The sequence below is a fragment of the Methermicoccus shengliensis DSM 18856 genome (genome assembly GCF_000711905.1).
Lineage (GTDB): Archaea > Halobacteriota > Methanosarcinia > DSM-18856 > Methermicoccaceae > Methermicoccus > Methermicoccus shengliensis.
In genome coordinates this window covers 1-54,766 of sequence record NZ_JONQ01000015.1, presented here as the reverse complement: position 1 = coordinate 54,766, position 54,766 = coordinate 1, and the positions used below count along the sequence as shown (strand labels likewise).

Here is a 54,766-nt window from a genome sequence, read left to right as displayed (position 1 = left end):
TAGGGTAAAATCAGAGTGAAATCCTTACAATTGATAACATTTATATCAGAATAAACTCCACCACTCCCCTGTAAAAAACCATTGGGAGGAGGAACTATGGCTGTAAAGATGAGATACACCAAGATGGCCTACACCAACCCAGACGACATGGTGTTCGGAGAGGCTCCGAACCCCATCAAGAACTACGGACTGGACCTGGAGCTTGGTGCAGGATACGTGGTGCCAGAGACCAACTACGCACCAAGGCCCGGCTCTGAGGCCTCCAAGATGAAGCTTGTGAACGAGTACAGACACATCACCAAGGACATCCTCGAGAGGTGTGTCACGATTGGACTTCCCACCATGCAGCTCGAGACAGAGCACGTGTTCCAGATGACCAACGACCCATCATGGGGCGAGGCGGTCACCAAGAAGCAGTTCGAGCTGATGAAGAAGTTCAACGAGGAGTATGGCATCAAGCTCGCTCTCAGGCACACACCGGGTGACATCAGGCGTGATGAGCTGGCACCCGCTGGCCTGAGAGAGGACGCAGAGCACGACTACCCCAACAAGATGATTGCTACCGTGGAGGCATGTGCCAAGGCGGGTGCGTCCAACATCTCCTGTGAGACCGTGGGCGGCAAGGAGATTCTGGACTATGCAGTGGCCAGGCAGGACCTCAAGGGCATCCTGTTCGGCATCGGCTGCCTGGGCAGCATCGACATGGAGTGGGTGTGGAGCCAGATAGTGGACACCGTGAACAAGGCGGGCACGAGCTGCATACCCGGCGGTGAGACCAACTGCTCTGGTGCCAACACGTGCATGTTCGTGGCTGGCGGTCTGCTGGACAACAACCTGCCCCACGTGTATGCCATCATCGCCAGGGCCATCGCAGCTGGCAGGACGCTCGTGTGCTACGAGTGTGGCGCCAAGGGACCTGGCAAGGACTGTGGATACGAGGGTCCAATCGTGAAGGCCGTGGCAGGTGTGCCCCACGCCCAGGAGGGCAAGGACGCCACGTGCGCCCACGCGGACGTCATGGGCAACCTGATTGCACAGTGCTGTGACCTGTGGTCCAACGAGTCCGTGGAGTATCACTCCGAGTTCGGTGGCTCCACGGTGCAGGTGTGGGCACAGGCTCTCGGATACGAGGTCGCCCTGATGAACGCCGCAAAGCAGACGGGCAAGGACAAGGTGCTCAGAGACCTGTACGTGGCAGCCGACCTGTACAGGGACCCGCAGCCCTATGTGCTCGCATACTTCAACGCCTTCAAAGTTGGGCAGGCAATCGTCGAGAATGGCAACGACGTCTACCTCAGGGCAAAGGCTGCGGGCGAGACCGCCGCAAAGATTGTGGACGAGGCCAACAAGAAGGGCGAGCTGAAGCTCACGAAGTTCGAGAGGAAGGCGCTCGACAAGGCACTCGAGGAGCTGGCGAGCTTCCCAGACTCCATGGACGCCTTCATGGACGAGTGCATCAAGGAGTACTCCGAGAAGGTGGACGTGTTCAACCCGAAGAACTACGGACTGTAAGTCCGTGGCTCTTCTTTTTTCTTTTTCTTTTTTGTGTTTTGTGTTTTGTGTTTTCTGGTGTTAAGAGAACGGAAGCTTTGAAGTGTGGATTTTTATATCTTGGGCTGAAATCAGATTGCCGTTTGAGGTGTGTATGCCCTCTGCAGCGCCCTCTGAAAGTACTGTCGAATTTCTCCCGAGCTGGAGCGAACAGCGCCGTCAACCCTTTATAATACACATCCAAGAGGTGCTGTGAGATGATGTGCATGGGAGTACAGAGGTGGTGAGTGGGTGCATGGCTTGAGGAGGGGCGTGTGGAGTTGAGAAGGGCAGCGGTGTGGTTCGGACACGTGCTCGATGACGGGCGAATCGAGCCCATCGAGAGAGACGTGGACGTGCTCACAGAGCACGTGCTGCAAATAGGAGGGTGCCCACCTCTTCCATTCTCCATGAGCGAGCGCGCCATCGAGAGCGGGCTCTTTTCGAGGCAGGAGTACTACTCCCTGCTAAAGCAGGTTGCCACAAGGCTCGCCAGCCACGCAATCCGCACGTCAATACCAGAGGACTGGGAGGTCGTTCGGGCAATCGACTGCCTCGACGAGCTCACGCGGTGCCTGAACGTGCTGGGAGAAAAGCGCAGGGAGGTCGAGGAGACGGGCGCTCTGGCAGAGGAGGTGCCATGCTGGATGGAGCATATCACGATGTCGGTGGACACTCTGTCCCGTGAGCGGTCATTGCTCATCGAGGGGGTGGAGCGTGCGGTGCGAAGGTGTGCTCCGAACACGGCAGAGGTCGCCACCTCCCTGATTGGTGCAAGACTCATCGCAGAGGCAGGGGGGCTCAGGGAGCTGGCGATGCTGCCTGCGAGCAGCATACAGGTGCTGGGCGCCAAGAGGGCGCTGTTTCGGCACCTTCGGGGCAGGGCTCCATCGCCCAAGCACGGCGTGCTGTACAGCCATCCAGCGCTCGCAAGGGCACCGAGAAAGATGAGGGGAAAAATCGCACGTCTGCTCGCCTCCCGCATCGCCATAGCGGCAAGGCTCGACTACTTCAGGGGCACCCTCGACGAGGAGTTTGTGAGCGATTTTAGGGAGAAGCTGAAAGAGAGGGGCATCGAGCTGTAGCATCACGTCCTGTACCTCGAGTTCAGCTCCACGTACTCGTGGGTGAGGTCGCATCCCCATGCGGTGGCGCTGTGGGAGCCCATCCCAAGGTCGATGTCTATCACGAGCTCCTCGCCCTCCATCGCACGGCTTGCCTGCTGCTCATCGAACGGCAGGGGCTCGCCCCCCCTCACCATATGCACGCCAGCAATGCTGATGGAGGTACGTCCCGCATCCACGCGCGCTCCGCTGTAGCCCAGCGCTGCCGCCACCCTCCCCCAGTTGGGGTCCCTGCCATACACAGCGGTCTTGACGAGGGTAGAGCCCGCCACCGCTCTTGCGGCGGCTCTGGCGTCCTCGATGCTCTGTGCCCCCCTCACGTTCACAGTGATGAGCGTGCTCGCGCCCTCAGCATCCGCCGCCATCATGCGGGCAAGCTCACGGCACACGTAAGAGAGTCCCTCTCTGAGGTTTTGCTCGTACACCCACATGTCTGCTGGCACCCTCTCACATGCCACCGATGTGAGCAGCACCATGTCGTTGGTGCTCGTGTCTCTGTCTATCGTGAGCATGTTGAATGAGCAGTCCACAGCCTCCCTGAGCGCCCTTCTCAGTACTGGGGAAGGAAGCTGCGCATCCGTATAGATGAAGGCGAGCATCGTTGCCATGTTGGGCTCCACCATCCCAGCCCCCTTCGCGATGGCGCCCAGCACCACCCTCTCGCTGCCCTCTCCCACCTCGACTGCAATCTCCTTCTTTGCCCTGTCCGTGGTGAGGATTGCCCTCGCAGCCGCATCGCTTCCCCTCGGGCTGTGCTCCAGCATGGGTGCCACCCTCTCTATCTGGCTCTCAATCAGTGGCATGTTGAGCCTGCATCCAATGACTCCTGTGGAGGAGACGAGCACCCTCCCCCTGCTAACCCCCATGGCGTCTGCCGCAAGCTCTGCCATGCGCTCAGCATCCTCGAGCCCGCGCCTTCCGGTGAACGAGTTGGCGTTTCCGCTCGAGACCACGATGCCCTCTGTCCAGCCCCTCGAGGATGCTAGCCTTGCCCTCGTAAGCACGAGCGGGGCTGCCTGAAAGGCGTTCTTGGTGTACACCCCAACACACCTGCCCCGCGCGCGCACCAGCGCCAGACCGTCTTTTCCATCTCTTCTACCCCATGCCTCCACACCCTCGACTGCACATATGCCACCCTCCACTCTTCTGATGTGCGCCATGAAGGCATGCTCGCTGAGATGGTATTTATGCTTGATGTCCAGTCAACTACCCCACCCTGACGGACGGGGCTTGTCCCTCGAAGGGACGTCTGGGTGGCTGACAGCACCCCAGTGAGTCTCGCATATAGCGGAACTCACGAGTTCTCCTCTCTATGTTACGAGCACCAACTAAATCTGCATTCAGCGTGTAGCCACATGCCTTGCATCGAAATAGTTTGCCATTTCTGTTTGCTTTGTTCACATGATAACATCTTGGACAAGTAATAGAGGTATGCTTGGGGTCAACATAGACTACCGCTATCCCCCTCTGCTTAGCCTTATACTCAATTATGAACTGTAGTTTGCGGTAAACCCACGACTCAAAGTCGTATCTCTGCTTTTTCCTAACCTTCGTCCTCTTCCTTATTCCATTCAAATCCTCCAATCCAATCACGTCTACGCCTTTCTCTAAAGCGAACTCTACCACTCTCTTGCTCGCTACATGGCAGATATTGTTGATGAGCCGTTTCTCCCGCCCAGCCAATCGCTTAAGCATTCGTTTGGCTGAGCGGCTGCCCTTCCTCTGCAAGCGTTCTCTCATCCCAACGAACATGTGTCTGATGTGCTTGATTATTCCTCCATCGAAAAATGTGCATTCTAAATCCGTTGTGGATGCAACCGCTATGTAGTTTAACCCTATATCCACTCCCATGAACTTTTTAGCCTTCGACAAATCGACATCAGGAACTTCTTTCTCAACCGACAGGTGGAAGTAATATTCGTTTCCTCTCTTAACCAAGCGGGAAGCTAAAAACTTCCATGTCCCATCGAAGTACTGCTTTGCATACTCGTAGATTATTAGCTTGTATTTCTTCCTTCCATCGAGGGTTGTTATGCTTAAATATTCACCCTTAAACGAAAAATCTCTGCCATACGATAGAGTCATTGTTCTTGCGTCGAACTCAGCAAGCCCCCATTCACCATTGGACTTCATGGACTTATAAGCTCCTGCTACTTGCCTGCATACATTGCATGCCATCTGTGCTTTCAAGCCAATGGTGTTTCTCAGAATGGGATAGCAGATTCTCTGGAGATTGTTTGCCGAGATTGGCTTCTTGTTTTCGTAAACTACTTTGGAGACGAAGTTAAGTCCTTCTCAGAGTATGCCTTCAGAGTTTTGTCTAAGGATTCGTCGTGTTCTGCGAGCTTTAGGACTACTGTCTTCGTTAGCTTCACAGTCATAATTTTCACAGAAAGGTATAATATAGCTTACTGTGTGAATGATATTATGTCGCAATTCCTCCCCTCCCTTTCGGAAGGGGACTCCTTGCGACGAAAAGTTGAAAAGGATAAATACGGGGCGCGCAGAGGAGCGTACAGAGGGACATCTGGATGTCAGGGGACGAGCTGGAGCGCATCGCCAACAGCATACGAACATTCGAAGGACTCACAAGAAAGCAGCCCATATCAAAGTTCGTCCCCCTCTTTTTGAAGGAGAGCAAGGAGCTGCTCAGGGGCAACACATATCTCGGGGACGATGCTGCCCTGCTGGACACCGACGGCGAGTACTACATGCTCTTTGCTGCGGACGGGATATGGAGCAGGCTGATGACATCTCCATGGTGGGCTGGATACAGCTCGGTGCTCGTGAACGTGAACGACATCGCCGCCATGGGAGGGGAGCCCCTCGCGATGGTGAATGTGGTGGCATCGTCCCATGGAGGAGTGTGGGAACAGATAGCCAAGGGAATCGCGGAGGGTGTGAGAAAGTTCGGCGTGCCCATGGTGGGAGGGCATCTGCATCCAGACACCCCATACGACTCGCTGGCGGTTGCCATACTGGGTAGAGTGAGAAAGGGCTGCGAGATACGAAGCGACACCGCCCGTGCAGGGGACGTGGTGGTGGCTGCATATGACCTCGATGGCAGGGTCGGTCCCAACTCGCCATACAGCTGGGAGAGCACCACCACCAAGAGCCCTCGGGAGATAGCCCGCATGTATGAGTGCATGAGGGTACTGGGAGAGCGGCACCTCCTGAGCGCCGGAAAGGACGTGAGCAATCCAGGGCTCGTGGGCACGCTCTCGATGCTGTGCGAGTCCAGCGGGCTTGGAGCCACCGTGCAGCTCGAGAACATCCCTCTCCCAGAGGAGGTCGCCCTCTCGAGATGGGTGCTCGTACACCCCGCCACTGGGTTCGTGGTGAGCACCCGCCCAGAAGATGCGAGGGATGTCTTGGAGGTATTTGAGGGGGCTGGGCTTGCGGCAGCTGTCATCGGGCAGCTGCACACTGAGAGGAAGGTATACATCGCCCGTGGTGATGAACGGGTGATGGTGTTCGACCTTACGAGCGAGAGCATCACAGGGCTCGTTGGAGGTGAAGAACATAAATGAGTATGGTATGGCCGTGGGTACTCTCCCACCACGGCACAGCTTTTTAATATGTGGGGTGCTCTCTCGCTCACAGGTGAGGCGGTTGCTCATATATGCGCTTGGAAACGAGGCGATAGCCCGCGGGCTACTCGATGCAGGCGTGGGTGTAATAACTGGATACCCGGGCACGCCATCCACAGAGGTGCTGGAGAGCGTGGTCAGGCTCAAGGGGGATGCCGACGTCCACGTGGAGTGGTCGGTGAACGAGAAGGTCGCACTCGAGGTGGCGGTTGGCGCCTCGTGGTCTGGTGTGCGCTCTGCCATCACGATGAAGCACGTGGGGCTCAACGTGGCATCCGACCCCTTTATGACGCTCGCATACACGGGCGTTGGGGCGGGGATGGTAATCGTGGTGGCAGACGACCCGGGATGCCACTCCTCCCAGAACGAGCAGGATACTAGAAGGTACGCCGCCTTTGCCAAGGTGCCCTGCCTCGAGCCCTCCACACCCAAAGAGGCGTACGAGATGGCAAGGCAGGCTCCCCTCCTCTCAGAGGAGTGCCACCTTCCCGTGATACTGAGGCCCACCACGAGGGTGTCCCATGCCAAGTCGGACATCGAGCTGCTGGGCAGGCTGAAAGAGCCAACCACCCGTGGGCACTTCGAGAGGAGCCCCCTCACGAGAGTGATGGTACCTGCCCATGCCCGACCCGCCCACGCAGTGCTCGAGGAGCGGTATGCCCATCTCGAGGATATGGAGGTGCCGTGGACGTGGCTCGAGCGTGGGGAGGGTAGAGTGGGCATAGCGACGGGAGGTGTGGCATACACCTATGTGAGGGAGGCGTGCGAGCGCCTTGGCGTGAAACCCCACATCCTCAAGGTGGGCATGTACCCCATTCACAGCAAGAAGGTGCTCGAGCTGCTTTCCAGTGCTGAGCGTGTGCTGGTGGTGGAGGAGCTCGAGCCAGTCATCGAGGAGCACATCAGGGCAACCGCCCAGAGGGTGGGGTGGGAAGGAGAGATTGTGGGAAAGCCCCTCATACCCATCACCGGGGAGCTCAATGTGGACATCGTGGAGGATGCGGTGGCATCGTTTCTGGGGCTGGAGCATGCCCATGCGGAGACGCTCTCACTCCCGGAGCTTCCCCCACGCCCCCCCATCATGTGTGCTGGATGTGGCCACAGGGCAACGTTCTATGAAATCAGGAAAGCGTTTGGCAAGGACGCCATCTTTCCGAGCGACATAGGGTGCTACACACTCGGCGTGTCCATGGGTGCGGTGGATACCACGCTGTGCATGGGTGCGAGCATCACGGTGGCCTCTGGCATCGCCCACACCGACAGACGGAGTGTGTGCTGCACCATTGGGGACTCCACGTTCGTGCACACTGGCATTCCCGGGCTCATCAACGCTGTGTACAACGGTGCAAGGCTCACCGTGGTGGTGATGGATAACCGCACCACGGCGATGACTGGACACCAGCCACATCCTGCCGTGGGCATAACCGCCACGAACGAGCCCACGTTCTGCCTCGACCTCGCAGAGATTGCGAGGGCGTGTGGAGCCACGTTCGTTGCCGAGATTGACCCCTATGATGTGCAGGGCTCTATAGACACCCTGAAGGCGGCGAGGGAGCACGATGGGGTGTCGGTGGTCATCGCCAGACGGGAGTGTGTGATACTGGCGAGAAGGCGGGGAGCCCTCCCCTCGCGGCGGTTCGAGGTGGACACCGAGGCATGCAGGGGGTGCAGACAGTGCATCGAGTTCGGGTGTCCAGCCATAGAATTTGCTGAGGACAGCGCCCACATCGGCGAGCTTTGCACCGGCTGTGGGGTATGTGCACAGGTGTGCCCGTTTGGTGCCATAGTGGCCAAAGGGGCTGGAAAAGAATAAATAAAAGCGCCATACATTAAGCGAGGGGAAGGATGCAATGCCATTTTTGATTGGCTTGAGGAGAGGCTTATCATCGTGGATATTCAGGCTACTGGGAAGAAAGAGGACGGCGAGGATAGGCATCTATGGGCCACCCAACGCTGGCAAGACCACTCTTGCCAACCGCATCCTTCGGGACTGGTCAGGGGAGGCGATGGGCTCAGTGTCCCCAATCCCCCACGAGACCAGGAGGGCGAGAAGGCGTGAGGGAGTGATGATAAACGCCAATGGGCGCTCGGTGGTGCTGGACGTGGTGGACACCCCCGGGCTCGCCACCAAGATAGACTTTCACGAGTTCATGGCACACGGGCTTTCAGAAGAGGAGGCAAAGCGCAGGGCAAAGGAGGCGACTGAGGGCGTGATAGAGGCGGTGAAGTGGCTCGACGACCTCGATGGCGTGATACTGGTGATGGACGCCACGGAAGACCCGTTCACGCAGGTGAACGTGGTGGTGGTGGGCAACATGGAGGCAAGGGAGCTTCCGCTCATCATTGTAGCCAACAAGATAGACCTCGAGGAGGCAAATCCCCAGCGCATAGAGAGTGCATTTCCCCAGCATCCAATCGTGCCCATCTCTGCCCTCGAGGGCACCAACATCGAGCAGCTGTATGAGGAGATAACGAGGAGGTTCGGACGATGAGTACCACGATGAATGGCGTTGAGATGGACTTAGTGTCCGAAGAGATGCTCTCATCCCTGACATCGATGGAGAAGATCCGCTACATCCTCGACAACGTGCGGCAGGGAAAAATACTCGTGCTCGAAAGGGGGCTCACGCCAGAGGAGCAGAGCAAGCTCATAGAGATGACGATGAGCGAGATTAACCTCGACGACTTCATAGGCATAGAGATAGAGAGCTACCCAGCGAAGGAGGAGAGCTCGCTGCTCAGAAGGCTGCTGAAGAAACCCAGCCTCCAGACGAGACTCACCATGATAGGGCCCGCAAGGCACCTCAAGACCCTGAAGAAAGACAGAGAGGTCATCTCTGCTCTCGTGTCCATGAGATGACGCTCGACTCGTTCGCAAGGCGCAGGGTGGGCTCACTGCTCACATGGGCAGCCACCCACATGGCAGGGGGGCGCATAAGCCCCAACGCGCTCACGTGGCTCTCGCTGGTGCTCTCGGCGCTGTGCGCCCTTGCTCTGTATCTCTCCAGAGATTCTGTCCCCATGCTCCTTCTGGCACTGGTGCTCCTCGTGGCTGCGGGACTTGCGGACGCCCTCGATGGGGCAGCTGCTCGCATGCTGCATCGGGAGGGTAGAAGGGGGGACTTTCTCGACCACGTGATAGACCGTTACTCCGATGTGCTCATCCTGTGCGGCGCAATATTCGGAGGATATGTGCCCATGTGGCTCGGCGTCGTGGCGCTCACTGGTGTGTTGCTCACGAGCTACATGGGTGTCCAGGCGCAGGCCGTGAGGCTCGAGAGGGTGTATGGCGGGCTCATGGGAAGGGCGGACAGGCTTGTGGTGCTCATCCTCGCAATATCTTTGAACGTGATATATCCACATGAGCTGCTGGGACTATTGCCCCTTGGATGGGGGCTTGCAGTCGTCGGTGTGCTAAGCCACATCACAGCTGTGCAGAGGTTCTACTGCACGCTGAGGAGGCTCGAGGAGTAGGTGGGAGGTGGGGCATCGTCGTTCAGAATGGTTGTGACCCCTAAGAAGATTTCCCGCCGACAAAGTTGAGAGCAGAGCCGCTGGAGGGATTTGAACCCTCGATCTACTGATTACGAGTCAGTCGCTTTACCGGGCTAAGCCACAGCGGCACGCGCCGCTCTATCGTCCTATGGGATAATAAGCCTTTTGCCGATGGATAGTTATAAGTTCACCCAGTTATCATGAGAGTTGCGCTGGTGGTTGCAGGTATCGTGCCGCTGGCGCTGGCGGATCTGCCACGGCAGTTGTGCTCTCGGTGCATACTGACAGATTCATGTTGGCAAGCCACCCCCAGCACTGCATTAGCACCTAATTTTAATTTTGTCATAACACGTAATACATAGAGAAAAAAGGTATTAACAGTTGCTATTGATTAAAAAATATATAATAAATACCTTTTTAAGGTTAAAAATATTCCAAAAGGATGCAAGGTGGTTGAGTTATGCACATAGAGTCCGCAATCATAATCGCTGCCATAGTGCTCGGGGTCACCCACACGGTAGCTCCAGACCACTGGATGCCCTTTGCTGCCGTTGCGAGGGCGAGAGGATGGGGCACATCCAAGGCCCTTAGGGTGACGGCAATGGGCGGCATCGGGCACGTGTCCACCTCCATAGTGCTCTCGGCAATCGCCATCGCAGTTGGGGTATGGGTCGCAGGCGTGCTCGAGAACTTCGAGGACATCTTTGCAGGAACGCTGCTGCTGGGCTTTGGCATGGTGTACACGCTCATCTCGCTAAGGGGGCACACCCATTCCCACGGGCACTCCCACTCGCACACTCACGACCACTCACACGCCCACGGCGACAGATATGGCCATTTTCTCGTCGTGCTCGCCTCGGTGAGCCCGTGCGTGCCCTTCATACCAGTGATGCTCGCTGCGGTGCCCTATGGAGCGATGACGGTGGCGATGGCGACGGTGCTGTTCGCTCTTTCCACCGTGCTCCTCATGGTGGCTCTGGTGTTTGCTGCGCTCACATCCACGAGGCGACTGTCAATTTCCCCGAGGCGGGAGAGACATCTCAACGTGGCGGCAGGGCTCATCATCGCCCTATTGGGCGTGGGCGTGCTGTTCTTCGGTCTCTAATCACACGAGGGGGCTTGGACTTCTGCCCTGCTCGGTGTGGGGCAGTTTTGTCCTTCTTACGAATAGAGGGGAGGGTACGTCCTTCATCCTCTCCAGCATGAGCTCCTTTCCGAGCTGCGTTAGGGCAAACATGGGAACGCTGGCTCCAGCCTGAAGCAGTGCCCTCTCTCCAGCCTGCTCTCGCACGTGCCTCGAGGCGCACGCAGTCATCACATCCACCAGCTCAGCCATCTCCCTTGCCTCGGCCTGGGTGAGTCCAGTGAGGTGCACCCCGAACAGCGCCACGCTCATGCCATCGCGCGCCAAGCGCCTGCATGCACGGGCGTCCTCTACGGTGGACACCGTTATTCCAATCCTGCGGTATCCGAGCTCCATCGCCCTTTCAAGCCCCCGCACCTGGTCTATCGTGGCGTGCTGCTCGTCGAGCACGTGCCCCCCAGCCCCTTTGATGTGCTCTATGGTGCTCGCAATGGGTGATGTGCTCACCAGCCCCGATATCCTTGCGCCAATCGCCTGCACGAGCTCGGCGTCGTCGCTGATTACCGTTCCTGCACCGTCACATACCGTGACGGCGGCATCGAGCAGCCCTCGTGCGAGCGCGCTCATCAGTATCTCGGACACCCCAAAGTCCACGAACTTCTCGGGCTCAAAGCTGCGCCTTGGGGTGAACATCCCCACGTCCCTTATGCGAAACGCGATGTTCTCCCTTATTGCCTCCTTAGTCAGGCGCTCTATGCCACGGGCCGCATGGAAGAGGGGGCAGTACTCGATGAGGGGCTCTCCCACCTCAACGACCCTGCCATCCCTTATCACCACTTTCGCCTTTCCAAGTGCTTCCATCACGTGCTCGTCCATGCTTCTGCCCACTCCTTGGCAAAGTATGTGATTATTATGTCGGCTCCAGCCCTGCGGATGCAGTGCAGCAGCTCGTCCACCACCTCTTTCTCGTCTATCCATCCTCTGAGGGAGGCAGCCCTGACCATCGAGTACTCACCGCTCACGCTGTACGCGGCGGTGGGTACAGAAAAGCGCTCCTTGACCCTTCGCACGATGTCGAGATATCCAAGCGCTGGCTTCACCATCACGATGTCAGCGCCCTCCGCGATGTCCAGCTCCACCTCTCGCAGTGCCTCGTCCGAGTTCCTCACATCCATCTGATAGGAGCGCCTGTCCCCAAAGGCGTATGCGGAGTCTGCGGCATCCCTGAACGGAGAGTACATCGAGGAGGCGTACTTGGCTGCATACGACATGATGGCCACGTCCTTGTATCCAGCCTCGTCCAGCCCGCATCGTATCGCCCTCACCATGCCATCCATCATGCCAGAGGGTGCCACGATGTCTGCTCCTGCCCGTGCATGGCTCACCGCTATCCTCTTCAGGTACTCGAGGGTGGAATCGTTGTCCACCTCCCCTTCCCGCAGCACCCCGCAGTGCCCATGGGAGGTGTACTCGCACATGCACACATCGGTAATCACGAGGGGCTCGTCGCCAAGCTCGGAGCGTATGTGCCTCACTGCCCTCTGCACCACGTCTCCCTCACCCCACGCACTCGAGCCCAGCTCGTCCTTGTGGGAGGGGATGCCAAACAGTATCACGCCCCCGATTCCCATTTCCATGCACTGTCTGACCTCGTGTGCCACCTCATTGATGGGCAGCCTGTATTGCCCGGGCATGGAGGGGATTTCCCTTCGGCTCTCGAGCCTCTCATCCACGAAGATGGGATATATCAGGTCGGACGGCAACAGCACGGTCTGTGCCACGAGCCTCCTGAACTTTGCCCGCCTCAGTCTTCTCATTCTGGTGGTGGGAAACATGCTATCCTCCAGCTCCAACTCGAAAGGATGGTATATAACCGTGTCCGCCAGCGCCATGCCTCAGACTTCATGAGTGGTTTTGACGAAAGCTTTAATTACTCACTCCGAATAAGCTTGCACCAACTCAACCCACCTCATACACTGCTCGACACCAACCACTTGCGAGCGCTCAACAACACTCGGGAGGAGGAAACGCTAAGGAGGAGGAAAAACGGATGGACATCTTACTCGAGATGGGTCTTGTTGCAATCATGGGGGCAGCTGCGACGGTGGCTGGAGCTGCCGAGGACCTTGAGTCGGACATAGGCTCCCAGAGCAACCCGAACTCACAGGTTCAGCTCGCACCCCAGATGGGCAAGCCCCACAGGATATTCAACAAGGCGATATCGGGTGAGCCACCAGCCTATGGGCTGTGGTGCTCATCTGGTGCGGTCGTCACCTCAGTGCTGCTCGGTGCGAATGTGTCTCCCCTCATGGCGATCGCCGTGGGTGCGCTCATGGGCTCCATTGCCCTCGGGCTGTTTGCCATCACACCCTATCTTGGAAGGTCGGCGAGCCAGAGGAGGTACAAGCAACCCATATACCTCGACGTAATCAGAAACCACCTGTTTGGCATCATGGGACATGGGTACATCGCGATATTCTGCATACTGATCATCTCCTACATCATGCACGTGCTGCTCGCCCACCCCTTCCCCATCCCGCTCCTCGCTCTCATATGGGGAATAACGGTGGGGGCAATCGCCTCGTCCACGGGCGACGTTCACTATGGCTCAGAGAGGGAGTTTCAGAACTACGAGTTCGGCTCTGGGCTCAACGCCGCCAACTCTGGCGACATCGTGAGGCGTGCGGAGGCAGGGCTTCGAAGCTCCATCGACAACGCATGGTTCTGTGCCAAGTATGGAGGGCCCGCCACAGGACTCACGTTCGGGCTCACCGTGTTCATTGACAACTGGAGAACTACGCTGCTTCACCCCACCGCAGGGCTGGGCTGGTATGCAGTGGCACTGGGTGTGGGCGTGGTGGTGCTCACCATTCTGCTCAACAGGCTCATCGAGCTGCATGCCAGAAACACGTTCGGACCATACAAGCAGGACAACACGGAGGCGGCCGCATGATAGATCCCATCACCCTCATACTTGGCATAACGCTGGGCGGCGTGCTGGTGTGCTTTGCGGTGCACTTCATACCAGTGGGCGGCGCCCCAGCGGCAATGGCACAGACCACTGGAATAGGCACGGGCACCACAATGCTGGCAACGGGCTCTGGGCTCACGGGGCTCGTGAGCGCTGGGTTCATGCTCAACGCCGTGGGCGCTGGAGTTGACCAGATGGCGCTCGTGCTCGCCTCTGGGGCAGTGGGCGCGATGCTCATGCTCGACTTCACGATGCTCATTGCCAACGCCATATATGTGTGGGGTGTGGGCGTGGTGCCCGCATCTGCTAAAGTGAAGTATGACCCCATCACGAAGGACAGGCAGGACCTGTACGTCTCGCAGGGCACCGAGGGCCATGGCATGCCCACGGTGTGCTTTGTGAGCGGCACGCTGGGTGCGCTGTTCGGTGGCGTGGGCGGCTCCCTCGTGTACTGGATGCTGTACCACGTGAGCGCTGACCCCGCCATGTCTGGCATATTCGCAATCGGCATCTTCCTCGTGAACTCCGTGATAGCCTCGTACAACATAGGAGGCACCATCGAGGGCTTCCATGACCCCAAGTTCAAGAGGCTGCCCAAGGCAGTGGTCGCCTCGCTCGTGGCGACGTTTCTGTGTGCCCTCATCGCAATATACGTGGTTCCCGGAGGTGCGGTGCTATGAGTGCGCAGGCAGGAGGCAATGGACACAGTGAGATAGGAGCAAAGCAGACCGCCCCCCTCGGAATCATCGGGGGTCTGGTGTGCATGTACCTCGTGGGCCTGAACGACATCCTTGGCGTGGACACGTTCTCCTTCTTTGGTGGGTTTGCCGCGATATGTGCTGCCGTGTGGGGCGCAGATGCTGTGGCGAGAATCAGCCAGTATGGTCTGGGCACGGGCATTCCCTCCATCGGCATCCTCTCGGTGGGCATGGGAATCATTGCCTCGCTGTTCGGGCTTTCGGTGTCCTACAGGACTGGCATCGGGTTTGCGGGACCCCTGCTGTCGTTTGCCACGGCGTGTGGCATCGGCTTCGTGATTGGGGTGGTCGCCAACCGAGTGATAAAGATGAGGATACCCACCCTCGAGCAGGCAACCACCGAGGTGGGTGGCGCTGCTGCCCTCACCCTGACTGGCCTTAGCACTCTCATCGGAGGCAGCATCATGTTCGATGCTATCACCACAAGGGTGATAGACAACGGCTTTGTGGGCATGGTGCTCATAATAGGGGCACTCGCCATACTGCACCCGTTCAACGCCTGCTTGGGTCCAGACGAGACAAGGATACGAACACTCACCCTCGCCGTGGTCACGAGTTCGATTGCCATGTTCTTCTGTGGCCTGGGGTCGTTTGCCACCCTGAGCTTCACGGCTGCCGCCCTGAGCACAGTCCTGGGCGTCCTCATATGGGTGGTGGCGTTCAAGCGCTACTTCAGGCTCGTCAAGCGGGACGCCTATGCGGTGCTGGGTACTGGAATGCTACCAGAAGTGGAGGAGATGTAGATGGCGCTGGTGAGAGCTGTTCCAGAGCTCCATCTGGTGGTCGACCCCCTCACGGGGTTGCTCGCCAAGGAGCGCAAGGACGTCATTCTGTATGAGCTCGAGCCCGTGATGAATGCCATCGACGAGCTCGATAAAATAGCGGATGACCTGATGAACTCTCTTGCGCCCGATGCCCCCCTGCTGAACTCCTGGCCCCACAGGGAGAAGACCTCGTGGTATGCGGGCATCATCACCAACTCCTTCTATGGGTTCATCTTCGGGCTTCTGCTGTCGTTCGTGGTAATACTCGTGCTGTACTACACACGTGTGGCATCCATGGGAGGGGTGTGAGATGGCAGAGAAGGCAAGCCCTGCAGAGGGATGGCCCATCATCGTGGGAGAGTATGCCGTGGGAGACCCCCAGTCGTGTGTTGCAGTGACCACACTCGGCTCACACCTCAGCGACTTTCCAGTGAAGGCTGGAGCCGCCATGGCCGGTCCCACCAAGACAGAGAACATCGGCATCGAGAGGCTGGTCGCCAACGTGATATCCAACCCCAACATCAGGTTCCTCATCGTGGCTGGAGCCGAGGTGAAGGGGCATATCACGGGTGACGCCATCATCAACCTGCACAAGAATGGCGTGAAGGATAGCCGAATCGTGGGCGCAAAGGGTGCAATCCCCTACATAGAGAACCTGCCCCCAGAGGCAATCGAGAGGTTCCAGAAGCAGGTGGAAATCATAGAGATGATAGGCACCGAGGACGAGGCCGCGATTACCAAGGCGATACAGGATGCGATAGCCAGGGACCCAGGTGCCTATCCTGAGCCCCCCATGCTGGTGGAGCTGGCGGTGGAGGAGGCAGCTGCCGAGGAGGAATACGAGGGCTACCGTCCGATGGCAGCAGAGCTCGCCACCATCCGAGCCCGTTTCGAGGAGCTCGACAGGCAGATAGCAGAGATAGGCATGCTCAACAAATACACCGCTGGCATGTATGCTGGCAAGATTGAGGGCATGATGATAGGGCTGGTGATTTCCCTCGTGATACTCGGGCTCTTATCAGGAGGGATATGAAGATGGCAGAGGAAGGGCAGAGGGAGGAGCAGGTGTACGATCGGGGTGTTCCCACTGTGCTCGCTCCTCCGATGGTTGGTCTGAACGACATCGTGGAAAAGATACGCTATCGGGCACAGATCATAGCAAGAACTCAGAAGCTCGAGTCTGGAGTGAGTGCCACTGAGGCGCTGGGCTTCGTGCTCGGCTTTCTGCTGGCAGTGCTGTTGGTGCTCGTTCCCGTGGCATATTGGGTGGTGTGAGCATGGACGATGGCATAGTACCCAGTGTGGTGGTGGACCAAGCAGACTACAGGCAGGTGACCGAGAGGCTGGATGCCTTGGAGGAAAAGGTGGAGTTCGTGCATGCCGAGATTGCTCAGCGGGCTGGAAAGCGCGTGGGCAGGGACATCGGCATAGTGTATGGTCTCAGCATCGGAACCATCTTGTTCCTCGTGTACCTGATGGTCAAAGCAGCGTTCTTTGGGTGAGGAGGCTTTTTGATGTTTAAGTACGACAAGAAACAAGAGGTATTCGAGTTTGGAAAGACCAAGGTGGGAGGCCAGATAGGAGAGTATCCCACCGTGTGTGTGGGCTCGATGTTCTACACAGGCCACAAGATCGTCCAGGACGACGAGAAGGGCATATTCGACAAGGACGCAGCTGAGGAGCTGTGGAACAAGCAGGCAGAGATGAGCGATATCACGGGCTTGCCCTGCATGAATCAGATAGTGGGCGAGACGCCAGAGGCAATAGCGAGGTACATAGACTGGTTCGCGAGCATAGACAGTGAGACTGCGTTCCTCATCGACTCGAGCGTCGCAGACGTGAGGGTGGCGGCAGCCAAGTACTGCGATGAGGTGGGGCTATCCCACAGGGCAATATATAACTCCATCAACGCCTCGGCAGACGAGAAGGAGATAGAGGGTATAAGGGAATCGAACATCGATGCCGCTATCGTGCTCGCCTTCAACGTGCTGGACTCCACTGTGAAGGGCAAGATGACGATACTCGAGGGTGATGGAGAGACCAAGGGCATGCTGGAGCTCGCAAGGGAGTGCGGCATAAAGCGCCCCCTCATCGATGTGGCAGCCCTGCCACTGGGCGCAGGCGCAGGGGCGACCGTGAGGTCAGTGATAGCCGTCAAGGGTCACCTCGGGCTTCCCACGGGCGGCGGGTTCCACAACACGGCGAGCGCATGGGACTGGATGAAGACGTTCAAGAAGGAGCACAAGGAGGCGTATCCACCAGTGGATGTGGGCACCAACCTCGTCTCTCAGGTGATGGGTGCGGACTTCCTGCTCTACGGTCCCATAGGCAACGCCGTGAAGGTGTTCCCTGCGGTTGCCATGGTGGACATCATGCTCGCGGAGACCGCTGTGGAGCTCGGGCTGGAAATCAAGGACGAGAACCACCCCTACTACAAGCTCGTGTGAGCCCAAGTGCTCACACTCTTTTTTATCTTCGTGTTGCTTGCAAGACCCCTTCCGCAAGGGAGGGGGATACACAAGGGGAGGTGGCTAAGTTTAAATACTCTGAGCCGTGAGTCCAGAAGGATAACGGATAGTGGCTGTGTGAACCAGCCTGTGGATAAGGCTCGTAAAGAGCAAACTCCCCACGAGGCTCCTTGCGTGAGCGAGGAGCAGTTCACATCCTCCTTTAATGTGGCGACTTTTTGTTAGAATGGAGAAAAGGAGGGTACGTACAGACACAGAGTGGTAGAGCTCTACTTCCCCCGGGAGCTCTACTTCCCCCGGGAGCTCTACTTCCCCCGCCTCAGGGTGGCGCTCACCCTCGCATGGGCGACCACGATGTCCCGCTCGGTCAGGATGCCCACCAGCCTCTTGGGGTCGTCCCTGCTCACCACTGGCAGCCTCGATATGCCGTTTGCCACCAGCCTTCTCAGTGCATCGGCCAGCGTCTCGTCGGGATACGCCGTGATGAGCTGCGTCGTCATGGCAGAGGATACTGGACCGCCCCGCTGCTCTATAGGCACCCTCTCGGCATCCCTGTAGGTGATTATGCCCACCAGCCCCCGTGTCTCGTCCACCACGGGATAGCCCCTGTGACCAGTGGTGTGCACCGCATCGAGCACGTCCACAATTGAGGCATGGGGGGCAAACGTGAGCACCTCCCTCGTCATCGCCTCCTCCACTCTTATCCTCTCGAGCACGTCCATCGTCATCTCGTACATGTGGGCAGGGGAGTGCAGCCTGTCCACCTGCTGGTCCTCATAGATGGACCACCTCGTGGTCATGAGCAGGCTCACCGTGGAGGCGAGCATGAGCCCGGGGAGCAGGAAGTAGTTACCCGTTAGCTCTGTCACCATCACGATGGAGGCGAGGGGCGCCTTGGTCGCACATGAGAGCATCGCCGCCATGCCGATGAGCACGAACGCACCCGTGTGCACATCCATGGAGGGAAAGGCGAGCGTGAGCAGTCCGGCAAACAGCCCACCAGAGAGGGCTCCCACCTCGAGCGTTGGGGCAAACACCCCGCCCACTCCTCTCGAGCCCAGTGTGAGCGATGTGGCGAGCATCTTTCCCATGAGCAGCACCACGAGGAGCAGCAGCGGAATGGTTCCAAACAGCGCATACTGCACGAGTTCGTAGCCCATGCCGAGCAGCGAGAGCCCCACGCCCGTCTCCCTCTCCACCAGCACGGCGAGCAGCCCGACCCCGAGCCCGCCGAGGGCTGGCTTTATGGGCTGTGGTATGTGCAGGCGGTCGAACACGCCAATCGCCGAATGATATATGGTGGCATACAGGATTGCCACCAGTGCTACAAACGCCCCGAGCAGGCTGTACAGCACCAGCTCTGAGGGGCTCTCGAAGGTGTAGGCAGGTGTGATGAACACTGGACCTGCCCGATACACACCATAGAATATGGAGTACGAGATGATGGAGGATATGAACGCTGGCAGGATGGCATCGACCTCTATGTCCTTTTTGTAGAGCACGGCAGAGGCGAACAGGGCTGCACCAAAGGGCGTGCGGAAGATGGCAGAGAGCCCGCCCGCTGCCCCGCACACCATGAGCAACCTGCGCATTCTGTCCCCCTTTCCAAACAGCCTTCCAGTCTGGTAGCCTATGGTGGAGCCTATGAGCACTATGGGCCCCTCCCTGCCAGCGCTTCCTCCGCTGCATATGGTGAGCACCGCACCCAGCATCTCGGCTGGTATGGTGATGAGCCTCGAGCCCCTTATGGTGTGAAACGCCCTGATATACGATTCGGTGCCCGCCATCGCCACCTCTGGCACGTATCTCGCAATGAGCCCACCCAAGAGCCCCCCGATGGCAGGAAGCAGCCATATGATGTGCAGCCTCTCAAAGGTGCCGGGAGGTCTTGCAAAGGGCTCGCCTGCCAGAAGGTCTGGGGGAGAGTACCCTCCGATGCCAGAGAGCAGCAGCGTAAATCCCACATGAAAGAGGGCGTAGAACACCACGCCAGCTATCCCACACAGCACCCCAACCACGATGCTGGTGGGAATCCAGTCCTCGATGTAGCGCTTCTCCCATCTCAGGAAGGGCTCTATCAGCGAGCGTAGCCACTGAAATTTGGTGGGGTCATCCTGTGCTGTCGCCTCTCATCCCTCCGCCGTAAGATGTGGGCAGGAATATTAAGCATTATGTGTGTAGCTGGTGTGTGGAGTGGTGCAGGGGGCCGGATTCGAACCGACGAACCCCTAAGGGAGTAGATCTTGAGTCTACCGCCGTTGACCGCTTGGCTACCCCTGCACAGCCCTCGCCCTCTGTTTTCTGAATAATATTTAAGGGTTGTGCGGTTGTATGAAAGGGCGGGAGAGTGACAGGATGACCACCTGTGCGGATGCCATAATAGAGGCTGCAAGGTCGTGGGAGGGCGACTTTCACTGGAGGGAGATGGTCAGGCACCTCTACAGGATGTACCCAAGCAAGCCTTGGAAGGAGAACACCATCTATGCCCATCTCGTTGGGCTGAGTGTAAAACGCTGAGTGTAAACCATTCCACGGCTCATCATTATTCCCATCTGCAGAGAAGGGCATGTCTGCTTTACTTGGGAGGGGGGAGGTTCAGGTTTTATGGCTCTGGTCCAGATGAGCCTAATGTGGATGGGCTGGATGACGTGGAGGTGGTGGGGGAGCCTCCCCATGGGCTGACCGAAGAGCCCTCCTTGAGCTTTGAGAGGGACTTGGAGGAGTACCTCGTGAGGGACCTGAGTCAGATTGAGGAGGGTCTTACCCTATATGAGGGGGGAAGGCAGTTTGCCACCGATGTGGGCAGGATAGACATCCTTGCTCTCGATGGAAAGGGGAGCCTTGTGGTGATAGAGCTGAAGAGGGGCACTGCCACCCATGCCGTGATTGGCCAGATTTTGAGCTATATGGGCTGGGTTCGCGAAAGGCTTGCGAATGGGAGAAAAGTCAGAGGAATAGTGGTTGCCGAGAGCTTCGATAGCAAGGTTGCATATGCATTGAGGGGGTTCGAGGACATCTCCCTGAAGAGATACAGAGTGAGGCTTGAGTTCGAGGACGTGGGGCTGGAGGTCGACGGATTCATGGAGTAAAGCGCCGGGGTTGGGATTCGAACCCAAGCGCTCCAGATGGAGCAACAGGTCTCGAGCCTGCCGCTTATAGACCCACGAGACGGCGGCTCCCATGGATTGTCCACTCAGCCACCCCGGCATCTCGCCATCCAATGGATGACCCTCCTTTATAGTCTTTGCTACGTCCTCTTGGCGGTGAGCACCTTTTTGAGCCACAACACCTCCCACTGGCTCACCCCACAAAGTGGGAGACGAAGAACATGAGCACGCCCGTGGTGATGAAGTCCATGGTGGAGGTCAGCAGGGGAATCACGGCGTTGTCTGGGTCCACGCGGTAGCGTATGGAGAGGAACGTGAGGTAGTACGCCACCACGTTGGACAGCAGGGCAACCACCATGCCCACCACCGTGGAGAGCACCACCAGCTGCACCAGCCCCGGGGTGGTGAGCCCGAACACGGGCGAGATGATGTGCACGAGCACCCCGAGCATGGGAAACATCACCATTCCGAGCAGAATGAGGGCGAGCGAGCTCAAGAGTACCTGGGCATCTGGTGCTCCGTGAATGCGTATGATGCCCATCCTGTGGCTCGATGAGAGCCGTGCAGCGAGGATGCTCCCGAGGTTTCCAGCCTCCTCATTGAGAGATGGTATGAGCAGGAACAGCGAGGTGTACATCAGCAGCGCCTCGAGCTTGTGCTCGAGGAACACCCCTGCGAAGGTGCTGAGCAGTGCGCACACTGTGAGTATAGGAATGCTCTGCACTATTATACTCCTCGAGATGGGATGACGCCTCCTCATGGATGTGGCGAGCCCCACAGCGCACACGGCGAGCACCAGCACTGCGAGGGCATCGAGCACGCTCTGCAGCCTCAGCACCACATACGCCGCCAGCAGGAGCATCGGTATGGTGACGAGGTCTCCTATGGCGGTGATGAGCGGTGTGGTGATGTTGTCTGGGTCCCACCCCCTGAGCACACTCCTCGTGGCGATGAGCACGGTGGAGGTCAGCATCACCAGAGCGGCGAGCACGCCCCCCAGCACCGATATCATCATGAGCATCGCCACTCCGACCGATGGGATGCCGATGGCGAGCGTGATTGCCTTGGCGAGCAGGGCGAGCAACACCGAGAGGGCAATGGTCTGGGAGAACGAGGCGAGCACGAGCTGGTTGAGTATTGTGCGCTCCTTGAGCTCTGGGGACAGCTCACCAGTGTGCAGGTAGGTGCCAAGCCTCGAGCCAAGCGAGGCATACACATTTCCCCGCATGTCGATGGCGGCTGGCACGAGCACCAGCAGTCCCGGGATGAGCTCGAGATAGGAGCTGAACACACCCAACGAGAGCCCTGCGACGAGGTCGCCAATGGCACACACCATGAGGGCGAACAGACTCTGGCGCATCATCGATGCCACCTCATTGTGGGCAGAGCGCCAGCCCCTCACAGTGTACTCCTCGCCCATATAGACCACCTCTGCTGTGTCGGTGGATGGGCTATAAAACCGTTCTTATAAATACAATCATTCATTTATGTAGCGGAGGAGATGATTGAGCTGAGTATGAGGTGTGGTGTTCTGAGTTCGATGAGGATGTGCACTTTGAGCTGGAATCTCAGATGTGTAAGGGGTACGCCTCCTGCGTGCTCCAGTTCAGCCGCTGACATGCTCAAAAAGCCTTAAATGTTCTCTCGAAGTGGTGTTCGCTGGTGTGAGCATGCGGCTGGTCATGAAGTTTGGCGGGGCGTCGGTTGCGGATGGCGAGCGCATCAGGCACGTTGCAACACTCGTGAGGAGCTACAGGGAGCAGGGCCACGAGATTGCGGTTGTCACATCCGCCATGAAAGGTGTGACCGATGCGCTGCTCATGGCAGCGAGAGCCGCATCTGAAAAGGGCGATGCCGATGCTGTCCTGAAGAGCGTGTCCGATATTCGCACCCAGCACGAGCGAGCGGCTGAGGTGTGCATCGAGCACGAGCCCACGAGGGAGCACGTGCTGGACAGCATCGCAACGCTGCTCGACGACCTCGAGCGTGCGCTCGTGGGAATATGCTATCTCGGGGAACTCACGCCCCGCTCGCTGGACTACATCTCATCGTTCGGGGAGCGGCTCGCAGCCCCGATGCTCGCTGGAGCCCTCCAGAGCATCGGGGTGCCCTCGCGCAGCATGGATGGAATGGAGGCGGGCATCCTCACAGACAGCACCCATGGGGATGCCAGACCGCTCGACATCACATACGAGCGCATCGCCCAGAGGGTGGCGCCCCTGCTGGAGGAGTGCGTGCCCGTGGTGGGCGGGTTCATGGGGGCAGACGAGAGAGGCGTAATCACCACGCTGGGCAGGGGAGGCTCTGACCTCACGGCGTCGCTGGTGGGTGCGGGCATAGGGGCACACGAGATATGGCTCTGGAAGGAGACCGATGGCATCATGACCACCGACCCGCATCTGGTGCCAGAGGCGAGGTCGCTGCGGCAGATATCGTACGCAGAGGCGATGGAGATGTCGTACTTTGGGGCAAAGGTGCTCCATCCCCGCGCCATCGAGCCCGCAATACGCCACAGCATCCCCGTGAGGGTGAAGAACACGTTCCATCCAGAGCGCGAGGGCACGCTCATCGTGGCAGACCACGTGCCATCGAAGTCAGTCGTGAAGGCGATAACGGTGATTCGCAACGTGGCACTCATCACCATCTCTGGAAGCGGGATGATAGGCACGATAGGGGTGGCAGCCCGCGTGTTCTCCAGCCTCGCCCGTGCTGGTGTGAACATACGGATGATAAGTCAGGGCTCCTCAGAGGCAAACATCTCCATGGTGGTGGACGAGGCGCATGCACAGAGGGCGGTGAGGACACTCAGAGAGGAGTTCAGGCACAACATCGTGAAGGACGTGTCGCTCAACGAGCACGTGTGCGTGGTGGCGGTGGTGGGCGCTGGCATGATAGGCACGCCCGGCGTTGCTGGCAGGGTGTTCTCCACGATGGGAAGAAACGGCATAAACGTCATCATGATTAGCCAGGGCTCCTCCCAGAGCAACATCTCGTTCGTGATTGACGAGAGAGACGCCCGGCGGGCGGTGGCCGTGCTGCACGAGGAGTTCGCGCTGCACGAGATAGAATGATTCCCGTGCACTTTCGGTACTTCAGGACTTGCAGGTTCAGCATCGCAGCGCTTCTGCCCTGTGTGCCCAATGCGGACATCGTGAGGGAGCCCCAGGATGGCGTGATGCTGTACAGCTTTTGCACCCCCCTCAGCAGGAGGGTGTACGCCGAGGTGGACGCTGGAAGGCGCAAGGTGGATGCCACGTGGGTGGCGGGTGGACCCCACGCCTCGGCAAGGCCAAGGGAGGCGCTGGAGCACTTCGACTACGTGGTGGTGGGCGAGGGGGAGAAAGCCCTGCCATTGCTGCTGGATGCCATCGAGAGGGGATGCGAGCCAGAGGGCGTGGAGGGGGTGGCGTACGTGCGCGAGGGACGAATGCACCACACCCCCCAGCGCTCTACCGTGTGCCTCGACGAGTATCCACCCTTCGACTCAAGAAGGCTGTGCGGGCCCATAGAAATCACGAGGGGGTGCCCCCATGCGTGTGCGTACTGCCAGACCCCGAGGCTGTTCGGGCACACCGTAAGGCACAGGAGCATCCCCAGCATCGTGGAGGCTGCAGGGGCGTACAGGGACGTGCGATTCATCTCCCCAAATGCCCTCGGCTATGGCTCGGACGGCGTGCATCCGAGGCTGGACAAGGTGGAGGCGCTGCTCTCTGCAATTCATGGGAAGAGAGTGTTCTTTGGCACGTTCCCCTCCGAGGTGAGGCCAGAGTTCGTGAGTGAGCGGGCGCTTGCCCTGATGGACAGGTACTGCGCCAACCGCTCCATCAGCATAGGGGTGCAGTCGGGAAGCGACCTCGTGCTGGCGCGGCTTGGAAGAGGGCACACCGTGGCGCAGGCATACGAGGCAGTGGAGCGATGTCTCGATGCCGACTTCACCCCGACTGCCGACTTCATCTTCGGGCTTCCCATCGGGGACGAGGAGGACGAGCGGGCGACCCTCGAGATGGTGGAGTGGATAGTGAGAAGGGGAGGGAGGGTGAGGGCACATGCGTTCATCCCCCTTCCCGCAACACCGCTCGAGCATGCAAGCTTCAAGCCCCCCTCCCAGAGGACTGTGCGCACCCTTGGCAGGCTGGCACGGGCTGGAAAGCTCACGGGCAGCTGGGAGCCCCTCTCAACCTTTTTATAGCGTGTCTGCATGTGCATGGGAGTTGTGGATAGTGCATGAAGGTGTGCCTGTATGCGGAAGGGGAGAGCCTGTTTCGCCAGTGCGGGATAGGCGCTGCCATCAGGCACTTCAGAAAGGCACTTCTGCTCAACGGAGTGCACATAGTGGAGGACTGCAGGGATGCCGACATCGTGCACATACACACCATAGGTCCGAGGGGGGCATATCTCGCACGCACCCTGAAGGCAAAGGTCGTGATGCATGCCCACACCACTGCAGAGGACTTCAGGGGCAGCTTCATCTTCAGCGAGTACATCTCCCCAGTGCTCGCCCGCTATCTCAGGATGCTGTACAGCAGTGCAGACATGGTGCTCTGCCCCACAGAGCACACCCGCCGTGTGCTGCTCTCCCATGGCATCGTTGCCGACATCAGGGTCATCAGCAACGGCGTTGACCTCGATGCGTTCACGCACATGGAGGAGCGAAGAAAAAGGCACCGCAGGAAGATGGGGCTGGAGGGAATCGTGCCCTTCAGCGTGGGCAACGTGTTTCTGAGAAAGGGCGTGGACATCTTTGTGGATGTGGCAAGGCAGTTTGACAACACGTTCGTGTGGTATGGTGCCATCTCAAAACTGGCTGACCCCAGGGTGCTCAGGCTCGTGCGGGAGGCTCCGCCCAACGTGAGGTTCGCGGGGTTCGTGGAGGACGTGGTGGATGCGTATGCGGGTGGAGACATATTTCTGTTTCCCAGCAGGGAGGAGAATCAGGGGATAGCGGTGCTCGAGGCTGCGGCAGCCAGAAAGCCCCTGCTGATAAGCAGCATACCAGCATTCGACTACCTCGAGGAGGAAAAGCACTGCCTCAAGGCAAAGAGCCCTGAGGAGTTCGCACGCCAGCTGGAGGTGCTGCTCGAGGATGCCAGTCTGAGAAGGAGGCTCTCCAGAGGGGCATACGAGCTTGCAAGGCAGCACGACCTCAAGCTCGTGGGCAAGACCCTCAAGGGTTACTACGAGGAGCTGCTCTCGAAATAGCGTCGAACGTCTTTTCGAGTGTGCACACGTGCTCGTCCCACGAGAGCGAGAGCATGCGCTCCCGCGCCCGCCTTCCGATTGCCCTTGCCCTCTCTCGATGTTCAAAGAGCTCCAGCACCTTCTCTGCCACCTCCTCGGCGTCCATCACGTCCCTCACCATCACGCACGTCTCTTCATCCTCGAGGTACGAATAGGGCGAGGGGGGCTCGAAGGGCACCACACACGCAAGGCCGCTCGCCATCGCCTCCATCGTGGCAAAGCACTGGCTCTCGTTCAGCGAGGGCAGCACGAACACATCGCACGCAGCATACACCCTCGCAGCATCGGGCACGAACCCCGTGATTATCAGCCTGTCGGAGGATGCCATCCTCCTGCCCATCCTCCTGCACCTCTCCAGCAGTGGTCCCGTGCCGGCGAGCACGAAGTATGCGTCCTGCCGCCGCTCGAGGATGATGTGCGCAGCCCTCATCAGAGTGGATATGTTTTTCTCAGGGGAGAGCCTTCCAAGGTACAGGGCAACGGGCGCATCCTGCGGGATGCCCCACTCGCGCCTCCAGCCCCTCCCTACATGGGGCGAAAAGCGGGAGGTGTCCACCGCGAAAGGGGCGTACACCATCCTCTCCTCTGGCACGCCCACCCGCTCCAGCTTGGCACGGAACCTCGCGGTTGCGAACAGCACCCGCTGGCATCTTCCGTACAGCCACCCCATATAGCTGTCCACCAGCGGTGCTGCCCCCAGCACCCTCGAGAGCATCACACGCTCGTCGTGATGGCAGAACATGCACACTGGCACCCCCTTCCTCGAGGCGAGCAGCACGGCAGCCGAGCCAATGGGGGCGGCATCCTGCACGAACACCACGTCCGAGCGTGCCACCTCCCTGTGCAGCGTGGGGGTGGGGATGGCGACTGGGTACCCGGCAAGCCTCCCAAGGGTGGGCATGTACACCGTGATGTGCTCCGTGATGTGCTCCGTGATGTGCTCCAGCCCCTCTTGGGTGCGTGGTCTGGTGTGGGGGAGCGCCGGGAGCGCCACCACCACCTCGTGGCGGGTGGCGAGCCTCTCCAGCACCTCACGCACATACGTTAGCACACCGTCGGTGAGCGGGGGGCATGTGTCCATCGCGACGAGAATGCGCATGCTCCATGCTCGTTGGCATCCGTAATAGCGTTTTGGTGCACGTAGAAAGCAGTGAACTACCCCTATTCGCAAGGGGACTTCCCGCCGACAAAGTTAAAACCCCCACAGTCCAACCCATATACCATGAGGGGTCTTGTGCTCTCTGGTGGGCATGGCACCCGGCTCAGGCCCATCACGTACTCATATCAAAAGCAGCTCATTCCAGTGGCAAACAAGCCCATACTGTTCTATGCGATAGAGGACATCATAGAGGCTGGGATACACGAGATAGGCATCGTGGTGGGTCCCAACAAGGAGCAGGTGATGGACACCGTGCTCTCGAGGGAGTGGGATGCGACAATCGAGTTCATAGAGCAGGATGCCCCAAGGGGCATCGCCCATGCCGTCAAGATATCGCAGGGCTTTCTCAAAGACGAGCCGTTCGTGGTGTACCTCGGAGACAACATCCTGAGGGAGGGCATCACGAGGCACGTGGACGACTTTCTAAGCTCGGGCGTGGATGCGAGCATACTGCTGAGCCACGTGAACAACCCCCAGCAGTTTGGCGTGGCACAGCTCGATGAGCAGGGGAAGGTGATGAGGCTGATAGAGAAGCCAGAGCACCCCCCATCCGACCTCGCCCTCGTGGGCATATACCTGTTCAGGCACGTCATATTCGATGCAGTGCACTCCATAACCCCATCGTGGAGGAACGAGCTCGAAATCACGGACGCCATTCAGTGGCTCATAGACCATGGATACAGCGTGAAGGCGTCAATCGTGGATGGATGGTGGAAGGACACGGGCAAGTCCGAGGACATACTGGAGGCGAACACCCTCGTGCTCGACGACATCCACACCGACATCAGGGGCACTGTGGAGGACGCCATCATCAGGGGGAGGGTGGTGGTGGGCGAGGGCACGGTGCTCAGGGATGGCTCTGTGGTGAAGGGGCCCGCCATCATAGGAAGGGAGTGCACGATATCCAACGCCTACATCGGACCGTACACCAGCATCGGGGATGGGTGCGAGATAGTGGGCACGGAGGTCGAGGGCTCAGTGGTGATGGAGGGGGCGAGGATACTCGATGTGGAGAGGGTCGTGGACAGCCTGATAGGAAGGGATGCCCTCGTGGAGAGGGGCAACAGCCTTCCCAAGGGGCACAGCTTCAAGATAGGGGACAACTCCGTCGTGAGGATATAGCTCACGCAAACTCGCTAAGCAGCCTGATGTGCTCCAAGAGACCCCTCGTGATGAGGAACTTCTCCTTCACAGTCTTCCTGCCCCGCCTGCCCATCTGGGCTGCCTTCTCTGGCTTTTGCATGAGCTCTATCACCCTGTCTGCGAAGCCCTCCACGTCATTGGGTTCCACCAGATAGCCGCTCTTGCCATCCTCTATCTGAAGGGGAATTCCCCCCACGTTGGACGCCACCACCGGCTTTGCCTTCCAGAGCGCCTCAGTCACGGTGAGCCCAAAGCCCTCCCTGAGCGACTTCTGTAGCACCACAGCGGCAGTGCGCTGCAGAGCGTTCACGAGGATGTTGTTCTCACGGGTTATCAGAATCACATCCCCGCTCTTTATCAGGGGCTTTGCCTTCCTCCTCACCTCTTCGTAAATCACCGTGGCCTCTGGGTCGTCCCTTGCCGCAGAGCCGCAGAGCACCAGCCTGCAGTCCATCTCCTCCTTCACGAGCTTGAACACCTCCACCACGCCCATGGGGTCCTTCCACTTGTCGAACCTCGATACCTGTGTGATGATGGGCTTGTCGGTGGGTATGGAGAACTTCCTCAGGTACTTCTTGATAACACTCTCTGGTAGCTCGATGTTCTTGGAGCTCAGCGGGTCGATGAAGGGGTGAATCACCCTCTGCTCCACGGGCAGATCATCGCTCTTGTACTTCTCGTTCGACACCCACACTGCATCGTATCTGAGGATGAAGCTCTTGAGGAAGTCCCACACCTCTGGGTTGGGGTTCGATAGGTCCACGTGGCATCTCCATATCCATGGCTGCTTTTTCTTGTAGAACCGTATGAGGGGCAGGGGCTGGGGGTCGTGCACCACTATGATATCGTGATTTATGTGGGTGTACTGGGCGAACTCCTCGTTTGTCTGCATGTACAGGCTCTTTTTCATCTCGGTGAAGTGTATGTGCTCCCCCTGAAGCGCGTTGTGGAACTTCTTGGTTATCGTGAAGAAGTCCGGAGAACCGTGCAGTATCCTCCAGCCAGTGTCCACACCCACATCATTCATCAGCGATACGCCAGCGCTCAGAATCTCAGCGACACCACCACCCTGATAGGTGGAGTTTATGTGGAGGATGTGCTTTCCGTAGAGCTTTCTTGCCTCCTTGCATATCTCGTATATGACCTCATCCCCCACAATATCCCTGTAGTCTTCTATGTAGCGTCTCATGACACCTTCCTCTCTTAAACGCACATGGTTTATAATGGTTGTCAGCCCTCGTCCTCTATGGCGACAAGCTCCCCGAGCAGCCCCCTCACCTCATGGTGGGAGCCCATGCTGAATCTCGCCCTCGAGAGCCCAAGCCCCACCTTGATGGAGTAAGCCCATGCGGGCAGCACGGCAAACATGTCCTCGTCCGTCCTGTCATCGCCCACAGCGAGAATGAAATCCCAGTCCTCCCAGGACATGCACCGCAGCGCAGACCTGCCCTTGTTGATGACGGCATCCTTGATTTCGAGCACCTTGCTGCCCTCCATCACCCCGAGGTTGAGGTTGGCAGTCATGCTCAGCAGGGCATCCTTCAGCTCCCTTGCCCTTATAGAGGCGAGGCGGGGGTCTGCATTGCGGTAGTGCCACACCAAGGAGAAGTCCTTTTCCTCGATGAACGAGCCAGGAGTCCTGTCCACGTAGAGCTCGAGCAATGGGCGTATCTCTTCCTTCCACTCGCTCCCGATGGACTCTGTCCTCTCCCATTCCTCTCCCTGCCTGACCCACACGCCGTGCTCAGCAATGAGCACCACATCGAGGCTGCCAAACCATGCGTCCAGCGTCGCCCTGCTTCGCCCGCTTATCACCACCACCCTGTTCTTGGGCTCGCGGGACAGGGCATCGAGCAGTCCGAGCAGCTCCTCATCGGGCACTGCCCTTTCTGGTCTCCTCTCGAACGGAACGAGGGTGCCGTCATAGTCCAGCAGTATCAGCCGCCTCTCTGCGGATGCATAATCCCTCAGCAGCCCCTCCCTCACCTCTGGGGTGAGCCTTCGTGCCTTGAGCTCCATCTGCGTTGCTCTGATTGCCTTCAACCCCTCCAGAAACTCGCCTGCCCACCGCCCCACGTCATACCGCCTGAGCCTTGCCTGCATGATTCTGTTGCGCTCCACCTGCTCCTGCTGGGGCATCTCCAGCGCCCGCCTCATGGCATGCACGACCTCCTCCTCACTGTTTGGGTTCACGATGATTGCCTCTCCCAGCTCCTCGGCAGCCCCAGCCATCTCGCTCAGTATCAGCACGCCCCTGCCATCCGTCTTGGAGGCGATGAACTCCTTTGCCATCAGGTTCATTCCATCCCTCAGGGGGGTGATGAGTGCCACGTCAGCGATTGAATACAGCGCAACGAGCCTCTTGAAGGGCAGCCCACGGGACATGTACCAGATGGGAATCCAGCCCATCGTGGCGTGCTTTCCGTTGATGTTCCCCACGAGCTCGTTGACCTTCCTCTTCAGCTGGGCATAGTGCTCCACTCCCGTGCGGGAGGGTACTGCCACCAGTATGAGGGTCACCCTTTCCCTGTACTCTGGATAGCGCTCCAAGAACGCATCGAACGCCTTCAGCCGCTGAAGGATGCCCTTGGTATAGTCCATGCGGTCGATGGACAGGATGACCTTGCGCCCCACAGTCTGCCTGAGCATCTTTTTCGCCTCCCTCTGCACCGCTGGGTCGTGCACCGCACTGGCAAAGCGCTCATAGGGTATCCCCATGGGGAACACATCCACCTTTACCACGCGCTCACCAGCAGTTATCTGCCCAAAGGAGTCCTCATAGCCGAACAGCTGGCGCACGCTCTCGATGAAGTTCTGGGCATAGTGGTAGGTGTGAAGGCCCACGAGGTCGGCTCCCAGCATCCCATCCAGTAGCTCCCTTCTCCACGGCAGCAGGCGGAACACCTCGAACGAGGGGAAGGGAATGTGAAGGAAGAAGCCTATGGTGGCATCTGGGCGCTGCTCTCTGATGAGCTTCGGGAGCAGCATCAGCTGGTAGTCGTGAACCCACACCACGTCGTCCTCTCCCGCCACCCTCAGCACTGCATCACAGAACGCCTCGTTTACCCTCCTGTAGCGCTCCCACAGCTCCTTCTCATACACTGGGTACTGGGTGAAGCAGTGGAAGAGGGGCCATATCGTCCTGTTGCAAAAGCCATGGTAGTAGCCCTCCACGTCGCTCGCCGAGAGGAACACGGGACGGCATCGCTCGTCCTCGAGCCTGCGCTCCAGCTCACATCTTTCGTGCTCGCTCAGCTCATCCAGCGCCACACCGGGCCAGCCAATCCACAGCGAGTCGTGCGCCCTGTGAAAGGCACCGAGCCCGGTGGCAACACCACCCATGCTGGGGTGAAAGCTCAGTTTTTCCCTCCTCTTCTCCACGCTGATGGGCAATCGGTTCGACACTATCAGCAGCCTACCCATGAGATACCCCTTCGATGGCCATCACACACCTCCAGACGATGCCACCCTGTTCCAGTTCAGCCCCACGAGGGCGGCATCCAGTATGTTCACTCTGTCGTCGTTGTTCAGGTCAGCGCCATGGTGGTATCCAGCGGTGCCACGGCGTGCGTTCCAGTGCAGGCCCACCAAGGAGGCATCCACTATGTTCACCCTGCCATCTCCATTTGCATCCCCCCAGCCATGTACACCATCACAGCACGTGTGGTGGTGTTATTGGCACTGCTGTTGTCCACCACGGTGAGGCTCACGGAGTAGGGAAGATACGTGCTGTTGGTCGCATCCCACCTGTAGGCCGAGTAGGTGTGGCTCACATTCTCCCCTGTTGCGTTGGTGCCATCGCCAAAGTCCCATGTCCACGACACGATGGTGCCATCTCTGTCATACGAGTCCGATATGAACCTCACGGGCACCCCGACGTTGTTGATCTCGTGGAGGGTGTGAAAGAGCGCAACGGGTGGAGATGGACCAGCAGGTCTCACGAGTGGGAGGTAGTCCACGTTCAGACCCGCCACGGTGTATGGCGTGTCCCCGAGCCCGTCTCCGTTGGTGTCAGTGCCGTTGTACGTGCTCCAGTAGTTCCCACCAAGATACGGACCTCCGACGATGTTCCTTCCGGGCGTCTTCGTTATGTTCCACCTGTTGAAGCGGGCATCGCTCACATAGGCGTCGTACTGGGAGTGGTTGAAGAGGTTGTTGTAGATGAGGTTGTTGTCGCAGCCAGAGTACAGGTAGATGCCCACGTAGTTGCACCTTATTATGTTCCCCCTGATTGTGCAGTGGTCTGCACCATCCATGAACATTCCACGCCCGCCACCATATGATAGGTTGCCGCTCATGAGCGAGCTGTTTTCGATGGTGTTGTAGTCGGATAAGTAGAGGTATACCTCGCCCTCACCACTGTTGTTAATGAGCGAGCAGTTGGCGATGGTGTTGTGGGAGGAGTAGTCAAGGTATACGCCCTCACCGCTGTTGTGCTGGATTGAGTTGTTGTACAGCGTGTTGTAGTCGCAGTAGTAGTCGAGGCAAACGCCCACGCCGTTCGAGCCCATGTAGCTGTCCGTGATGGTGTTGTGGGAGGAGTAGTACATGTATATTCCAGCAACGCTGTTTGACTCTATGCGGTTGTGCGATATGTTGTGATGCCCTCCACCACTCACATAGATGCCCCGTGCGTTGCCTGTTATCACGTTGTTCGAGATTGTGCAGTTCTGCACCCCTCCAAGATACACACCCGCCCTAATGGCGACGTCCCTTGCCCTCCCTATGGTGAGCCCCGTTATGCTGACGTTGGATGCGGTGATTGTGAACACGTTGTCGCTCTCGTTGGATGCGTTGACAGTTGTGTAGTCTGGTCCGCTATCGGAGGTTATCGTGATGCTCTTGTTCACCACAACGTTCTCGAGATACGTTCCGTTTCTGATGACTATCGTGTCCCCAGCGGTGGCGTTGTCCACCGCAGCCTGAATGGTGGGATATCCATCTGGCACGTACAGCGTGCTCGATGACGCAGTGCCACAGCTGAGTACGAGGAGCAAAGCAGAAAGCAACAGCACAATGATAGCCCTCATATCTCTCCCCTATCTCACTATCGGGCAAAAATATATAATACCTTTGTGGGGGACTGTCTGTGGAGTGTACTCTCACTCTGCCCTCCCATTCTGCCGCCTGAGAAACGCTTATATACTTTGTGTGTACTATTGCCCCTCCCCCCTTGTTGGGTGGAGCCCAGCAGGGGCCCACCCACACCCCCTCCTAATGGGTGGCTTTTCTTACTTCTGATGCTTGACGTGGAATGTGCCACATCACCAAAAGCGCACAGGGCTTCCACAGCTTGAGAACAGTTATATATCAGCAGTGGTGAGGGAAGGTGGCAATGGAGCCCAAGTCTCCGCTGTTGAAGGGCTCGTAGCTCAGGGGCAGAGCGCTGCCTTGTGAAGGCAGAGGCAGATTATGGGCTTCTCTCGCCACAATCGGAGCTAATCGGGCTTCAATCATCCCCATTCGTCCTACAAGAGTTTTTCAAGCAACATAGAGCTGATTTAAAGCAGTACCGCAGAGGGGTGGCTGCGCTCTGTGGAGCTAAACCTCATAGAGCCGTATGAGAGGGGAGAGATTGAGCCCATCACAACCCCCGTGGAGCTTAGCAAGTGGCTGGCTGAGCACAACAAAGACCCATTGGCAAAGGGCTTGAGGGCTTTCTTCAACTATCTAAATTTTTATGAGATTGGAGGGCAGAACTGGGATAGCTGGCTAAACAAGGTGTGGGTGCCATCCTCCAAGCCCAGAGAGGTGCACCTCACAGATAAGGAGGTGTATGAGGGCTATGTGGCAACATACACCACGATGAGAGAACAAGGATACAGCATCAAAGTATCAGCTGATATATGATATGCTGGCGTTTAGCGGTCAGAGGTTTACACATCTCTTAAAGGCAATCTCCCAGCTATCAAGCCTTGATGTGGTAGAGGTAAGGCTGAATGGGAGGCACACAGGCATAAAGAGGGTGAGCATAAAGCACCTCTCAGAGGGCAAGAAGAGGGCTAATGTGCTATACTACCCCACGGTGTGGGAGGATGAGCTATTTGCTCTTGAGAGCTACCTGAACGAGAGGGCAAAGAGGGGCAGTGAGGGCATGGTGAGTGTAGCACGCTCGATAAGGCAGTATATAGCATCAAAAGAGTGGATAGAAACAGAAAGGTGCCAGCAACAAGGGCAGACCCCAACAGCTTGAGAAAATGGCACTATAACGTTATGACGCTAAAGAGCAAGCTGGGCATAAGTGAGGATGTGGCTACCTTCATAGCTGGGCGCTCCCAGAGCGTATCGGGAGAGAGCTACCAGAACAGCATATTAGCAGCCGATGAGGTTTATCCAGATATAGCCTCTTATGTGCTCGCTGTGCTTGATGGCAGGGGTTTTGATGAGTATGGGAACCTCAAGCGCTAACACCCACCCCCTTATTCACCCTACAGGGCATGTTTAGGGGTCTTTAGGTGCTAACATACCTGCCCCCTTGTTGTGAGGGGCTCTGAGTGCTCTCAGTGAGATGGCAAAAACGATAGACGCAAAGGGTTAGGGCTTTTTGATGGGGGTTTTAGCGTTCTTGGGCACCTCATCCACAAAAACAGGTCTAAACCTTAGGCTGGAACTTTTCCACCCTGACCCACTCCCCCTCTGGCAGCTTCTCAAGGTTCTGGACTGTTGAGCTTTACTTTCTTCATGCTCACAGCTTCGCAAGCTCCTTCATGAGTGCGTCTCTTTTCTTCAAACACTCATCCACGGTTCTTCTCCAGAGCCTTCTCAGCTCCTCCTCTTTTTTTAGCTCAATCTTCTCGGCCATCATACTCTTTTTCCATTCCCCTCTATATCTACCTTTTCTTGGCTACATTGGCTTTTAGCCATGCCACAATCCTATCCACAGACCACCCCTCTATGGCGACAGAAAGAACAAACTCTTTCACCTCATCCGAGGGGGCAACCAGCTCATAGCCATAGCAATCAAGAAGTGCCTCAGTGATTGCCAGCCCAGTTCTCTTGTTGCCGTCCACAAAGGGATGACCACATACTATGCCCCTTATGAGAATGGCAGCCTTCCAGATAACACTTTTCTTGGGGTGGCTCCTTACCCATCCAGTGGCAAACTCAAGCTCACTTCTGTTGAGTATGCCCTTCTCCCCACCATACTTTCTGATGATTTTATTGTGTGTCTTTACTATCTCAGCTACATCTATGATGGCATCAATAGTGGGCTCATCTGTTCTTTTCTTCACTCTCTCAATAGCCTCCCAGTGGAACTGATGCATTGGATTAGAAGAACTTTATCAGCCCTCGTGCTCTGCCTTAAGCCTCTCCATCACCCTCTCACACCGCCTTGCGAGGGTGGGGTTTCTGCTCTTGTTCCACACCCTCAAGAGGTTCAGCCGCCTTATGGTGGTGGCATAGCCGTCCCTTCTCACCATCCTCCTTGCCACCTTGAGCAGCCTCTCAATGCTTGAGAAGGCACCCTGTGGGAAGGCACCGCTCTTGAGCTGGATGGTCTTGCACCTTCTCCTCTTCTTTCCCACACAGATTTTAGCCTGTGCCATGCCACCACCTCAATGCAATATCCCTGATGTGTCTATGCCAAGCAGCCCCCCGATGATGGCAATGGTGGCTATCACGATGCGCTTTAGCCATTAGTGTAGTAGTATAGTATCACGGTTAGTGGATAGAAGGATGAAAAAGGAGGAGAGAAGGAGAATGGTAGAACATCACCTCCGAAAAAAGGTAGAAAATTCTACTCAGGTAGAAAAAGAGTATAAGGCTATCAAAATCCCCTCATACCTGTATGATGAGCTCTCAAGGTTAAAGGCTGCCACAGGGGTTAAGACCTATGGCAGGTTGATTGCAGAGCTGCTGGCTAAATCAGAGATAGACCCCACAAGGGTTGCAGAAAGGAAGATAGAACAATTAGAAGGAGAGATAGGGGAGCTTGTGCCACATGCGTATGGTGCTATATCTCAGGCTCTCGTGCTGTGCAGGTGGGCCATTCGCATGGATAGGGCACAGTGTGAGAGGCTCCAGATGGAACTTTTGTCTTTGCTGAGAGAGCTGAGGAGGGAGGCTGATAGATGAAGCTCTACCTATTCCAGCACCCCGATACATCTGTTCCTCAAGGAGCGATATGGCTCAAAGCCATGTGAGCACTGTCGCTTTTACAACAGTGGGTGTGTGCTCAAGGAGCCAGAGGTGTGCCGTTAGCGTTATCTCATTTCTGCAAACTTTTCCAAAAATGAGAAAGACTAAATAGGCATAGTGCATAACGGGGTTGGGTGCTGTGGTTGGCAAGGCTCAAGACCTCCCACAAGCCCTAAATAAGATAAGGTTATGCAAGGTTGCATAAATTATGCAAAGCACCAATCAACAAAAACCGCATGACGGCGAGCTATACCGAACAACACTCTACCTCGATAGGCGGATGGTCGAGGCTCTAAAGAGCGAGGGGTATAACATCTCGAACGTTGTAAGGGGCTTGCTGCATGCGTTTTTGTGTGAGCGGGCTCGTAGCTCAGGGGCAGAGCGCTGCCTTCGCAAGGCAGAGGCCGCGGGTTCAAATCCCGCCGAGTCCATCACTATTTTGAAAGAATCTGGATATCGGTGAGGCCTTGAGAAAGACTGTGTTGCTTAACTGTTTGCCTTTAACTGCCAATAAACGACAAATTCTCAACAGCTTCTTTGACGAATACCTTAGAGTCCTCAACCTTACTCTTGAATACTTACCGAACGCCAAATCCTCTACGGAGTTACACCATTTAACATACTCAAACATACGCAAAACCTCCTTCCTTCCATCTGACGTTGTTCAAGAAGCCCGTAAGGATGTTTGGGCTAAAAGAAAGACTATTAAGAAAGGATTTAAGCGATGCTCCATCAGACTTAACAAAAGATGGTTTAAGTTCTTTGAAACTGAAAGATGCACACCTTGCTTTAGAATAACTTATTCTCCTCGCAAGAGCTTTGTAATTCCTATCAAGCGTGATAATGGATACAATAGATTCAAAGATTTCCTTAAGGGTGGGTGGGAAACCAAATCTATTTGTTTGCTTAACGGCAAGATTGCTGTTTCTATTGAAAAGGAATACCCTGAACCAGTTAACGATAGAAGGTATGTTGTGGGGGTTGATATTGGTTCTACTACTCTTGCTGCTGTAACGGTTTTCGACAGCCAGACATCTAAGGTGGTTAAACAGCTTTACTTTGGCAGAGATGTAGCTGTTAGGCAGAGAAAGTATGAGGAGAGAAGAAGTAAACTCCAACATCATGCTGATAAAGGCTCTGAAAAGGCCAAGAAATACCTTAGAAGACTTAAACGCAAACAGAGAAACTTTGTTAAGACAAGAAGCGGGCAGATTGCTAAGGTGATTGTGAATCTTGCTCTTAAATATAATGCTTCTATCGCCATTGAAAAACTCAGGCTTAGGGCTACAAAAGGTGAAGTTGGAAAGAATGGAAGAAAGAAGATTAACAGAATTCCTTACGCACAATTCAGAGATTTTCTTAAGAGTAACTGTCTTAAATACGGAGTTCCTTTTCAAGAAGTTGATGCTTACCACACTTCGAAGTGGTGTCCACACTGCGGTGCAGTGAATAGCGGACACGATTCTAGAAACTATGCCTTGTATAGGTGTAAGAAGTGTGGTATGGTTGTGAACAGTGATAGAAAAGCCTCGCTGGCTATCGCTGTAAAATCTCTCCTGGAGCGGACATCTCAAGGTCTCACCAACTCTTGTTTTGTCCAGATTTCCAGGAGGAGAGTAGCTGTAAACCTGCTCGTTCGTCCAGATGAAGGGGATTTGAGTGGTGCTGTGCATCTTACTCAACCTCTGATGGAAAGCCCCCTGCGTTAGCTGGGGGTAGTTTACTCCCTCAAAATTCACAGCGCGCCCCACCTGAGATGTGCAATTCAAATCTGATTACAATAAAAAAAGAAAAAATTACTCAACAATTATAATAAATTTTTCAAGAATTGAAACAAGCTTTTTGCCCTTCTCAGTCAATGCATAACTGCTTGCACTTTTCTCGACAATTTGCAATGATATTAAAGATTTTAAGTGCCTATTAAGAATGCTTGGGTTCAAATGGGTTTCAAACATCAACTGAGAAAAACTCTTTGGACTTTTTTCTATGTTGAGAAGAAGGGGGACGACGCCGTTTCTCGAGATAACTTTTAAGATTTCCGCCTGTTTTTCACCCCATCTTGTTTCAAACGTTGTCCTCTCGCTCGCCCTCACCTTACCACAACCATTAATGAATAATATATCTCATAGCAACACTCGGCAATATATTAGAGTTTCGGAAATAGAGTTCTATTCCCGCTTCCCAATTACTGCCTGTAAATTATTATAGGAACAAAACATGCTAAACAAAAAACAATATCAACATGATACGACGACCTCTTTTTGTAAAATTCACATTTCGAGGGAAGTCCTCATTAGTATCCTCTGATCGTCGCAGCAGAAGACTTTGTATATAAAAAAGAGAGCCAAAAGGAGATGTAAAACTTAGATTCAACTTAGAGATTTGAGTCTTCTAAGGGCTTCATTTAGTTCATTTTCAAGCTCATTAACATCAAAATTCTGACCCTTAAGGTCTCTCAGCAAATCTATTTCCTCTTCCTCTTTGACTTCAACTTCCTTTGCTATTGACGCTATTAGATCATCTTCCTCATCGAATTCTATTTTTTCGCTCTCTGTACCCTCCTCTTCTTCACTCACCTCTATGCCAAACCCAATATCGACATCACTTGTATCAACTTCGAGATCAGAATTTAACTCAGAAGGTAAATCTGGCATGTCCGGAACGTGTGGAAGACCATCAGCCTCAAGAGATAGCTCTTCACTTATACTCATTCTATCGGCCGTTTGCATTTCATTCAGTAAATCATCGCTCACTTCAACATTTTTAGATGCAAGTTCTTCCATTTTATCCAATTCTTTATCCTCCTCCCGGTTTTCTTTGCCTTTACTAACTCCAGCCGAAACAACCTCTTCAAGCTTTTGATCTATTTCCTTCATTTTCTCCTCAGTTTTCTTTCTGCGTATGGAAGATAAGAGGGGCAAACTCAACTTTATCCTTGGAGAATTACCCCCACTTTTCACCCTATCGTATATGTAAGATGTTGCAATCACAAAGATTGCAAAAACCACACCAACAAGCATTTCAAACTCCATGGTATCACCTCCTTATATGCCAAATAGCCCATTTTGTTTTGAAAATGTCAAACATCGCTCTAAAATCTGCGATTGATCCAAAACAATATGCTATTTTGATATCGGTCTCGTTCTCAGGAATTAGGAACGCTATCTTCCCACCGGCACTTTCCCCTTTTTGGAGTTCTTTGAATTCCATAGCATCTTCAAAAGAATGAGTTAATATATTGTACGGGTAGATATTCCCCTCACCGTCAACCACAATAAAATCATGGGCAGTTGGATAGAGCGTTTTATTTCCATTGTTCTTTATTAAAACTTCAGCAACAATAAATTCACAGTTTTGGGGCGCAATGCCAGAATATCTATCTATAGGTCCAAATGTTTTAAAGTCTTGGAGATTTTTTGTAAACCAAACGTTCTTTACTGCCACATCGATTCCATCAACTTCTGTGGATTCTCCAATTTCAAGAGCTATCTCTTTTGGTGGTAGTTTCGGTCTGGCATCTGCAGTGAAATTTCCTATAGCTGTCATGTTTTCCAAACTGCTCAGATCTTTTATTGGCAAGTCTCCTACACAACCACAAAATAGCAAAACAACAAATAAGCACGCACATATATACATAAATGTCTTCATCCCCTATCCCTCCATTTCTACAAGTGATGGTAAGCTGAATGCCCATTCAACAACCTGCGGGACAACAACCATGAGGACTCCAGATATGATAAAAAGAATGCACGCATAATATATATACATATATTTCCCACCACCTTTGACAACGTTTGCAGCAATCGTGTTAGCCAGTGTGAGGGAGAGAATTATAAAGAGGGTGTACTGGCTTAATAGTTCTGTTGGAACGCTACCAAAAATTCCAATGTTTAACCCCTGCAGCCCACCAGGCAATTTGTCAACAACATTAGACATGCTGCCAATGCCTGACAACTGGGTAGCATATAACATGGAGATATACTGAGTAAATATCGTCAGAATCTGAGTTATAAAGAGTAATAATCCAACCATTGCCATGTGGAGTGGTATAATCAAGCTCACAAAGCCAGACGAGATGAGGTCTCTCTTCAACCTGAGCAAAACCATTTCGAGGTTTGAAGAGCTTACTACCTCTCCAACTGTATCAGCATCTCCCCCAAGATCTGTCGCATCAATAAAAATGCTTGTTAGCTTTTGTATCAGGTAACTCCCACTCTCACCAACAAACTTCTCCCAGCACAGTCTTGGATCGAGATCCATGGACAATCTTCTGTAAAGCTGGAGAACGAGATCTTTTAGCTCGCCAAGATTTTTCTGATCTATTCTACTCAAAGCCTCTGCAACCGAAACGCCAGCACCGGATTTTATCACTCCAAGACTTCTTATGAATGTTGTAAAAGCCTCATCCCTCTTGCTTATCCTTTTGTCATCCATCCTACCAAGTATCGCAATTGGTAACATGATTGCTCCAGCTAAAATAAATCCTGCCCCTTTCATATCGATACTTCCGTATTTGAAGTCCGGATTTGCTGCTGGTATTATTGCTAAAAACACCAAGGCTGCAAATGCCGCTGGGATTAGGATGGGGGATAGTTTTTGATATTAGCGTCTGTTCTCTCGATTTTATGTGAAAATCATGAACCTTCCTGTCTTTCGGCACAGCTTTAAAAAGCATTCCAACACCAAATGCATAGATTACAAAGTTTGAGAGAGCTGCCCCATAAAGCGTTGTTGCCGGATCGCCTGACTGATAGATTATTACGGAAAGAAGAATTACAACAGAAATGAGTGATGCAGAGACGAGAATTGAGGTATAAGCGTCGGTCCATTTTCTTAGACTTTCAAGAGCTCTCTCATACTCATCTTTTCTGATCGTCTTGAAAACCTTCCACTCTCTATCCAGAAACTCTCTATCCGGCTCCCCCGCTGATATTGCATCTGAGAACCTGTTGAATAATTTCCTCAGCCTCTCATGCTCCACTTTCTCTGCAATAAGGTTGCATGCAGTTGCGTAATCATAATACCATTTTTGCGTGAGATCTCTAATTTTCTTGAAGTATTTACTTGGAGCATATTCTTCCTTTTCAGCAGCCATTTCAAATATTTTGTCTCTGCTAAGCTGGGCGGTAGAAAGAGAGGCCATATAGGTGAGTGTGAACAGTAAATCATTGTCCATTAGAAGTTCTTCCTTGGTTTTCCTGAATCTCTCTAATAATCCTGCCCCTCTTTTTGCCTCCTTATCAGTCTCTTTTTCTGTCCTTTTTCTGAAGGAAAACTTTGGGAGTTTTAACGTCGGATACTCCACTGTATTCACCTCGGAACTTTGACACCCAGCAAACCCTTCTTCTCGACCTTCGCAATGGTCTTGAAGAAGTCATAGAAGTCAACGATACCCTGCTCGTGCAGTTTTTTGAGAATCTTCGCCCTTTTCTCCACCTCATCATAGATCAATTTCTTTTTGTTTGGTGGGATGCCAAGGTATGTGGCAATCTTCTGCTCGAGCAGATAAGAGCTGCCGTAGCCAGTGAAGACATGCGTATCGGTTACCGGGTCCCACTGGAAGACCTCTATGAAAGAGACACTGCCATTCTGCGGGTTATAACCGACTATCTCGCTCACGCTCAGCACTCTTCTCACAAGCTTACCATCTGGCCTTCTCACGGCACTCACGATAACCACAAAGTTTAAGTTATCGATGAACGTCTTGGGAACGCTTATAGGCTCGGTTGTCAGTCTCTGGATTAGCTTTTCTACGGTCCCAGCATGGAAGGTGGACATCACCGGATGTCCTGTCTGCATAGCCTGGAATGCGATGTTGCCTTCAACGCCTCTGATCTCACCAACGAGTATGTAGTTAGGCCTCTGTCTCAATGCCGCTTTAAGCAAATCGAACATTGTAACATCTGAACCACTTCCTTCGCCAAGTGTTCCCCCTCTTGTGCTCCCCCTCGTAACCTCTCTCGTCCAGTTTTTATGTGGAAGCTGAAGCTCTGGAGTATCTTCTATGGATACTACCTTTGCTTCAGGTCGAATGAAGGCTGTAATTGCATTGAGCAGTGTTGTCTTACCACTCGCTGTCTCACCACATATAAATCCACTCATGCCCTCGCTTATAAGCAACCACAAATAGCCAGCAACCATGTAGTCGAGAGAGCCGAACTCTATGAGCTGCAAAACGCTGAATGGTATTTCATTGAACTTTCTGATGGTAAAGTTACTCCCATTCTTACTTATGTCGTTTCCGTAAACAATGTTTATTCTCGATCCATCGGGTAGCGTCGCATCGACAATTGGATCCTTGTAGGTTACGGGCTTTCCTATTCTCTCGGCAAGCTTTATTATAAATTTGTTGAGAGTTTCCTCCTCTTTAAACTCAATCACACTCCTCAAACCTTTGAAAATCTTGTGTTCAATGAATATTGGCCCCAAACCGCTGCACGAAATATCTTCTATGTATTTATCTCTGATATATGGTTCAAGAACCCCCAGACCGACTTTATCCCTAATCAAAGCGTATTCAAGAGCTTTAAACTGCTGTGGAGTAACGTAAAGCTTTCCATTTTTCCCATTGGATTTGTTTCTTAACATACTTAATTTCTTAACCTTTGAAAAAAGCTTGAGTGTCCCAGCGTTATCTTCGATAAAGCTAAAACTACCACTGTCGTTTCCATCGACGATTACACATATCTCTCTGAGAGCGTCCTTCAGTATCCTTATCTTCTCCTCGTTATCTTCTGGGTCAAAATCTATGTCTGTTACATAATCTACAAGCCTTATTTCAACGTCCCTCAGCAGCTCATCCACACCTGTAAGTAATATGGGTTCAACAGGGATGTAGTAGTTCCTGACGTCATTCTTGTTAGGATAAATATGAACGTATATCTGCTGATCAGCGGGATATATCAAATTTGGATTTTCCATGTCGGAATGTTTTTTTCTGTCAAGTTTGGGGACAAACTTTGGAATGCCGATTTTGTCGAGGGGGAGGATATGGATGTATTCGAGGAGATGCAGGTTTCTCTCTACCTCCTTTTTCATCCTGTCTGGAAGCAGCTTGTAAATTCCGCAGCTCACTATGTTGGTATGGGTGTGTTCCTCCTCAAGCTTTTTTGGTTTAAATGGGAAGTTGGCTACTACTCCCTGCTTCAGCCCCCTTGGCTTGTAACTGAAATCGATTTTCTGCACCTCACTTATCATCCTCCCCTCCTTATATAGCTGTGGTGAACTACCCCTATTCGGAAGGGGCTTCCTGCTTCAGCGACCAGACAGGTCTCCACAGGCTCTAAGGGTCGTCCCAAGGTCTGCCAGCTCTTTCAGCCTTGCAGACATTATAAGTATGCAGAAAAAGATTATAAGCTTATTGGCTCTCATCTCCCTACGAAAGGGACTTCCCGCCGATAGGGTTAAAAGGGCGAGCCTGCGCTTCTTGAGCCCCCTCCTCAGCCTCGAGAGCGGTACCCCGAGCAGCACGAAGTACAGCATTCCGATGAGGGCGGGCACGATGAGCAGCTCGGCACTCTCCGATATGGGGCGCACACCGCTCAGCACCAGCCCGAGCATAGCAGAAAAGTAGATAATGGGCATCGTCAATCTGGCGTGTGTGAAGGCTGTGAAAGAGCACGTGCGACGGCTGATGATGCCGCTCGCCACACCGTTCTGTGGGGTGAGTCCCAATGCACTCACCCTCGTGGGACTTTCTCTGTGCACTGCCGCTGGGGCGCTGCTCGCCCTGCATCGCCCAGTGGTAGCGGGAGTGCTCATACTGCTCGGCGGCTTTTTTGACGTGATGGACGGCACCGTGGCACGCCAGAGCAGTGCCAGCACGCCGTTCGGGGGGTTTCTGGACAGCGTGAGCGACAGGCTCGGTGATGGAGCGATACTCATCGGGGCGATGCTCGGGGGTTATACCGCTCTCGGAGCTTTGCCCGACTGGTTCTTGGGCGCGCTCGCCCTGCTCCTGTGCCTGATGGTATCCTATACGAGAGCTCGCGCCGAGGCGCTCGGGCTTGGCATGGAGGGTGTGGGCATCGGGGAGAGGGCTGAGAGGATGCTCGCCCTCGCGGTGGGGGCAGTTCTGGGGCTGCTGAGCTGGGCTGTGGCACTCGTGGTGGTGCTGGCGAGCATCACCCTCGTGCAGCGGGTGCTGTATGCGAAAAGAATGCTCTCATAGCCTTCTTGGCAGCACCCACACCAGCGCACACCCCGTGAGCAGGGCTGCAAAGTACATCGTGCTCGAAAATCCCCACCACTGTGCGAGCACACCGCCCACGAAGGGTCCCACAGCATTGGACACCCCCACGAGGGAGTTCAGGATGCCAGTGGCAGAGCCCCTCTCGGGGTTGTGCTCTGAGAGATTCTCCAGCGAGCCAAGGTAGAGCGTGCTCCATGAGAGGGCGAGCAGCAGCTGCATGGGCAGCACATCGAGGTATGTCCGTGCTGTGGCGTAGAGCAGAAAGGTTGCACACGATGTCGCAAGACCAAGCTTGAACAGAAGCGGGCTTCTCAGCCTGTCCAGAAACTGCAGCAGCACGAACTGGGTGAACATGTTGGCAAAGTAGAGCAGCCCGATCCACAGCGTGCTCGCACCGAGCGATATGAGATAGAGGGGAAATATCGCCCATATGGTGTTGGCGCCAAGGTGCCGCAGCACAAAGCCCACGTACACCTCCTTGTTCTTCAGCAAGAGCGCCAGAGGGAACCTCGGGGTGGCAAGCTGCGGGTTTGACGGAGGGAGCCTGTACACGAGAGCGAGCGAGAGCAGAAAGAATGCCGATGCCACAAGGTATATCCCGAGGTACACCCCTATGAGCCCTGCGAGCAAGGTTCCAGCCGCCCATCCCAGCGAGGACATGGACACGAACCTTCCGAACGACCTCGTGGTCTCGTAGGCATACGCTATCAGGGCAGCGGGGTACATTCCAGCACAAAAGCCCCCGAGAAAGCGTATGAGGGCGAGCGAAAGAGGAGAAGACGCAAGGGGCACAAGGGCGAACGTGATGGCGCACGAGAGAAGCCCCATCCTGAGCACCAGCGTTCTGCCCCTGACGTCCGAGAGCCATCCAAAGAAGTAGGAGGACAGAAAGAGGGCGATGCCATAACACGAGCCTATGAGCCCCACCTCGAGGTACGATGCCCCAAGCTCCTCTGCGAGCTTTGGGATGAGCAGCATGCCAGCTGCTATCGAGATGTTGCTCAGCATCTGCACGAGTGAGAGTCTGACCCCTGTCCTCGTCCTCATCCTCATCCTCATCCTCATCTCACACTCTCGAGCACATGCTCATACAGGGCTGCCGTGCGCATGGCTATGCTGTGCCATGAAAACCTTTCGAGCACGGTCTGCCTCGCCCTTCTTCCAAGCCTCATGCGAAGGGAATCGTCCTCCAGCAGCCTCATGAGGGCATGTGCGAGCGCTTTGGAGTTCCGTGGTGGGACGAGCAGCCCGTTTATGCCATGCTCGATTGCCTCGGGAATGGCACACACGTTGCTCGCAACGACCGCCCTCTCACACGCCATCGCCTCGAGTATGCGGATGGGAAGGTTCTCGTAGAGCGTGGGGGCAACGTACACGTCCGCCATGTTGTATGCCGCCACCATCTCCTCCCGCGTCCTCAGGTAGCCGAGAAATGTGTAGCTCGATGGCGGTATGCCCCTCTTCCTCATACGCTCGATGTAGGGGATGGGGCTTCCACCACCAACGAACACGAAGTGGGCGTCTGTTCTCTTCAGCACATCCTCCATCGCCTCGATGAGCACGCTTATGCCCTTGGCACTCACCAGCCTTCCCGTGAACAGCACGATGGGGTCGGACGTGTCCACCAGCCTCTCTGTGCTCCTGGGGGCATACACGTCGGCGTCCACGCCATTGGGTATCACCTCGAGCCGCTTGCCTTCCATGTCGTAGTGCTGCTCCAGCAGCCGAGAGAGCCATCTGGACACCGTGATTATGTTGCGGGTGCGTGCAAGATAGCTCCTCTCCAGCACACGAAGCAGGGGGGAGAGCAGCAGCGTGAACCGCTCGGAGGGCTCGAGCTCAAAAAAGCCCATGCCCGATGCCCTCGTGCCCGACACCTGCCCGGCAATCGTGGTGTGCACCGTGGTGATGGAGGGCACGGGGTATCCACGCAGCTTCAGAAGAAGGTCGGACATGTGGGGAAAGTGGGTGTGCAGCAGCTCTATGCCGTGCTCTCGCACCACTCTCGGGATGTGCCTTGCACACGAGACCTGAAACGAGGCGTTGTACAGGAACGTGTCCCTGGCATCGGAGAGCTCCACCAGCTCGATTGGGCGCCCTATCGAGGCGAGCACCTCGTCCCTCTCCATGAACTCCGAGGTGCCGGGTATGGTGCGTCTCACGGTGAGCACGCACAGCTCCACGTCCTCTGGCATGTGGGATACCAGCTCCACGATGTGGGTGCCCACCCCTCCCCACACGGGCAAGAACTCTGGAGCAACCATCCCCACCTTCAACGCCTACACCCTGCTCTCAAGCCATCTCTTTGCCTCTTCCACCACATCGGGGTCATTCGATGAGAGCTTTATCCTCACCTGTCCTGCCCTGGGGTACGAGCCTATCTTCAGGGGCGAGAACCTCTCGAGAGCTTCCCTCATCACGGGGGCTATGTGCGCCTCTGGCTTTTTGCTCACCACCCACCTGATGTGTGGGGCATCGCCCCGAAGATGGGGAAGCACATACTCGAACATCGCCTCCATCTCGGCGGGCACGCCGGGAAGCACGAATATCCTGCGCCCACCATCCTCGATGAAGAACCCGGGAGCCGAGCCCACGGGGTTGAGCAGAGGGGTGGAGCGGGAGGGCAGATGCGCCATCTGCTCCATGTCCTCGGTCACCTCGTACGCCTTTCTCATGAACTCGAGCGCTTCCTCGTTCCTCACGAGCGTATCGCCCACACCCTTCGCTATTCCAAACCTCGTGATGTCGTCGTGGGTGGGTCCCAGCCCGCCTGTGATAATCACTATGTCGGCGTCGGCATCTCGCAGCGCCCCTGCAATCTCGTCCACCTCGTCGGGAATCACCACAATCCTTCTGACCTCCACACCCCTCGAGCACAGCTGCCTCGCTATCCATGCGGCGTTGGTGTTCACGGTATCGCCACAGAGCAGCTCATCCCCTATGCTGATTATGTATGCCCTCATCAGAACCACGCATCCAGACTCCTCTGCTTTTGACTCTCGAGCGCAGCCTCCAGCTTGTGGAGAGCCCTCTCCACCCTCTCCTGTGAAAAGTCCCTCTCCTCGCACAAGAACTGTATCACACCATCACTGTCGGGCTTGCTCCACACGAGCTCGTAGTCATCCGTCACCTCGGGCTCGAGAAAGAACTGCCTAATCTCCTCTGCGTGCTCGATATGCTCTCCCAGCTCATCCAGTATGGAGAAGATGTCTTTTCCCTTTTTCACGAGCCCGTATGCCTTCTTGGGCCCTATCCCCTTTATGCCGGGGTTGTAGTCAGTGCCCACGAGGATGGCGATGTCCACGAGCTGCTCTCTGGTGATGCCCAGCCGCTCGAGCTCTGCATCGAGCTCTATCACCTCTGGCTTCACATCCACGTACACACGCCTTCTCGGAAGCTTTCGCCTTCCAGTGATGGCGAGATTTCTTACCACCTTCGGTGCTCCAAACACCAGCGTGTCATAGTCCTGGGAGCCAGCATAGTCGGCGTCCCCCTTTCGCGTCATGTGGGCTGCCTGCGCCTCGCCCTCGGATGGTGCCACCACGAAGGGCACCCCCATGAGAGAGAGCAGCCTCTTCGCGTCGTCGAGTATCTGCTCGTCCACGCGGGAGGATGCCTGTGCGTACACGAACCCATCCTCACCCCTCTCCCTTGCCTCCTCCCAGCTCCTTTTTGCGCTCTCCCTGATGTGCTCTCGTCGCTCGAGCGTGCCACGCTTTAACGCCGGGGGCTCGCCGTCGAACACGTAGAACGGCATTATGCCGACCTCCATCATGTTGCTCGTCCTGTACAGCAGCCCAGAGAGGTGCGAGGTGATTCTTCCAGCAGAGTCCAGAAGGGGCGTGCCGTCCCGTTGCCTTATGATGCTCAGGAACTGGTACAGGGCGTTGAACGCATCTATCGCGACCCTGCCGTGGGCGAGCTCCCCGAGCTCCACCTCCCTACCCTTCATCAGTGCACCAAGATCAACGCCCATAATATCTCCTGCAGGAGGTGTGCATGTAAGGTAGATAAATGTTTTACACTCCGTGAAAACAAAAAGATATATACTGCTCCAATGTGGGCAGCAGATATGGCAGAGGAAATCTCCCTCGAGGACTATAAAAGAGCATACAGGGAGATGAAGACAGAGGAGGCGAGAAGGGGCTTTTTAGCTCATCTCGCCGTGTATGTGCTGGTCAACACCATCCTGATACTCGTCAACCTCCTGTACTCCCCACACGTCATGTGGTTCTTCTACCCGCTCTTGGGCTGGGGGATAGGAATCACTGCACACTATCTAAATGGCATTCGCTGGATAGAGGGGACGCTCAAGGAGGATGAGGCAAAGGCGGAGTACAGGGCAAGGGAAATCTGGTATAGAAGGGTTGAAGGCAAAATCAATCCAAGAAACGTTGCGAAGTACTCAGCTCAGGAACAGAATACACATACATCTGGTTTGTCTGCTGGATCGGGTTGCTGGCTGTATCTTCAATCATCTACTTAAAACTGGAGAGGGTGGAAAAATGAATCGGCTGAGAGATAGTGAACTACCCCTATTCGGAAGGGGCTTCCTGCTTCAACGACCAGACTCGATCCCCTTGCGGGTTACGGAGGTCTCGATCTCCACAGGCTCTAAGGGTCGTCCCAAGGTCTGCCAGCTCTTTCAGCCTTGCAGACATTATAAGTATGCAGAAAAAGATTATAAGCTTATTGGCTCTCATCCCTTCCCCTTCCCGCCGATAGGGTTAAAAGAACTTCGTGAAAACGGGGTTAGAAATTACGCATTTATTTCTCCGATAATTCCTCATTTAACTGATATAGAACATTTAATAGAAGAAACGAAAAGTTTCACAGATTTTTACTGGTTTGAGTTTCTGAATCTAAAGGCTTCTGGTAAGGAGTTTAGAGAATGGCTAAAGCAAAGTTATCCAGAAAGCTATGAAATACTTTCTGATAAAACCAAAGCTGAAAAGTATGTGAAAGAAGTGGTAAATGCCATAAAGAAGGCTGAAATTTTTGTTAAAGGTATTTGTGTTCATTATCCAAAGCTTATGGTGGTGAAATAAAATGACAAAGAAAAAAGAAATTAAGGAGTTGAAAGAAGAGATTGAGCTATTGGATGATATGCTTTCTGCTTTGGTTGAATTGCTTGAAGAGAAATGAGTTTTGAAGTATGAAGAGTGGGAGAAGAAAATTAAGGGAAAGATAAGAGAAAGTGAAAAGTTGAAGAGAATCTAAGATTAAAGCAAATTAGCAAGCTTCTTTATATCTTTATTAGCCACATGCGTATAGATTTGAGTGGTTCTCAGGCTTTTATGTCCTAATAATTGCTGAATATATCTTATGTCCGCTCCTGTCTCCAGTAAATGTGTAGCAAAGCTATGTCTTAATGTATGCGGTGTGACTTTCTTTTTTATTCCTGCTTTTTTAGCTGCATTTTTAACTATCTGCTGGATTGTCCTTTTGTTGTATTTTCTATCTCTTTCAGAAATCAAAACTAGTTCAGATTTTCTTATTCCATAATTTATCAGAAGGTCTTTCAAATTCTTATGGAGAAAAATCACCCTCTCCTTCTCACCCTTAGCCTGCTTGATGTGTATCAGTCCTCTCTCAAAATCAATATCCTGCCATTTTAAGTTTCTTACCTCACTCAAACGTAAGCCAGCGTAGTAAAGCAAAGCAAGGACGACTTTATGTTTTATGTTGGTTGTAACTTCAAAAAGCTTTTGAACCTCTCTTCTGTTGAGAACAACAGGTAATTTATGTTTTGATTTTGCCAATGGCAATTTCTCATCGAATTTTTCATTGAGAACATTTTCATAGAAGAATTTTAGAGCGAAGTAAACGCTACATATGGTTGATCTGCTTTTGTTTGAATAAGAAAGTAGGAATTCCCTTGGAGTTTTACCAGATTTTAAGAATTTAATTACAATATCTCTGTATTTCTTTGCAGTTCTGTAGGAGTATTTCCTGAGCTTTAGTTCCTCGATAAGCTTGCCAACAATTTCATAATTGTGAGTATTCTTTTTATATTTTTGCTTGGATGACTTCTAGTATGAAAAAGAAAAATTTAACTATTTCGAACTAGTATCTAAAATATGTAGTTTCCCGAAAACATTTCGGGAAATTGGAGTTGTCCGAAATTGCGGGCGACAGTTTCATATGTCCTGTGTAAGACTAAAAGGAGACGATGAAAATGAGTGAAACGATATTTGAAATAGATCGGGTACCAAAGGAAATAAGGATTGAACTTCCGAAACATGGTGAAACGCATCCAAAACTTATCTTAGAACTACCAGTAATTAGTGAGCACGAAGACAAAAAGCTATACCCGGAAACCGTAGGTCAAACTTACTTCGACGATTCTAGAGAAGCAAATAACACTGCGCACTCTTAATAAAAACCTACAAACCGCTAACGGAAGAACAAATTCAGATTTTGAGGAATTCAGGTGTAAAGGAGCTCTGCCTCGGAATTAAAGACGGTGTACCACAGCCTGATTGAAGAGGACAGAGTGGATAAAGTTAAGAGCCTGAACTTCGTGGAGAGCGTTTATCCGTATAAAATGAGGTAGCTACCATGAAGAGAGCAGCAACATTATTAGGTTGTGTGGCTGGAATTTGCATTCAGGTAGGACTCTTATACGGTTACAGCTACGCATTTGTGTTGCTGAGTTATCCTGCACTCCTGACACTTGGTCAAGTGTTCACCTACATCTTTCAGATTGGAAAAGCAGTTGGCATTAGCATTCCATTGGTTTATTTTCCCTTAATCCATTCCGTTTCAATACCCGTCTTCTATGCATTGCTTGGCGGCGTTTGTGGATATATAATTGATAAATACAGGTGATTATGATGAGAAAAAGATTATATCTTGGAATATTGGCTTTGTTGATCATAGCGTCTTTGCTAATTTACAACTTTTCATCACCTATCGTTATTGAAGGTATTGTTGATCATAAAGCGGTAACAGGGGTGAAAGGTGATACATCATACACAATCTTACTTAATCGTCCAGCTGAAAATGGATCGTGGATTATAGTAAAAGATAAAGATTACGAGATGTTCTTTTTGAAGAAAGAAAAGAATGCCCTCATTAGCGAGTCCGTAGAGGATGAAATGAAGAAGAAGTATTCCGATATCAAATACCTTGTCTCCATAAGATTGGATTCCAGAGACCCAATCAATGGTATTGGGAAAGGAGATACTTTAGCATACTTTGTGAGCAGAGACGAATTCAACAGGGTTAGAATAGGTGATAAGGTGAAATTTGAGGTTTCAAGAGAGAAATGCACGATCAGGAGAATTTTGCAAATCGAGAGAACAGCTTTGGTTGGCGGACTCTTTATTGCTTTTAGGGAAGAGATAACGAAAGATGAAATACTGTCTCTCCTTGATGAATGCAACATCCAGAGCTCTTACATAAAAGGCGTTGACTATATGTCTCACTATTATGCAATTGTTCCCGGGGATAAATTGAAGGAGATTGAGTTTCTTCATAATGATGGGTTTAAAGAACTGAACACAACACTTTATTATTCTGATGAAGATATCTTGAAGAAAGATAGGGGTTATGTTATTTTCTTTGAAGGGGAAGCATCCTTAGATGATGCCAAGCAAATCCTGAATCCCTATGACATAAAAATAAAAGAGATTAACTGGAATTACGTAAGATTTTTAGAACCAGTTTCGGAAGAAATAGCTAAAGAATGGAAAAATAAGCTGGAGGTTGAAAGTGATGTGCTACGCGTAATATTAGATTGCTACTATGACACTTCCTATGAAGATAAAAACAATCACGGGAGATTATACCCAGAAACTGTGGAATACACGTATTTTGATGATTATAAACTGATAAACAATACGGATTCCTTTTTAATCAAGACCTACAAACCACTGACGGAAGAACAAATCAAGATTTTGAGAAACTCGGGTGTGAGAAAGCTGTCTGCCTCAGAAATAGAAACCGTGTATCATAGCCTGATTGAAGAGAATAGAGTGGAGGAAGTTAAAGACCTTGATTTTATTGAGGATGTCTATCAGTATAAAACAAAGTAGCTGAGGGGAGATATAGTGAAGCCAACGAAATTACTTGCTCTTGCCGTATGCATTTTATTTGGTGTGGGAATCGGTTTGTTCGCCTGCCAGCTAAGCCAAAAGCAGAACGAAGCCTATCTGCCACCGAACGTTTACGGCTTACCTTTATCAGAATTCTGGGAGGTGGTTCTTCAGGAAACAAAAGCATCAAACGAGAGTGCTTTGAACTGGTTCTATGTTACAACTGATGAGAAGGGAAATTTAAAGCACTTAATCCTCGAATTTTCGGAAGTTACGGATTGCAAGCCTTGCAAAACATACCATGTTGAGTATATAAACGGGAAACTCAAATACTATTCAGCAGAAGTTGAGCACGTAAAAGCTGGCTTGCACCCGCTCGCTCTCTTCAGAGAACTAGAAAAACTGGATTTCAGAGAGATTCTGCGGGCTTATCCTTACAAAAGCTTCGTTATCGATGCGGAAATGGAATCTGGAAGAGTTGGTTATAGCAGTAACTACACGAAAGTATATCTGCTGCTCAACGGCTCTCTGATTCCGCTGAAGAGGATAATCTTCGATAGCGAAATTCCTTGGTGCAGGATAACCATCAGCAAAATGAAATACGCAAAAAATGGGTCAATAGTTGAGGGGTGTTCGGTTGGAGGAATAGTGGTGTTTTTACCTGAGGATCTGGATAAAGCACCAGTTGCCGAGCCCTCGATCGACATAACACCAAAAGTTGGAGAGCATCTCACAAACGAATTTTTAACGAACAATAAGACGAAAATCCTGCTGAAAGATGCTAAGCTGACGTTGTGCACGTTAAACGAAACTTGCCTGCCTTCAAGGAACTGGCAGGAGTGTCGATTACGGACCAGTTTGCGGCTCGACCGTTCTACACTTAAGGAGTGGAGAGGAGAAAGAGTTGTCTGAGTGGCATCCCTTCGCCTTAGTAGGGGGTGCGGTGCGTGAGAAGACTGTGGCTTTTTGCTGTAATATGCATGTCGATCGGAGCGGGAGTAGGTTTGTTAGGCTGTCACCCCAGCGAGGAAGTTCACTTACCACCAAGCGATACTCTATCGCTCCTATTGCTCTGGAACATCACGCTGGAAAAAACGGGGGTCGAGAATTCTACAGCAGTTCTGGATTGGCCTGAACATTCGTATCTCCAGCGATGGAATCGTCGAGCACATAATCCTCGAATTCTATGGAATAAAGGATGGGAAGCTAAAATTTTATCACGTCCAAGCCGATTCGGGAAAGTTGATTTTCCGTTCCTCAGAAGCAGAAAATCTATCGATAGCGCCTGGAACACATCCCGCGAAGATTTTCCGGGAACTTGAACGTCTCGATGCTAAGGCGATGCCGAAGGGTAAAAGAGGGATTTCCATAAGCGTGGAAAGGCAGTCTGGAAGCGTTGAGTTCCTTAGCAAGTACTCAAAGCTCTACGCTCTGCAAAACGGACTGCTGATACCCTTGAAGAGGGTGACGTTCAGCGGTGGCACATGGTACACTATAAACATCTGTAAGAGGGAGTTTTTAGAGAGCAGTTCTGCAGCTGAAAGTAAGGTAGTCATTCGAATAAACGAGAGTAACGTTAACGGCAACTGCATCGTAGCCTTTATCTTCCCGTCGTTTGCAAGACCCCTTCGGAGGGGGATACGCAAGGGGAGGTGGCTAAGTTTAAATACCGTTTTGGACATATCGAACGTTGTAGCCCACTCCTTAACGAGAGGAGTGGGATGCGGGGCCTGTGACCGTCCCGAAGGGTGCAATCCCGATGGGGTGAACGTGGCTTTTTACAAAAGCCAGCAAAACAGCGCATTAAGGGGTGTGGTTAAGCCACACCCCATTAATCCACTCACGTGCCAGCACAGCTGTCGTCCAGCTGGCATACAGCGCATTAAGGGGTGTGGTTAAGCCACACCCCATTAATCCACTCACGTGCCAGCTTCGTTAAGCTGTTTGGAAGCCCTTGCGTGAGCAG

60 protein-coding genes and 4 tRNA genes are annotated in these 54,766 nt (G+C 54.1%); 36 read left to right on the top strand and 28 right to left on the bottom strand.

The genetic code is table 11. The features are described from left to right. Window positions 1-96: 96 nt before the first annotated feature. Together mtaB and BP07_RS08420 are read left to right on the top strand one after the other, a co-directional pair. Window positions 97-1,512, top strand: coding sequence for a methanol--corrinoid protein co-methyltransferase MtaB (gene mtaB / locus BP07_RS06415; protein WP_042684251.1), 1,416 nt, complete (start codon window positions 97-99; stop codon window positions 1,510-1,512). Between the two features lie 266 nt (window positions 1,513-1,778). Next, window positions 1,779-2,615 (top strand): NOP5/NOP56 family protein, encoded by an 837-nt coding sequence (locus BP07_RS08420; RefSeq protein ID WP_052353306.1) that lies wholly within the window; start codon window positions 1,779-1,781, stop codon window positions 2,613-2,615. 2 nt (window positions 2,616-2,617) lie between these two features. Here the strand turns inward: BP07_RS08420 and argJ are convergent, their stop codons facing one another. Both argJ and BP07_RS06400 read right to left on the bottom strand, forming a co-directional pair. After that, a complete protein-coding gene (gene argJ / locus BP07_RS06405) occupies window positions 2,618-3,814 on the bottom strand; it encodes a bifunctional ornithine acetyltransferase/N-acetylglutamate synthase (protein WP_245597073.1) in 1,197 nt (398 codons plus the stop codon). Window positions 3,815-3,860: 46 nt separating this feature from the next. Continuing rightward, on the bottom strand, window positions 3,861-4,832 hold the full coding sequence (locus BP07_RS06400; protein ID WP_245597075.1) for an RNA-guided endonuclease InsQ/TnpB family protein: 972 nt from the start codon (window positions 4,830-4,832) through the stop codon (window positions 3,861-3,863). 353 nt (window positions 4,833-5,185) lie between these two features. On the opposite strand from BP07_RS06400, the gene BP07_RS06395 reads away from it, so the two are divergent. The 5 genes from BP07_RS06395 to BP07_RS06375 all read left to right on the top strand — a co-directional run bounded on the left by BP07_RS06395 (window position 5,186) and on the right by BP07_RS06375 (window position 9,718). Next, window positions 5,186-6,184 (top strand): methanogenesis marker 2 protein, encoded by a 999-nt coding sequence (locus tag BP07_RS06395; RefSeq protein ID WP_042687049.1) that lies wholly within the window; start codon window positions 5,186-5,188, stop codon window positions 6,182-6,184. Window positions 6,185-6,257: 73 nt separating this feature from the next. Further along, window positions 6,258-8,057 (top strand): indolepyruvate ferredoxin oxidoreductase subunit alpha, encoded by a 1,800-nt coding sequence (iorA, locus tag BP07_RS06390; protein WP_245597072.1) that lies wholly within the window; start codon window positions 6,258-6,260, stop codon window positions 8,055-8,057. A gap of 37 nt (window positions 8,058-8,094) precedes the next feature. Next, window positions 8,095-8,736 carry an Era-like GTP-binding protein gene (locus BP07_RS06385; protein ID WP_042687046.1) on the top strand — a complete coding sequence of 214 codons (642 nt, stop codon included), beginning with the start codon at window positions 8,095-8,097 and terminating at the stop codon, window positions 8,734-8,736. An 8-nt stretch (window positions 8,737-8,744) separates the two neighbouring features. Continuing rightward, window positions 8,745-9,104, top strand: a complete 360-nt coding sequence (locus BP07_RS06380; protein WP_042687087.1) for a DUF2073 domain-containing protein — start codon at window positions 8,745-8,747, stop codon at window positions 9,102-9,104. Then, the gene (locus BP07_RS06375) at window positions 9,101-9,718 is read left to right on the top strand and encodes a CDP-alcohol phosphatidyltransferase family protein (RefSeq protein ID WP_042687043.1); all 618 of its coding nucleotides are present in this window, start codon (window positions 9,101-9,103) and stop codon (window positions 9,716-9,718) included. Before BP07_RS06380 ends, BP07_RS06375 begins: the two co-directional genes overlap by 4 nt. Window positions 9,719-9,793: 75 nt before the next feature. Here the strand turns inward: BP07_RS06375 and BP07_RS06370 are convergent. Beyond that, window positions 9,794-9,867 (bottom strand) — tRNA-Thr (locus tag BP07_RS06370). 332 nt (window positions 9,868-10,199) lie between these two features. Between BP07_RS06370 and BP07_RS06365 the strand changes: the two genes are divergently transcribed. After that, window positions 10,200-10,844, top strand: a complete 645-nt coding sequence (locus BP07_RS06365) for a hypothetical protein (RefSeq protein WP_042687041.1) — start codon at window positions 10,200-10,202, stop codon at window positions 10,842-10,844. On the opposite strand, the gene BP07_RS06360 is transcribed toward BP07_RS06365, so the two are convergent. Both BP07_RS06360 and hemB read right to left on the bottom strand, forming a co-directional pair. After that, window positions 10,845-11,699: a methanogenesis marker 8 protein gene (locus tag BP07_RS06360; RefSeq protein WP_042687040.1), complete on the bottom strand. Its 855-nt coding sequence runs from the start codon at window positions 11,697-11,699 to the stop codon at window positions 10,845-10,847. Next, window positions 11,684-12,658, bottom strand: coding sequence for a porphobilinogen synthase (hemB, locus tag BP07_RS06355; protein ID WP_042687084.1), 975 nt, complete (start codon window positions 12,656-12,658; stop codon window positions 11,684-11,686). Before hemB ends, BP07_RS06360 begins: the two co-directional genes overlap by 16 nt. 215 nt (window positions 12,659-12,873) lie before the next feature. On the opposite strand from hemB, the gene mtrE reads away from it, so the two are divergent. The 8 genes from mtrE to mtrH are packed head-to-tail and all read left to right on the top strand — an operon-like array spanning window position 12,874 to window position 17,763. Then, window positions 12,874-13,776 carry a tetrahydromethanopterin S-methyltransferase subunit E gene (mtrE, locus tag BP07_RS06350; RefSeq protein WP_042687037.1) on the top strand — a complete coding sequence of 301 codons (903 nt, stop codon included), beginning with the start codon at window positions 12,874-12,876 and terminating at the stop codon, window positions 13,774-13,776. Beyond that, window positions 13,773-14,474: a tetrahydromethanopterin S-methyltransferase subunit D gene (gene mtrD / locus BP07_RS06345; protein ID WP_042687035.1), complete on the top strand. Its 702-nt coding sequence runs from the start codon at window positions 13,773-13,775 to the stop codon at window positions 14,472-14,474. The genes mtrE and mtrD overlap by 4 nt, the downstream gene beginning before the upstream one ends. Then, the gene (gene mtrC, locus BP07_RS06340; RefSeq protein ID WP_042687032.1) at window positions 14,471-15,295 is read left to right on the top strand and encodes a tetrahydromethanopterin S-methyltransferase subunit MtrC; all 825 of its coding nucleotides are present in this window, start codon (window positions 14,471-14,473) and stop codon (window positions 15,293-15,295) included. Before mtrD ends, mtrC begins: the two co-directional genes overlap by 4 nt. Beyond that, window positions 15,296-15,625, top strand: a complete 330-nt coding sequence (locus BP07_RS06335; protein WP_042687030.1) for a tetrahydromethanopterin S-methyltransferase subunit B — start codon at window positions 15,296-15,298, stop codon at window positions 15,623-15,625. Between the two features lies 1 nt (window position 15,626). Next, window positions 15,627-16,349 carry a tetrahydromethanopterin S-methyltransferase subunit A gene (gene mtrA, locus BP07_RS06330; RefSeq protein ID WP_042687028.1) on the top strand — a complete coding sequence of 241 codons (723 nt, stop codon included), beginning with the start codon at window positions 15,627-15,629 and terminating at the stop codon, window positions 16,347-16,349. Between the two features lie 2 nt (window positions 16,350-16,351). Next, window positions 16,352-16,591, top strand: coding sequence for a tetrahydromethanopterin S-methyltransferase subunit F (locus tag BP07_RS06325; protein ID WP_338045906.1), 240 nt, complete (start codon window positions 16,352-16,354; stop codon window positions 16,589-16,591). A gap of 2 nt (window positions 16,592-16,593) precedes the next feature. Further along, window positions 16,594-16,818, top strand: coding sequence for a tetrahydromethanopterin S-methyltransferase subunit MtrG (gene mtrG / locus BP07_RS06320; protein ID WP_042687023.1), 225 nt, complete (start codon window positions 16,594-16,596; stop codon window positions 16,816-16,818). A gap of 12 nt (window positions 16,819-16,830) precedes the next feature. Next, window positions 16,831-17,763 (top strand): tetrahydromethanopterin S-methyltransferase subunit H, encoded by a 933-nt coding sequence (mtrH, locus tag BP07_RS06315; protein ID WP_042687020.1) that lies wholly within the window; start codon window positions 16,831-16,833, stop codon window positions 17,761-17,763. 326 nt (window positions 17,764-18,089) lie between these two features. Here mtrH and BP07_RS06310 read toward each other — a convergent pair whose 3' ends face one another. Further along, complete coding sequence (locus tag BP07_RS06310) at window positions 18,090-19,802, bottom strand: chloride channel protein (RefSeq protein ID WP_052353305.1); 1,713 nt, start codon at window positions 19,800-19,802, stop codon at window positions 18,090-18,092. Between the two features lie 176 nt (window positions 19,803-19,978). Beyond that, a tRNA-Leu gene (locus tag BP07_RS06305) sits at window positions 19,979-20,064 on the bottom strand. 51 nt (window positions 20,065-20,115) lie between these two features. Here BP07_RS06305 and BP07_RS08965 point away from each other — a divergent pair. Both BP07_RS08965 and BP07_RS08960 read left to right on the top strand, forming a co-directional pair. Further along, window positions 20,116-20,301 carry a hypothetical protein gene (locus BP07_RS08965; protein ID WP_042687015.1) on the top strand — a complete coding sequence of 62 codons (186 nt, stop codon included), beginning with the start codon at window positions 20,116-20,118 and terminating at the stop codon, window positions 20,299-20,301. Window positions 20,302-20,414: 113 nt separating this feature from the next. Next, window positions 20,415-20,873, top strand: coding sequence for an endonuclease NucS domain-containing protein (locus BP07_RS08960; RefSeq protein ID WP_169736259.1), 459 nt, complete (start codon window positions 20,415-20,417; stop codon window positions 20,871-20,873). 2 nt (window positions 20,874-20,875) lie between these two features. Here BP07_RS08960 and BP07_RS06290 read toward each other — a convergent pair. Together BP07_RS06290 and BP07_RS06285 are read right to left on the bottom strand one after the other, a co-directional pair. Beyond that, window positions 20,876-20,991 (bottom strand) — tRNA-Ser (locus BP07_RS06290). 93 nt (window positions 20,992-21,084) lie between these two features. Beyond that, window positions 21,085-22,311, bottom strand: coding sequence for a magnesium transporter (locus BP07_RS06285; protein WP_042687013.1), 1,227 nt, complete (start codon window positions 22,309-22,311; stop codon window positions 21,085-21,087). A 250-nt stretch (window positions 22,312-22,561) separates the two neighbouring features. On the opposite strand from BP07_RS06285, the gene BP07_RS06280 reads away from it, so the two are divergent. The 3 genes from BP07_RS06280 to BP07_RS06270 are packed head-to-tail and all read left to right on the top strand — an operon-like array spanning window position 22,562 to window position 26,090. Continuing rightward, window positions 22,562-23,962 carry an aspartate kinase gene (locus tag BP07_RS06280; RefSeq protein WP_042687077.1) on the top strand — a complete coding sequence of 467 codons (1,401 nt, stop codon included), beginning with the start codon at window positions 22,562-22,564 and terminating at the stop codon, window positions 23,960-23,962. Then, window positions 23,959-25,080, top strand: a complete 1,122-nt coding sequence (locus BP07_RS06275; protein ID WP_245597071.1) for a TIGR04013 family B12-binding domain/radical SAM domain-containing protein — start codon at window positions 23,959-23,961, stop codon at window positions 25,078-25,080. The genes BP07_RS06280 and BP07_RS06275 overlap by 4 nt, the downstream gene beginning before the upstream one ends. Window positions 25,081-25,115: 35 nt before the next feature. After that, window positions 25,116-26,090 (top strand): glycosyltransferase family 4 protein, encoded by a 975-nt coding sequence (locus BP07_RS06270; protein ID WP_052353303.1) that lies wholly within the window; start codon window positions 25,116-25,118, stop codon window positions 26,088-26,090. On the opposite strand, the gene BP07_RS06265 is transcribed toward BP07_RS06270, so the two are convergent. After that, a complete protein-coding gene (locus BP07_RS06265) occupies window positions 26,056-27,228 on the bottom strand; it encodes a glycosyltransferase family 4 protein (RefSeq protein ID WP_042687010.1) in 1,173 nt (390 codons plus the stop codon). The two genes, BP07_RS06270 and BP07_RS06265, sit on opposite strands and share 35 nt — an antisense overlap. Before the next feature lie 123 nt (window positions 27,229-27,351). Between BP07_RS06265 and BP07_RS06260 the strand changes: the two genes are divergently transcribed. Beyond that, entirely contained in the window at window positions 27,352-28,410 is a 1,059-nt protein-coding gene (locus BP07_RS06260; protein ID WP_042687008.1) for a glucose-1-phosphate thymidylyltransferase, read from the top strand. A 1-nt stretch (window position 28,411) separates the two neighbouring features. On the opposite strand, the gene BP07_RS06255 is transcribed toward BP07_RS06260, so the two are convergent. From BP07_RS06255 to BP07_RS06245, 4 genes are read right to left on the bottom strand one after another with little or no spacing between them, the layout of a single operon-like run. After that, complete coding sequence (locus BP07_RS06255) at window positions 28,412-29,620, bottom strand: glycosyltransferase (protein WP_042687006.1); 1,209 nt, start codon at window positions 29,618-29,620, stop codon at window positions 28,412-28,414. A gap of 41 nt (window positions 29,621-29,661) precedes the next feature. Then, entirely contained in the window at window positions 29,662-31,854 is a 2,193-nt protein-coding gene (locus tag BP07_RS06250; protein ID WP_042687003.1) for a bifunctional alpha,alpha-trehalose-phosphate synthase (UDP-forming)/trehalose-phosphatase, read from the bottom strand. Window positions 31,855-31,875: 21 nt separating this feature from the next. Beyond that, the gene (locus BP07_RS08860) at window positions 31,876-32,043 is read right to left on the bottom strand and encodes a dockerin type I domain-containing protein (protein ID WP_157203130.1); all 168 of its coding nucleotides are present in this window, start codon (window positions 32,041-32,043) and stop codon (window positions 31,876-31,878) included. Further along, the gene (locus BP07_RS06245; protein ID WP_042687001.1) at window positions 32,040-33,461 is read right to left on the bottom strand and encodes a NosD domain-containing protein; all 1,422 of its coding nucleotides are present in this window, start codon (window positions 33,459-33,461) and stop codon (window positions 32,040-32,042) included. The genes BP07_RS08860 and BP07_RS06245 overlap by 4 nt, the downstream gene beginning before the upstream one ends. A 505-nt stretch (window positions 33,462-33,966) precedes the next feature. On the opposite strand from BP07_RS06245, the gene BP07_RS06240 reads away from it, so the two are divergent. The 3 genes from BP07_RS06240 (at window position 33,967) to BP07_RS06230 (ending at window position 34,839) form a co-directional block, all read left to right on the top strand. Further along, a complete protein-coding gene (locus BP07_RS06240; protein WP_042687000.1) occupies window positions 33,967-34,281 on the top strand; it encodes a hypothetical protein in 315 nt (104 codons plus the stop codon). 70 nt (window positions 34,282-34,351) lie between these two features. Beyond that, entirely contained in the window at window positions 34,352-34,624 is a 273-nt protein-coding gene (locus tag BP07_RS06235) for a hypothetical protein (protein ID WP_169736258.1), read from the top strand. Continuing rightward, the gene (locus BP07_RS06230; RefSeq protein ID WP_245597070.1) at window positions 34,573-34,839 is read left to right on the top strand and encodes an integrase; all 267 of its coding nucleotides are present in this window, start codon (window positions 34,573-34,575) and stop codon (window positions 34,837-34,839) included. The genes BP07_RS06235 and BP07_RS06230 overlap by 52 nt, the downstream gene beginning before the upstream one ends. Window positions 34,840-35,261: 422 nt before the next feature. Here the strand turns inward: BP07_RS06230 and BP07_RS08415 are convergent, their stop codons facing one another. Together BP07_RS08415 and BP07_RS06220 are read right to left on the bottom strand one after the other, a co-directional pair. After that, entirely contained in the window at window positions 35,262-35,663 is a 402-nt protein-coding gene (locus BP07_RS08415; protein ID WP_052353302.1) for a type II toxin-antitoxin system death-on-curing family toxin, read from the bottom strand. Between the two features lie 51 nt (window positions 35,664-35,714). Further along, a complete protein-coding gene (locus tag BP07_RS06220; RefSeq protein WP_042686994.1) occupies window positions 35,715-35,978 on the bottom strand; it encodes a hypothetical protein in 264 nt (87 codons plus the stop codon). A 118-nt stretch (window positions 35,979-36,096) separates the two neighbouring features. Here BP07_RS06220 and BP07_RS06215 point away from each other — a divergent pair, with 118 nt between their 5' ends. The 3 genes from BP07_RS06215 (at window position 36,097) to BP07_RS06205 (ending at window position 38,279) form a co-directional block, all read left to right on the top strand. Continuing rightward, the gene (locus BP07_RS06215) at window positions 36,097-36,507 is read left to right on the top strand and encodes a hypothetical protein (protein WP_157203129.1); all 411 of its coding nucleotides are present in this window, start codon (window positions 36,097-36,099) and stop codon (window positions 36,505-36,507) included. Window positions 36,508-36,929: 422 nt separating this feature from the next. Then, window positions 36,930-37,001: transfer RNA gene (locus BP07_RS06210), tRNA-Ala, on the top strand. A 36-nt stretch (window positions 37,002-37,037) separates the two neighbouring features. Continuing rightward, entirely contained in the window at window positions 37,038-38,279 is a 1,242-nt protein-coding gene (locus BP07_RS06205; protein ID WP_169736256.1) for an RNA-guided endonuclease InsQ/TnpB family protein, read from the top strand. A gap of 87 nt (window positions 38,280-38,366) precedes the next feature. Here BP07_RS06205 and BP07_RS06200 read toward each other — a convergent pair whose 3' ends face one another. From BP07_RS06200 to BP07_RS06175, 7 genes are all read right to left on the bottom strand, one after another. After that, a complete protein-coding gene (locus tag BP07_RS06200) occupies window positions 38,367-38,663 on the bottom strand; it encodes a winged helix-turn-helix domain-containing protein (RefSeq protein ID WP_052353301.1) in 297 nt (98 codons plus the stop codon). A 276-nt stretch (window positions 38,664-38,939) separates the two neighbouring features. Next, on the bottom strand, window positions 38,940-39,602 hold the full coding sequence (locus tag BP07_RS06195; protein WP_042686989.1) for a hypothetical protein: 663 nt from the start codon (window positions 39,600-39,602) through the stop codon (window positions 38,940-38,942). Between the two features lie 4 nt (window positions 39,603-39,606). Then, on the bottom strand, window positions 39,607-40,149 hold the full coding sequence (locus BP07_RS06190; protein ID WP_169736255.1) for a DUF4352 domain-containing protein: 543 nt from the start codon (window positions 40,147-40,149) through the stop codon (window positions 39,607-39,609). A 72-nt stretch (window positions 40,150-40,221) separates the two neighbouring features. Continuing rightward, window positions 40,222-41,067, bottom strand: a complete 846-nt coding sequence (locus BP07_RS09025; RefSeq protein WP_211247074.1) for a type II secretion system F family protein — start codon at window positions 41,065-41,067, stop codon at window positions 40,222-40,224. After that, the gene (locus BP07_RS09020) at window positions 41,006-41,875 is read right to left on the bottom strand and encodes a type II secretion system F family protein (RefSeq protein ID WP_211247073.1); all 870 of its coding nucleotides are present in this window, start codon (window positions 41,873-41,875) and stop codon (window positions 41,006-41,008) included. The genes BP07_RS09025 and BP07_RS09020 overlap by 62 nt, the downstream gene beginning before the upstream one ends. 5 nt (window positions 41,876-41,880) lie before the next feature. Further along, a complete protein-coding gene (locus BP07_RS06180) occupies window positions 41,881-43,767 on the bottom strand; it encodes a type II/IV secretion system ATPase subunit (protein WP_042686985.1) in 1,887 nt (628 codons plus the stop codon). A 57-nt stretch (window positions 43,768-43,824) separates the two neighbouring features. Then, window positions 43,825-44,130: a hypothetical protein gene (locus tag BP07_RS06175; protein ID WP_042686983.1), complete on the bottom strand. Its 306-nt coding sequence runs from the start codon at window positions 44,128-44,130 to the stop codon at window positions 43,825-43,827. A gap of 40 nt (window positions 44,131-44,170) precedes the next feature. On the opposite strand from BP07_RS06175, the gene BP07_RS06170 reads away from it, so the two are divergent. After that, window positions 44,171-44,740: a CDP-alcohol phosphatidyltransferase family protein gene (locus tag BP07_RS06170; RefSeq protein WP_245597068.1), complete on the top strand. Its 570-nt coding sequence runs from the start codon at window positions 44,171-44,173 to the stop codon at window positions 44,738-44,740. On the opposite strand, the gene BP07_RS06165 is transcribed toward BP07_RS06170, so the two are convergent. Genes BP07_RS06165 through fen form a run of 4 tightly spaced genes read right to left on the bottom strand, consistent with a single transcriptional unit; the run spans window position 44,735 to window position 48,737 of the window. Further along, window positions 44,735-45,826: an MFS transporter gene (locus BP07_RS06165; RefSeq protein WP_084174144.1), complete on the bottom strand. Its 1,092-nt coding sequence runs from the start codon at window positions 45,824-45,826 to the stop codon at window positions 44,735-44,737. The two genes, BP07_RS06170 and BP07_RS06165, sit on opposite strands and share 6 nt — an antisense overlap. After that, entirely contained in the window at window positions 45,823-47,031 is a 1,209-nt protein-coding gene (locus tag BP07_RS06160) for a glycosyltransferase family 4 protein (protein ID WP_245597074.1), read from the bottom strand. The genes BP07_RS06165 and BP07_RS06160 overlap by 4 nt, the downstream gene beginning before the upstream one ends. A gap of 9 nt (window positions 47,032-47,040) precedes the next feature. Then, window positions 47,041-47,724, bottom strand: a complete 684-nt coding sequence (locus tag BP07_RS06155; RefSeq protein ID WP_042686978.1) for a competence/damage-inducible protein A — start codon at window positions 47,722-47,724, stop codon at window positions 47,041-47,043. Next, a complete protein-coding gene (gene fen, locus BP07_RS06150; RefSeq protein WP_042686975.1) occupies window positions 47,724-48,737 on the bottom strand; it encodes a flap endonuclease-1 in 1,014 nt (337 codons plus the stop codon). The genes BP07_RS06155 and fen overlap by 1 nt, the downstream gene beginning before the upstream one ends. Before the next feature lie 96 nt (window positions 48,738-48,833). Here fen and BP07_RS08410 point away from each other — a divergent pair, with 96 nt between their 5' ends. Further along, on the top strand, window positions 48,834-49,247 hold the full coding sequence (locus tag BP07_RS08410) for a 2TM domain-containing protein (protein ID WP_169736254.1): 414 nt from the start codon (window positions 48,834-48,836) through the stop codon (window positions 49,245-49,247). A 19-nt stretch (window positions 49,248-49,266) separates the two neighbouring features. Beyond that, window positions 49,267-49,809, top strand: coding sequence for a radical SAM family protein (locus BP07_RS09015; protein ID WP_211247072.1), 543 nt, complete (start codon window positions 49,267-49,269; stop codon window positions 49,807-49,809). Window positions 49,810-49,983: 174 nt separating this feature from the next. Here the strand turns inward: BP07_RS09015 and xerA are convergent, their stop codons facing one another. Next, a complete protein-coding gene (xerA, locus tag BP07_RS06135; protein ID WP_338045907.1) occupies window positions 49,984-50,733 on the bottom strand; it encodes a site-specific tyrosine recombinase/integron integrase in 750 nt (249 codons plus the stop codon). Window positions 50,734-50,939: 206 nt separating this feature from the next. Here xerA and BP07_RS06130 point away from each other — a divergent pair, with 206 nt between their 5' ends. From BP07_RS06130 to BP07_RS08850, 5 genes are all read left to right on the top strand, one after another. Then, entirely contained in the window at window positions 50,940-51,140 is a 201-nt protein-coding gene (locus BP07_RS06130) for a hypothetical protein (protein ID WP_157203127.1), read from the top strand. Window positions 51,141-51,322: 182 nt separating this feature from the next. Beyond that, window positions 51,323-51,592 (top strand): hypothetical protein, encoded by a 270-nt coding sequence (locus tag BP07_RS08855; RefSeq protein WP_157203126.1) that lies wholly within the window; start codon window positions 51,323-51,325, stop codon window positions 51,590-51,592. Window positions 51,593-51,594: 2 nt separating this feature from the next. After that, window positions 51,595-52,800, top strand: coding sequence for a UPF0228 family protein (locus BP07_RS06125; protein ID WP_042686968.1), 1,206 nt, complete (start codon window positions 51,595-51,597; stop codon window positions 52,798-52,800). 15 nt (window positions 52,801-52,815) lie between these two features. After that, the gene (locus tag BP07_RS06120; protein WP_042686966.1) at window positions 52,816-53,712 is read left to right on the top strand and encodes a hypothetical protein; all 897 of its coding nucleotides are present in this window, start codon (window positions 52,816-52,818) and stop codon (window positions 53,710-53,712) included. Window positions 53,713-54,042: 330 nt separating this feature from the next. Next, entirely contained in the window at window positions 54,043-54,699 is a 657-nt protein-coding gene (locus BP07_RS08850; RefSeq protein WP_157203125.1) for a hypothetical protein, read from the top strand. Window positions 54,700-54,766 lie beyond the last annotated feature (67 nt).

What these genes read in the sequence shown, in the direction of transcription:
- mtrC (WP_042687032.1), top strand. Translation starts at nt 14,471, where the DNA reads ATGAGTGCGCAGGCAGGAGGCAATGGACACAGTGAGATAGGAGCAAAG.
- BP07_RS06245 (WP_042687001.1), bottom strand. Translation starts at nt 33,461, where the DNA reads ATGAGGGCTATCATTGTGCTGTTGCTTTCTGCTTTGCTCCTCGTACTC.
- BP07_RS06375 (WP_042687043.1), top strand. Translation starts at nt 9,101, where the DNA reads ATGACGCTCGACTCGTTCGCAAGGCGCAGGGTGGGCTCACTGCTCACA.
- mtaB (WP_042684251.1), top strand. Translation starts at nt 97, where the DNA reads ATGGCTGTAAAGATGAGATACACCAAGATGGCCTACACCAACCCAGAC.
- mtrA (WP_042687028.1), top strand. Translation starts at nt 15,627, where the DNA reads ATGGCAGAGAAGGCAAGCCCTGCAGAGGGATGGCCCATCATCGTGGGA.
- BP07_RS09015 (WP_211247072.1), top strand. Translation starts at nt 49,267, where the DNA reads ATGAATCGGCTGAGAGATAGTGAACTACCCCTATTCGGAAGGGGCTTC.
- BP07_RS06380 (WP_042687087.1), top strand. Translation starts at nt 8,745, where the DNA reads ATGAATGGCGTTGAGATGGACTTAGTGTCCGAAGAGATGCTCTCATCC.
- BP07_RS08410 (WP_169736254.1), top strand. Translation starts at nt 48,834, where the DNA reads ATGGCAGAGGAAATCTCCCTCGAGGACTATAAAAGAGCATACAGGGAG.
- BP07_RS06400 (WP_245597075.1), bottom strand. Translation starts at nt 4,832, where the DNA reads ATGGCATGCAATGTATGCAGGCAAGTAGCAGGAGCTTATAAGTCCATG.
- BP07_RS06395 (WP_042687049.1), top strand. Translation starts at nt 5,186, where the DNA reads ATGTCAGGGGACGAGCTGGAGCGCATCGCCAACAGCATACGAACATTC.
- BP07_RS06365 (WP_042687041.1), top strand. Translation starts at nt 10,200, where the DNA reads ATGCACATAGAGTCCGCAATCATAATCGCTGCCATAGTGCTCGGGGTC.
- fen (WP_042686975.1), bottom strand. Translation starts at nt 48,737, where the DNA reads ATGGGCGTTGATCTTGGTGCACTGATGAAGGGTAGGGAGGTGGAGCTC.
- BP07_RS06125 (WP_042686968.1), top strand. Translation starts at nt 51,595, where the DNA reads ATGATGAGAAAAAGATTATATCTTGGAATATTGGCTTTGTTGATCATA.
- BP07_RS06220 (WP_042686994.1), bottom strand. Translation starts at nt 35,978, where the DNA reads ATGGCACAGGCTAAAATCTGTGTGGGAAAGAAGAGGAGAAGGTGCAAG.
- mtrG (WP_042687023.1), top strand. Translation starts at nt 16,594, where the DNA reads ATGGACGATGGCATAGTACCCAGTGTGGTGGTGGACCAAGCAGACTAC.
- BP07_RS06360 (WP_042687040.1), bottom strand. Translation starts at nt 11,699, where the DNA reads ATGGACGAGCACGTGATGGAAGCACTTGGAAAGGCGAAAGTGGTGATA.
- BP07_RS06325 (WP_338045906.1), top strand. Translation starts at nt 16,352, where the DNA reads ATGGCAGAGGAAGGGCAGAGGGAGGAGCAGGTGTACGATCGGGGTGTT.
- BP07_RS06180 (WP_042686985.1), bottom strand. Translation starts at nt 43,767, where the DNA reads ATGATAAGTGAGGTGCAGAAAATCGATTTCAGTTACAAGCCAAGGGGG.
- BP07_RS06175 (WP_042686983.1), bottom strand. Translation starts at nt 44,130, where the DNA reads ATGCTCGGGCTGGTGCTGAGCGGTGTGCGCCCCATATCGGAGAGTGCC.
- mtrH (WP_042687020.1), top strand. Translation starts at nt 16,831, where the DNA reads ATGTTTAAGTACGACAAGAAACAAGAGGTATTCGAGTTTGGAAAGACC.
- BP07_RS06165 (WP_084174144.1), bottom strand. Translation starts at nt 45,826, where the DNA reads ATGAGGATGAGGATGAGGATGAGGACGAGGACAGGGGTCAGACTCTCA.
- BP07_RS06280 (WP_042687077.1), top strand. Translation starts at nt 22,562, where the DNA reads ATGCGGCTGGTCATGAAGTTTGGCGGGGCGTCGGTTGCGGATGGCGAG.
- argJ (WP_245597073.1), bottom strand. Translation starts at nt 3,814, where the DNA reads ATGGCGCACATCAGAAGAGTGGAGGGTGGCATATGTGCAGTCGAGGGT.
- BP07_RS06265 (WP_042687010.1), bottom strand. Translation starts at nt 27,228, where the DNA reads ATGCGCATTCTCGTCGCGATGGACACATGCCCCCCGCTCACCGACGGT.
- BP07_RS06250 (WP_042687003.1), bottom strand. Translation starts at nt 31,854, where the DNA reads ATGGGTAGGCTGCTGATAGTGTCGAACCGATTGCCCATCAGCGTGGAG.
- BP07_RS06155 (WP_042686978.1), bottom strand. Translation starts at nt 47,724, where the DNA reads ATGAGGGCATACATAATCAGCATAGGGGATGAGCTGCTCTGTGGCGAT.
- BP07_RS06255 (WP_042687006.1), bottom strand. Translation starts at nt 29,620, where the DNA reads ATGAGACGCTACATAGAAGACTACAGGGATATTGTGGGGGATGAGGTC.
- BP07_RS06385 (WP_042687046.1), top strand. Translation starts at nt 8,095, where the DNA reads ATGCCATTTTTGATTGGCTTGAGGAGAGGCTTATCATCGTGGATATTC.
- mtrE (WP_042687037.1), top strand. Translation starts at nt 12,874, where the DNA reads ATGGACATCTTACTCGAGATGGGTCTTGTTGCAATCATGGGGGCAGCT.
- BP07_RS06270 (WP_052353303.1), top strand. Translation starts at nt 25,116, where the DNA reads ATGAAGGTGTGCCTGTATGCGGAAGGGGAGAGCCTGTTTCGCCAGTGC.
- BP07_RS06130 (WP_157203127.1), top strand. Translation starts at nt 50,940, where the DNA reads ATGAGTGAAACGATATTTGAAATAGATCGGGTACCAAAGGAAATAAGG.
- BP07_RS09025 (WP_211247074.1), bottom strand. Translation starts at nt 41,067, where the DNA reads ATGAAAGGGGCAGGATTTATTTTAGCTGGAGCAATCATGTTACCAATT.
- BP07_RS06260 (WP_042687008.1), top strand. Translation starts at nt 27,352, where the DNA reads ATGAGGGGTCTTGTGCTCTCTGGTGGGCATGGCACCCGGCTCAGGCCC.
- hemB (WP_042687084.1), bottom strand. Translation starts at nt 12,658, where the DNA reads ATGTTTCCCACCACCAGAATGAGAAGACTGAGGCGGGCAAAGTTCAGG.
- BP07_RS06285 (WP_042687013.1), bottom strand. Translation starts at nt 22,311, where the DNA reads ATGGGCGAGGAGTACACTGTGAGGGGCTGGCGCTCTGCCCACAATGAG.
- BP07_RS08965 (WP_042687015.1), top strand. Translation starts at nt 20,116, where the DNA reads ATGAAAGGGCGGGAGAGTGACAGGATGACCACCTGTGCGGATGCCATA.
- BP07_RS06195 (WP_042686989.1), bottom strand. Translation starts at nt 39,602, where the DNA reads ATGGAGTTTGAAATGCTTGTTGGTGTGGTTTTTGCAATCTTTGTGATT.
- BP07_RS06335 (WP_042687030.1), top strand. Translation starts at nt 15,296, where the DNA reads ATGGCGCTGGTGAGAGCTGTTCCAGAGCTCCATCTGGTGGTCGACCCC.
- BP07_RS08855 (WP_157203126.1), top strand. Translation starts at nt 51,323, where the DNA reads ATGAAGAGAGCAGCAACATTATTAGGTTGTGTGGCTGGAATTTGCATT.
- BP07_RS06275 (WP_245597071.1), top strand. Translation starts at nt 23,959, where the DNA reads ATGATTCCCGTGCACTTTCGGTACTTCAGGACTTGCAGGTTCAGCATC.
- mtrD (WP_042687035.1), top strand. Translation starts at nt 13,773, where the DNA reads ATGATAGATCCCATCACCCTCATACTTGGCATAACGCTGGGCGGCGTG.